Annotated in this window: 51 protein-coding genes; 32 read left to right on the forward strand and 19 right to left on the reverse strand. The window is 69.4% G+C overall.

Going from position 1 to position 46,955, the window contains the following annotated elements; genetic code table 11:
* The first annotated feature begins 22 nt into the window (after positions 1-22).
* Together RWN05_RS03495 and RWN05_RS03500 are read left to right on the forward strand one after the other, a co-directional pair.
* Entirely contained in the window at positions 23-895 is an 873-nt protein-coding gene (locus tag RWN05_RS03495) for an alpha/beta hydrolase (protein WP_314138547.1), read from the forward strand.
* Positions 896-1,174: 279 nt separating this feature from the next.
* The gene (locus tag RWN05_RS03500; RefSeq protein ID WP_314138549.1) at positions 1,175-1,321 is read left to right on the forward strand and encodes a hypothetical protein; all 147 of its coding nucleotides are present in this window, start codon (positions 1,175-1,177) and stop codon (positions 1,319-1,321) included.
* A gap of 694 nt (positions 1,322-2,015) precedes the next feature.
* Here RWN05_RS03500 and RWN05_RS03505 read toward each other — a convergent pair.
* The gene (locus RWN05_RS03505) at positions 2,016-2,885 is read right to left on the reverse strand and encodes a hypothetical protein (protein WP_314138551.1); all 870 of its coding nucleotides are present in this window, start codon (positions 2,883-2,885) and stop codon (positions 2,016-2,018) included.
* Positions 2,886-3,202: 317 nt separating this feature from the next.
* Between RWN05_RS03505 and RWN05_RS03510 the strand changes: the two genes are divergently transcribed.
* Together RWN05_RS03510 and RWN05_RS03515 are read left to right on the forward strand one after the other, a co-directional pair.
* Positions 3,203-4,090 (forward strand): MerR family transcriptional regulator, encoded by an 888-nt coding sequence (locus tag RWN05_RS03510; RefSeq protein WP_314138552.1) that lies wholly within the window; start codon positions 3,203-3,205, stop codon positions 4,088-4,090.
* 247 nt (positions 4,091-4,337) lie between these two features.
* On the forward strand, positions 4,338-4,736 hold the full coding sequence (locus RWN05_RS03515; RefSeq protein ID WP_079003678.1) for a hypothetical protein: 399 nt from the start codon (positions 4,338-4,340) through the stop codon (positions 4,734-4,736).
* 178 nt (positions 4,737-4,914) lie between these two features.
* Here RWN05_RS03515 and RWN05_RS03520 read toward each other — a convergent pair whose 3' ends face one another.
* The 5 genes from RWN05_RS03520 to RWN05_RS03540 all read right to left on the reverse strand — a co-directional run bounded on the left by RWN05_RS03520 (position 4,915) and on the right by RWN05_RS03540 (position 12,155).
* A complete protein-coding gene (locus RWN05_RS03520; RefSeq protein ID WP_399542860.1) occupies positions 4,915-7,887 on the reverse strand; it encodes an FAD-binding and (Fe-S)-binding domain-containing protein in 2,973 nt (990 codons plus the stop codon).
* A complete protein-coding gene (nagB, locus tag RWN05_RS03525) occupies positions 7,884-8,669 on the reverse strand; it encodes a glucosamine-6-phosphate deaminase (protein ID WP_079003676.1) in 786 nt (261 codons plus the stop codon). The genes RWN05_RS03520 and nagB overlap by 4 nt, the downstream gene beginning before the upstream one ends.
* 19 nt (positions 8,670-8,688) lie before the next feature.
* A complete protein-coding gene (murQ, locus tag RWN05_RS03530; protein ID WP_064295643.1) occupies positions 8,689-9,585 on the reverse strand; it encodes an N-acetylmuramic acid 6-phosphate etherase in 897 nt (298 codons plus the stop codon).
* A gap of 87 nt (positions 9,586-9,672) precedes the next feature.
* A complete protein-coding gene (locus tag RWN05_RS03535) occupies positions 9,673-10,824 on the reverse strand; it encodes an anhydro-N-acetylmuramic acid kinase (protein ID WP_079003674.1) in 1,152 nt (383 codons plus the stop codon).
* A gap of 8 nt (positions 10,825-10,832) precedes the next feature.
* Complete coding sequence (locus RWN05_RS03540; RefSeq protein ID WP_205847551.1) at positions 10,833-12,155, reverse strand: MFS transporter; 1,323 nt, start codon at positions 12,153-12,155, stop codon at positions 10,833-10,835.
* A gap of 202 nt (positions 12,156-12,357) precedes the next feature.
* Here RWN05_RS03540 and RWN05_RS03545 point away from each other — a divergent pair, with 202 nt between their 5' ends.
* The gene (locus RWN05_RS03545; RefSeq protein WP_079003672.1) at positions 12,358-13,248 is read left to right on the forward strand and encodes a MurR/RpiR family transcriptional regulator; all 891 of its coding nucleotides are present in this window, start codon (positions 12,358-12,360) and stop codon (positions 13,246-13,248) included.
* A 68-nt stretch (positions 13,249-13,316) separates the two neighbouring features.
* Here the strand turns inward: RWN05_RS03545 and RWN05_RS03550 are convergent, their stop codons facing one another.
* Positions 13,317-14,108, reverse strand: a complete 792-nt coding sequence (locus RWN05_RS03550) for an SDR family NAD(P)-dependent oxidoreductase (RefSeq protein WP_079003671.1) — start codon at positions 14,106-14,108, stop codon at positions 13,317-13,319.
* Between the two features lie 96 nt (positions 14,109-14,204).
* On the opposite strand from RWN05_RS03550, the gene RWN05_RS03555 reads away from it, so the two are divergent.
* Together RWN05_RS03555 and RWN05_RS03560 are read left to right on the forward strand one after the other, a co-directional pair.
* Complete coding sequence (locus tag RWN05_RS03555) at positions 14,205-14,693, forward strand: MarR family transcriptional regulator (RefSeq protein ID WP_314138554.1); 489 nt, start codon at positions 14,205-14,207, stop codon at positions 14,691-14,693.
* 53 nt (positions 14,694-14,746) lie between these two features.
* Complete coding sequence (locus RWN05_RS03560) at positions 14,747-15,151, forward strand: VOC family protein (protein WP_071262095.1); 405 nt, start codon at positions 14,747-14,749, stop codon at positions 15,149-15,151.
* On the opposite strand, the gene RWN05_RS03565 is transcribed toward RWN05_RS03560, so the two are convergent.
* Together RWN05_RS03565 and RWN05_RS03570 are read right to left on the reverse strand one after the other, a co-directional pair.
* Positions 15,106-15,615 (reverse strand): hypothetical protein, encoded by a 510-nt coding sequence (locus RWN05_RS03565; protein WP_079003669.1) that lies wholly within the window; start codon positions 15,613-15,615, stop codon positions 15,106-15,108. The genes RWN05_RS03560 and RWN05_RS03565 overlap by 46 nt on opposite strands.
* A 143-nt stretch (positions 15,616-15,758) precedes the next feature.
* Complete coding sequence (locus RWN05_RS03570) at positions 15,759-16,232, reverse strand: GNAT family N-acetyltransferase (RefSeq protein ID WP_079003668.1); 474 nt, start codon at positions 16,230-16,232, stop codon at positions 15,759-15,761.
* Between the two features lie 121 nt (positions 16,233-16,353).
* Here RWN05_RS03570 and RWN05_RS03575 point away from each other — a divergent pair, with 121 nt between their 5' ends.
* From RWN05_RS03575 to RWN05_RS03585, 3 genes are all read left to right on the forward strand, one after another.
* Complete coding sequence (locus RWN05_RS03575; RefSeq protein WP_314138557.1) at positions 16,354-16,911, forward strand: dihydrofolate reductase family protein; 558 nt, start codon at positions 16,354-16,356, stop codon at positions 16,909-16,911.
* An 84-nt stretch (positions 16,912-16,995) separates the two neighbouring features.
* Positions 16,996-17,379 (forward strand): cupin domain-containing protein, encoded by a 384-nt coding sequence (locus RWN05_RS03580; RefSeq protein WP_064295627.1) that lies wholly within the window; start codon positions 16,996-16,998, stop codon positions 17,377-17,379.
* A gap of 92 nt (positions 17,380-17,471) precedes the next feature.
* Positions 17,472-17,930 carry an NUDIX hydrolase gene (locus RWN05_RS03585; protein WP_153303554.1) on the forward strand — a complete coding sequence of 153 codons (459 nt, stop codon included), beginning with the start codon at positions 17,472-17,474 and terminating at the stop codon, positions 17,928-17,930.
* A 9-nt stretch (positions 17,931-17,939) separates the two neighbouring features.
* Here RWN05_RS03585 and RWN05_RS03590 read toward each other — a convergent pair whose 3' ends face one another.
* Complete coding sequence (locus RWN05_RS03590) at positions 17,940-18,383, reverse strand: GyrI-like domain-containing protein (RefSeq protein ID WP_079003665.1); 444 nt, start codon at positions 18,381-18,383, stop codon at positions 17,940-17,942.
* A gap of 54 nt (positions 18,384-18,437) precedes the next feature.
* Entirely contained in the window at positions 18,438-19,508 is a 1,071-nt protein-coding gene (locus tag RWN05_RS03595) for a S41 family peptidase (RefSeq protein ID WP_079003664.1), read from the reverse strand.
* A 123-nt stretch (positions 19,509-19,631) separates the two neighbouring features.
* On the opposite strand from RWN05_RS03595, the gene RWN05_RS03600 reads away from it, so the two are divergent.
* Together RWN05_RS03600 and RWN05_RS03605 are read left to right on the forward strand one after the other, a co-directional pair.
* Entirely contained in the window at positions 19,632-20,027 is a 396-nt protein-coding gene (locus RWN05_RS03600; RefSeq protein WP_205847550.1) for an SRPBCC family protein, read from the forward strand.
* Between the two features lie 76 nt (positions 20,028-20,103).
* Positions 20,104-20,355 (forward strand): hypothetical protein, encoded by a 252-nt coding sequence (locus RWN05_RS03605; RefSeq protein WP_079003663.1) that lies wholly within the window; start codon positions 20,104-20,106, stop codon positions 20,353-20,355.
* A gap of 58 nt (positions 20,356-20,413) precedes the next feature.
* Here RWN05_RS03605 and RWN05_RS03610 read toward each other — a convergent pair whose 3' ends face one another.
* Positions 20,414-21,463: an SDR family oxidoreductase gene (locus tag RWN05_RS03610; protein ID WP_079003662.1), complete on the reverse strand. Its 1,050-nt coding sequence runs from the start codon at positions 21,461-21,463 to the stop codon at positions 20,414-20,416.
* An 85-nt stretch (positions 21,464-21,548) separates the two neighbouring features.
* Here RWN05_RS03610 and RWN05_RS03615 point away from each other — a divergent pair, with 85 nt between their 5' ends.
* The 3 genes from RWN05_RS03615 to RWN05_RS03625 all read left to right on the forward strand — a co-directional run bounded on the left by RWN05_RS03615 (position 21,549) and on the right by RWN05_RS03625 (position 22,736).
* Entirely contained in the window at positions 21,549-21,863 is a 315-nt protein-coding gene (locus RWN05_RS03615) for a helix-turn-helix transcriptional regulator (protein ID WP_079003661.1), read from the forward strand.
* Positions 21,864-21,973: 110 nt separating this feature from the next.
* On the forward strand, positions 21,974-22,417 hold the full coding sequence (locus tag RWN05_RS03620; RefSeq protein ID WP_079003660.1) for a hypothetical protein: 444 nt from the start codon (positions 21,974-21,976) through the stop codon (positions 22,415-22,417).
* Positions 22,410-22,736, forward strand: a complete 327-nt coding sequence (locus RWN05_RS03625) for a transcriptional regulator (RefSeq protein ID WP_079003659.1) — start codon at positions 22,410-22,412, stop codon at positions 22,734-22,736. Before RWN05_RS03620 ends, RWN05_RS03625 begins: the two co-directional genes overlap by 8 nt.
* Before the next feature lie 37 nt (positions 22,737-22,773).
* Here the strand turns inward: RWN05_RS03625 and RWN05_RS03630 are convergent, their stop codons facing one another.
* Positions 22,774-24,408: a hypothetical protein gene (locus RWN05_RS03630; protein WP_079003658.1), complete on the reverse strand. Its 1,635-nt coding sequence runs from the start codon at positions 24,406-24,408 to the stop codon at positions 22,774-22,776.
* A 196-nt stretch (positions 24,409-24,604) separates the two neighbouring features.
* Between RWN05_RS03630 and RWN05_RS03635 the strand changes: the two genes are divergently transcribed.
* Positions 24,605-24,988: a hypothetical protein gene (locus RWN05_RS03635; protein WP_314138561.1), complete on the forward strand. Its 384-nt coding sequence runs from the start codon at positions 24,605-24,607 to the stop codon at positions 24,986-24,988.
* A 565-nt stretch (positions 24,989-25,553) separates the two neighbouring features.
* Here RWN05_RS03635 and RWN05_RS03640 read toward each other — a convergent pair.
* The 3 genes from RWN05_RS03640 to RWN05_RS03650 form a co-directional block, all read right to left on the reverse strand.
* Entirely contained in the window at positions 25,554-26,294 is a 741-nt protein-coding gene (locus RWN05_RS03640; RefSeq protein WP_079003656.1) for a FadR/GntR family transcriptional regulator, read from the reverse strand.
* 40 nt (positions 26,295-26,334) lie between these two features.
* Positions 26,335-27,801 carry an APC family permease gene (locus RWN05_RS03645; RefSeq protein WP_314138562.1) on the reverse strand — a complete coding sequence of 489 codons (1,467 nt, stop codon included), beginning with the start codon at positions 27,799-27,801 and terminating at the stop codon, positions 26,335-26,337.
* A 61-nt stretch (positions 27,802-27,862) separates the two neighbouring features.
* Positions 27,863-28,642, reverse strand: a complete 780-nt coding sequence (locus tag RWN05_RS03650; RefSeq protein ID WP_314138563.1) for a carbon-nitrogen hydrolase family protein — start codon at positions 28,640-28,642, stop codon at positions 27,863-27,865.
* A gap of 124 nt (positions 28,643-28,766) precedes the next feature.
* Here RWN05_RS03650 and RWN05_RS03655 point away from each other — a divergent pair, with 124 nt between their 5' ends.
* The 3 genes from RWN05_RS03655 (at position 28,767) to RWN05_RS03665 (ending at position 30,815) form a co-directional block, all read left to right on the forward strand.
* Complete coding sequence (locus RWN05_RS03655) at positions 28,767-29,822, forward strand: nitronate monooxygenase (RefSeq protein WP_314138564.1); 1,056 nt, start codon at positions 28,767-28,769, stop codon at positions 29,820-29,822.
* 70 nt (positions 29,823-29,892) lie between these two features.
* Positions 29,893-30,552 carry a hypothetical protein gene (locus RWN05_RS03660; protein WP_314138565.1) on the forward strand — a complete coding sequence of 220 codons (660 nt, stop codon included), beginning with the start codon at positions 29,893-29,895 and terminating at the stop codon, positions 30,550-30,552.
* Positions 30,549-30,815, forward strand: coding sequence for a hypothetical protein (locus tag RWN05_RS03665; protein WP_064296028.1), 267 nt, complete (start codon positions 30,549-30,551; stop codon positions 30,813-30,815). The genes RWN05_RS03660 and RWN05_RS03665 overlap by 4 nt, the downstream gene beginning before the upstream one ends.
* Before the next feature lie 76 nt (positions 30,816-30,891).
* Here the strand turns inward: RWN05_RS03665 and purB are convergent, their stop codons facing one another.
* Together purB and RWN05_RS03675 are read right to left on the reverse strand one after the other, a co-directional pair.
* Positions 30,892-32,274, reverse strand: a complete 1,383-nt coding sequence (gene purB, locus RWN05_RS03670) for an adenylosuccinate lyase (RefSeq protein ID WP_064296029.1) — start codon at positions 32,272-32,274, stop codon at positions 30,892-30,894.
* Positions 32,271-32,798, reverse strand: a complete 528-nt coding sequence (locus RWN05_RS03675) for a low molecular weight protein-tyrosine-phosphatase (protein WP_314138566.1) — start codon at positions 32,796-32,798, stop codon at positions 32,271-32,273. The genes purB and RWN05_RS03675 overlap by 4 nt, the downstream gene beginning before the upstream one ends.
* Positions 32,799-32,974: 176 nt before the next feature.
* Here RWN05_RS03675 and RWN05_RS03680 point away from each other — a divergent pair, with 176 nt between their 5' ends.
* Positions 32,975-33,283 (forward strand): hypothetical protein, encoded by a 309-nt coding sequence (locus RWN05_RS03680; protein ID WP_314138568.1) that lies wholly within the window; start codon positions 32,975-32,977, stop codon positions 33,281-33,283.
* Positions 33,276-34,718: a hypothetical protein gene (locus tag RWN05_RS03685; RefSeq protein WP_314138569.1), complete on the forward strand. Its 1,443-nt coding sequence runs from the start codon at positions 33,276-33,278 to the stop codon at positions 34,716-34,718. The genes RWN05_RS03680 and RWN05_RS03685 overlap by 8 nt, the downstream gene beginning before the upstream one ends.
* A gap of 21 nt (positions 34,719-34,739) precedes the next feature.
* Here the strand turns inward: RWN05_RS03685 and RWN05_RS03690 are convergent, their stop codons facing one another.
* Positions 34,740-35,132, reverse strand: a complete 393-nt coding sequence (locus tag RWN05_RS03690; RefSeq protein ID WP_079003649.1) for a phage holin family protein — start codon at positions 35,130-35,132, stop codon at positions 34,740-34,742.
* Between the two features lie 100 nt (positions 35,133-35,232).
* Here RWN05_RS03690 and RWN05_RS03695 point away from each other — a divergent pair, with 100 nt between their 5' ends.
* The 11 genes from RWN05_RS03695 to RWN05_RS03745 all read left to right on the forward strand — a co-directional run bounded on the left by RWN05_RS03695 (position 35,233) and on the right by RWN05_RS03745 (position 46,585).
* Positions 35,233-36,384, forward strand: coding sequence for a histidinol-phosphate transaminase (locus RWN05_RS03695; protein WP_240555595.1), 1,152 nt, complete (start codon positions 35,233-35,235; stop codon positions 36,382-36,384).
* Positions 36,381-37,520, forward strand: coding sequence for a thiamine pyrophosphate-dependent enzyme (locus RWN05_RS03700; RefSeq protein WP_071262139.1), 1,140 nt, complete (start codon positions 36,381-36,383; stop codon positions 37,518-37,520). The genes RWN05_RS03695 and RWN05_RS03700 overlap by 4 nt, the downstream gene beginning before the upstream one ends.
* On the forward strand, positions 37,517-38,497 hold the full coding sequence (locus tag RWN05_RS03705) for an alpha-ketoacid dehydrogenase subunit beta (protein WP_079003648.1): 981 nt from the start codon (positions 37,517-37,519) through the stop codon (positions 38,495-38,497). Before RWN05_RS03700 ends, RWN05_RS03705 begins: the two co-directional genes overlap by 4 nt.
* Before the next feature lie 26 nt (positions 38,498-38,523).
* Positions 38,524-39,897 carry a dihydrolipoamide acetyltransferase family protein gene (locus RWN05_RS03710; RefSeq protein WP_071262142.1) on the forward strand — a complete coding sequence of 458 codons (1,374 nt, stop codon included), beginning with the start codon at positions 38,524-38,526 and terminating at the stop codon, positions 39,895-39,897.
* Between the two features lie 115 nt (positions 39,898-40,012).
* Positions 40,013-40,987, forward strand: a complete 975-nt coding sequence (locus RWN05_RS03715) for a metal ABC transporter solute-binding protein, Zn/Mn family (protein ID WP_314138574.1) — start codon at positions 40,013-40,015, stop codon at positions 40,985-40,987.
* Positions 40,984-41,838: a metal ABC transporter ATP-binding protein gene (locus RWN05_RS03720; RefSeq protein WP_064296038.1), complete on the forward strand. Its 855-nt coding sequence runs from the start codon at positions 40,984-40,986 to the stop codon at positions 41,836-41,838. The genes RWN05_RS03715 and RWN05_RS03720 overlap by 4 nt, the downstream gene beginning before the upstream one ends.
* Entirely contained in the window at positions 41,835-42,734 is a 900-nt protein-coding gene (locus RWN05_RS03725) for a metal ABC transporter permease (protein WP_314138576.1), read from the forward strand. The genes RWN05_RS03720 and RWN05_RS03725 overlap by 4 nt, the downstream gene beginning before the upstream one ends.
* 92 nt (positions 42,735-42,826) lie before the next feature.
* On the forward strand, positions 42,827-43,228 hold the full coding sequence (locus RWN05_RS03730) for a Fur family transcriptional regulator (protein ID WP_064296039.1): 402 nt from the start codon (positions 42,827-42,829) through the stop codon (positions 43,226-43,228).
* A gap of 7 nt (positions 43,229-43,235) precedes the next feature.
* Positions 43,236-44,324, forward strand: coding sequence for a permease (locus tag RWN05_RS03735; RefSeq protein ID WP_399542863.1), 1,089 nt, complete (start codon positions 43,236-43,238; stop codon positions 44,322-44,324).
* Positions 44,317-45,129, forward strand: coding sequence for a TIGR03943 family putative permease subunit (locus RWN05_RS03740; protein ID WP_231884380.1), 813 nt, complete (start codon positions 44,317-44,319; stop codon positions 45,127-45,129). Before RWN05_RS03735 ends, RWN05_RS03740 begins: the two co-directional genes overlap by 8 nt.
* Positions 45,119-46,585 carry a hypothetical protein gene (locus RWN05_RS03745; protein WP_314138577.1) on the forward strand — a complete coding sequence of 489 codons (1,467 nt, stop codon included), beginning with the start codon at positions 45,119-45,121 and terminating at the stop codon, positions 46,583-46,585. The genes RWN05_RS03740 and RWN05_RS03745 overlap by 11 nt, the downstream gene beginning before the upstream one ends.
* Positions 46,586-46,955: the final 370 nt, after the last annotated feature.

Raw genomic sequence — 46,955 nt, forward strand, 5'->3', positions numbered from 1 at the left:
AAACAATCTTAAGGGGTTAGCAATGGTCATCGTCCACCACCGCACCGTCTCGATCGACGGGCTCGACGTCTTCTACCGTGAGGCCGGCCCTGCCGACGCTCCCGTGCTCCTGCTCCTCCACGGGTACCCGAGCAGCTCCCACATGTTCCGGCACCTCATCCCGGCGCTTGCCGGCCAGTACCGCGTCATCGCTCCAGACCACATCGGCTTCGGTCGCTCCTCCGCCCCCTCGGTCGACGAGTTCGAATACACCTTCGCGGCCCTCGCAGAGGTGACCGGCCGGTTCCTCTCGACCATCGGCGTGACGCAGTACACGATCTACGTCCAGGACTACGGCGCCCCGGTCGGCTGGCGACTGGCCCTCAACGACCCCACTGCCGTCGTCGGAGTCATCTCCCAGAACGGCAACGCCTACGAAGAAGGCTTCGTACCGAGCTTCTGGGACCCGATCTGGGCCGACGGCGCCGAACGGACCACCGAGACGCGCGACGCGCTCCGTCCGGCCCTCGGGCGGGAGGCCGTCGAGTGGCAGTACAACCACGGCGTGCCGGACCCGACGACCGTCGACCCCGACGCCTGGGAGCACGACCTCGCGCTCCTCGCCCGACCGGGTCAGGACGACGTGCAGCTGGCGCTCTTCCGCGACTACGCCACCAACCGGGACCTCTACCCCGCGGTGCACGACTGGCTCCGCACCTCACAGGTGCCGGTGCTCGCGATCTGGGGGCGTCACGACGAGATCTTCGCAGCCGCCGGCGCCACGGCGTTCACCCGCGACGTCCCCGATGCTCGCGTCGAACTCGTCGACGGCGGACACTTCCTCCTCGAATCCGACCTCGACCACGTCGCTACCACCATCACGGACTGGCTCCGGACGACCGAGCGAAGCGCCTAGCTCGGCGGATCGGTCCCTCCACCCGGACTGCGCTCAGCGGCGGCGCCTTCCGGGCTGGCCAGCTCGGAAACCTCCCCGCCGACGACTGGCCCGTGCGCCGGACTCGTCCAGCGCCTGCAGGACCTCGCCGGCCTGCCAGTAGCGGTTCCGTCCGCCTGCGCTGGACTGGACGAGGATCCCGGCGTCGACGAGCTTCTGCACCGAGGTGTCCGCCGTCGAGAAGTGCAGCCCCGGGATCGATGCTGCGCGATTGTCATCGTCGCGGGTAGGTTCGATTGCATGGCTCAGACGGTGAACGTCCACGGGTTCAGGAAGCTGGTCGATGAACCGCTCGCCACCTGGCCGGGTGCGTTGGTCGTCCTCCTGACGGTACTGGGCGTCGGCTTTATAGCTTCGGCAGCGTTCATCGGCCCGCTGGACGACTAATCGGAGAAGGAGCTGGCGCAGGTACTGCCGATCTTCACGACCTCCATAGGGGCGTTCGTCCTGTCTGCCGGGGTCATCGTCCAGCAGTACACGGGAGCCGTGCAGGTGCGGATCGACTCGGTCTCCCGCGCGGTGGAACGTCTGTCCGAGCCAACGACTCCTGCGCCGGCCACACCTGCAGACGAGGTGTTGCTTCGGCGCTTCACAGCAGAGATGGCGGGACACGTCGAGACCGTCACGCGGCTGCGGAAACGCCTCGGGCTGACCAGGAGAATCAGCGCGGGCCTCGTCTGGGGCGCCGCCGTGATACTCGGTACGGGCGCAGCCCTGAGCCGTTGGGCCCTCCTGGCTCTCAGCTGAGGTCAGATCTCGAAGTCATGCTCCTCGCTCCCGGACCTGGGCGAGCGTGGCTTCAGCGGTCGTGTTCGCGATGTCGCTGCCGTGCCGGAGCGTCGAAGACGCCCGGTACCGACCGAGCTGTACCCCGCGATCGTGCAGAGCCTCCTCCTGCTCGCCACGGCTATCGGCATCATCAGTGTCATTCGCGAGGACCGGCGGAACGCGCGGGTGAACGCTGCATGAACGGCGACGAGGCATCCGTGCATCGCCGAACGGAGCGCTGCTGACCGGATGAGAGGATCCTCGCCCGGAGGACTGTCGTGCGTCGCCGTCGGGCGGGGGCTCACGCTTCATCTCAGCCTGTGTCGCCCCGCCAGACCGCGGCAGGATTCTTGCGTCGGAGGCGCCGTGCGTCGCGAGCCCGGAGCATCTTCTCCCCCTCCAAGACCTCGAGCGTCACACCGTAGGAGCGATCCGCTGCACGCCGCTCGGCTGGCGTGAGCGTGCTGGGGAGCGCAGCCCACCACTGCCGAAGTGGATCGACGTCTCCCGGGCTCCTGCCCCACTCGTCCTTCGCCGCCGTGATCGGATCAGCGAGCGCGACGCGATCCCGGCGGCGAGCGACCACCGCCAGCGCAGCGATTCCGGCCACAGCTGTGCCGAGGAGCACGAGGCCCGTCATCGCCCGGGCGGGCTCGTACCGATCGACCTCATCCCAGTTGCCCACCACGTAGGCGAAGACCACCGTCCACACGACGCCGACCACCACGTACAGCCGCGCCGCGCCGCGCGTGTGTGCGCCGAGCAGGAACGACGTGAGTCTTCCCCGTTCGAGGAGGCCGAAGATCACCGCTGAGACGATCGCGCACAGCCCCACCCACATCGCCGCTTCGTCGACACCGAGAGCCGGCCGGCCGTTGCGGGGAGACGGTAGGACGAGACCGGCCGCAAGCAACCCGAGCAGGAGCGCGACCACCGTCGCCGTGTCGCGAGCGCCCCAGCGGGTGCGGGACGCTCTTCGTCCGTCGCCACCGCTGTCCCGAGCAAGACGCGCCTGTGCGCTACGCAGCCTCGGCACTGCCGCCAGCACCGCCGCGCGGGAGGCCTCGACCACGGCGTCGGGACGCTGCCGACCTCGCAGCTCGGAGAGGCGGGTCGTCAGCTCGGCACGCACGTCGGCGTCAGGGTCAATCGGGTCACTGTTCCGCAGGACGCGATCGGTCATATCGCCAGCGTAACCATGGCGCCCCAGGGTGCAGCCCTGTGCCGAGCGTGCGCCTTCAGTTCGTTCGTCACGCCTTGGCGAGCGGAATGCGCGCTCTCGACGGACCTTCGACGCGAGTGGCGGGCGATGTGGTCCTGGGAGCGGTTCAGGCTCGTTGCTCTGGTCATGGTCGGCTTCATCCTGTTCGTGCACTCGAACGTAGGAGAACCACAACTGAGGCACATCCGTCTCCCGGGGACGGCCGTGGGTCGACTTGCACCTGCCGTAGCGTCATGTGGTGCAGTGGACGTATTCCGCCCACCGAGGAAGGCCCCCACATGTTCTCGACTTTCACCCCGCCGCGCCAGGTCACCATCGGAGGCGCCGCCGCGTTCGTCGGCATCACCCCACGGGCGATCCGTCACTACCACCAGATCGGTCTGCTCCCTGAGCCCGAGCGGGGGAGCGACGGTCGCCGCCGCTACGGCTACGACGAGATGATCCGGCTGCTCTGGATCCGTCGGATGGCGGACGCCGGCATCGCCCTCGACGACATCCGCGACGCCTTTGCGGAAGGCATCACCGATACCGAGGACGATGTCGCGCGGATCCTGGACCGCCTGGAGGGCTCCCTCGTCGCTCGGCAGGCGGAACTCGAGCAGCAGCGGACCGCCGTGCAGCGCATGCGTGCGCAGGGCAGCAGGTTGGGGCTGCTCTCCGACGTCGTGAGCGACCGCCTCACAGACCTGCCCGTGGGCGCCCTGCGGCAGGACGACCTGGACACCCTGCTCGTGACCGAGCGGATCTTCGGTGGGCTCGGCGCCTCCGTCCAGGCGTCGCGGTTCATCGCCTTGGCCACCCACCCGGAGCTGCGGGAGGAGTCCGACCGGGTCGACGCCGCCGAAGCAGCACTCGACGACACGGTCGCGGTCGACGACCCCCGCGTCGCGGAGGTCGCCGCCGAACGGCATGCCTTCGAGGCGGCCCTCCGCACGGTCATCGAGGACTCCGGCCTGGCGCAGGCCGACGACGACCGCTTCGAAGTGTGGGACGAGTCGCACCCCCTTCCCGACGACGAGGACGGCGCGGGCTCGACCTGCGGCTCGACGAGCCTCACCGAGGCCGTCCGGATGATGCCTTACGACTTCTCCCGCGCACGCCTGCGGTGCATGGAACTGGTCCTCGAACTCGATGCACTTGACCTCGCACCACCGGCCGAACGCTGAGTCGTCGACCGCGATCGTCTGTGTCGGGACTGGTCGTCACCAGCCCGGAGGTTCTTCACGTGGGTGTCGATGGTGCGGCCTCCGATCCAGCGGTCGGTCCCGTGGAGACGATCGGACCGGGCTGGCGCGCGGATCGTCGAAGTGGGACGCGCGCCCGCGAGTAACACGCCTTCGTCCTTGACTTCAAGCGACGACGGGTGGGTACGGTGTCGGCTTCGGAAACAAACGAGACAAAGGAGTATCTCTGATGCGTACGAAGTTCTCTCGGATCCTGATCACCGCGGTCGCAGCGATGGGGCTGACCGTCGGCGCGGCGGGCGCCGCGAACGCCGAACCCGCCGGGCAGTACGAATACGTCTGCGTCGGCACCGACGGGTCGTCCTACAGCATGACCAAGGGCGCGGCGCTGAGCACCTGCAAGGGCTCGTACCTGCAGAAGTACATCAACGGCAAGCAGATCGAGACCATCGCGCTGACCGGGCACGGCACCGTCGCCGATCCGAACGCCATCAACATGGACTGCCTGGTCGCCGTCGTCGGCACCGGCGCGTCCGCGTACGGCATCGTCCAGACGGCCGGCACCGGCGTCGTCGCCTACGTGGGCCTGGCTGCCTCCGTCTACGGACTGAAGTCCTGCGTCGCATAGTCACTCGACGCGTGACGGAGGGGCCCGGGACACGTCCCGGGCCCCTCCGTCCGTCCACCGGCCGAGCGCGAGCGGCGTGACTCGATCCCTGTCGCCATGCGGCTATCGAGGACGAGCAGCGGCCTGCGGGCAAGGTGGCCGCGCCCACCGCCGAGGGCTCGGTCAGCGACTCAGCCCGTCATCGCAGGCTTGCCCCACCCACCGCGCTGGACGACGCGGCGTCGAGCAGCTCGAGCACGTGGCGGTAGTCCTCGCCCGTGGCACGGGTCATACCAAGCTCGCAGGTGCGGTTGCAGGACGCGTGCGCGTCGGCACCGAGGGCGGCGACCTCGGCGGCCTCGGCTTTCGTCGCGGCCGCCGTCAGCTCGGGGTGCAGCATGCCGCGGTCGCCGGCGAAGGCGCAGCAGCCCCAGTCGTCCGGGACGTGCACGCGCTCGGCCACGGCTTCGCCGATCCGCACGAGATCCGGGTCGAGGCCCATCTGCCGTGAGGAGCAGGTCGGGTGCAGGACGAGTTGCTCGATCTGCGCTGAGACGTCGACCCGAGGCAGGATCTCCCGGGCGGCGAAGGCCACCGCGTCCTCGACGACCACGCCGCTCTCGCTGAGGAGCTTCGCGAAGCCCTCGGTGCAGCTCGACGCGTCGCTGACGACCACCAGGCCGCTGTCGGCCACGGCCGCTCGAATGCGTTCGACCGTGCGCTGCTCGTTCACCGCAGCGCCGGACGCGAAGCCCTTCGACGACCACGGGGTGCCGCAACAGATCGACTCGACGCCGTCGGGCACGATCATGCTCAGGCCCGCCCGTTCGAGCAGTCGGGTGAAAGCGCCCATGACGCCGTCCCCGCCGTCCGCCGCGCCGAACATGCTGTTCACGCACGCCGGAACGTAGATGCCGACGGTCGGGCCGTCAGCGGCACCCACCGTCCGACCGAGTGCCTTCCGCGAGCGTCCGCCGCCCGGCAGATCTCCTGAGTACTTCGGCACGGTGTCGGTACCGAGCACGGCCCTGGCCACGTCGGTCACCGCACCGACCACCGGAGCCGGCAGGAGCTTCGCGCCGGAGAGTGCGACCGAACCGATCCGCGTGACCGGCCCCCAACCGGTGGCGGCCGCCTTCCACCCCGCGGCGGCGACCGGAGCCGCCTCCGTTCGCCGGATGCGCTTGACCAGCGCGCCCGTGTTGATCTGGACCGGGCACGCGGTCTGGCACATCCCGTCGACGGCACAGGTCTGCACGCCGGCGTAGTCGTAGTCGTCTGCCAACTCCTCTGCGAGGGCGATGTCCCCGCGAGCGCGAGCGGACTCCTCGGCACGGCGGACGACGATGCGCTGCCGCGGCGTCAGCGTCAGGTCGCGACTCGGGCAGACGGGTTCGCAGTACCCGCACTCCACGCAGCGATCGACCTCCTCCTCGACCGTCGGCTGGAGCTTGATCCCCTGGAGGTGCGCTTCGGGATCCTCGTCGATCAGCACGCCGGGGTTCATCACCCCGGCCGGGTCGACCAACCGCTTCAGCTCGAGCATCACCCCGTACAGCTCGTCGCCGTACTGCCGGCGGACGTACGGTGCCATGGCGCGACCCGTGCCGTGCTCGGCCTTCAGGTTGCCGCCCGCCGCGAGGACGAGGTCGACCATCTGTTCCGTGAAGCCGTTGAACCGGCCGAGCGCGGCGTCGCCCTCGAACCGGTCGGTCAGCATGAAGTGGATGTTGCCGTCCTTCGCGTGGCCGAAGATGACCGAGTCGCGATAGGCGTGCTGCACGAAGAGCTCCTGCAGGCTCGCGCAGGTGTCTGCGAGAGCGGCGGTCGGGACGACGATGTCCTCGAGGAGGGCCGTGGTGCCGGAGGGGCGCGCTCCCGCGACCGAGGCGTAGAGACCCTTGCGGAGCGCCCAGGCGCGTGACCGCTGGGACGCGTCGCTCGAGAACACCACCGGCGCGTGCACGTCCAGACCGTTCAGGAGCACGCCGCCCGCCGTCGCGCGGTCCCGGAGCTCGACGGCGTCCTCCGAGCGGTACTCGACGAGGAGTGCCGCGTGATCCTGCGGCGTGAACCCCTGGATCTCCGCCGGGCTGCCGGGGAGCCGCTGCCCGACCGTCAGGGACGTGGCGTCCATGAGCTCGAGCGTCGCGGCTCCGGACGCGACCAGTTCGGGGAGCGCGCGCGTCGCCGCGTCGAGGGAGGGGAACACGGCCAGTGCGGTCGACACCAGCGGGAGGACGGGGACGGTGCGGAAGGTCGCCTCGGCGACGAAGGCCAGCGTGCCCTCCGAGCCGATGATGAGGTGCTGCAGGACGTCCACGGGCGACTCGAAGTCGAGGAACGCGTTGATCCCGTACCCCATGGTGTTCTTCAGGGAGAAGTGGCGCTCGATGGACGCGACCGACGCCGGATCCGATCGCACGCGGCGCTGCAGGCGCTCGATGCCCTCGGCGAGCTCCGGTTCCGCTTCGTGGAGCTGTCGGTCGGCCGTCGGATCGGCCGTGTCGATCGTCGTGCCGGACGGGAGGACGAACACCATCGACTCCAGCGTCCGGTAGGTGTTCTCGTCGATCCCGCAGGCCATACCGCTGGAGTTGTTCGCGATCACACCGCCGATCGTGCACGCCACCTCGCTCGCCGGGTCCGGGCCGAGCCGGTAGCCGAGTCGGGTGAGTCGCGCGTTGACCTGCGCCACCGTCGCCCCTGGCTGCACCCGCACGCGCTTACCGTCGTCGAGCACCTCGATGATCTTGAACCGCTGCCTGGTGTCGAGGATGATGCCGGAACCGGACGCCTGGCCGGACAGGCTCGTGCCACCCGACCGGAACGTGACGGGTGCGGCGGACCGCGTCGCCGCCCGGAGGATCGCTGCGACCTCGGCAGCGCTCTCCGCGATGACGACCGCCTCGGGCGTCAGCAGGTAGTGCGATGCATCCCCGGCGTAGGCAGCCAGGTCGATCGCTCGGGTGCGGATCCGGGAGGGATCGCCCACGGCTCCGCCGATGGCTTCGGTGATGCGGGATGGGGCGGTGGTCGGGTGTGCCACGAGGCTTCCTTCTCGAATGCGGGCGTCAGCGGGGTGCAGGGGAGCGGGGTGCTGGGTTGCGGCTACGGTGGCCGGACGCCTCAGAGGACGGGGGCGTCGTCGGCCATCGCCCGGCCGATTCATTCGAAGCGTTGCCAGTCCGGCCGGTTGTCGTAGGTGTAGCGATAGTAGTCCGACAACCGCAGCCCTGATGCCGCCGCTTCGTCGATGACGACGGTCGCGTGCTCGTGCAACTGGAGCGCCGACCCGGGGACGAACGCGCTGAGCGGTCCTTCGACGGCGGCCGCGACGGCATCGGCCTTCCCGGCGCCCTGGGCGACCAGCACGAGCTCGCGCGCCTCGAGGATGGTCCCGAGTCCCTGCGTCATGCAATGGGTCGGCACCTGGTCGGGCGAGTCGAAGAAGCGGGCGTTGTCCTGGCGGGTCTTCGGCGCGAGGGTCTTGATGCGCGTGCGTGACGCGAACGACGACGTGGGCTCGTTGAACCCGATGTGTCCGTTCGACCCGATGCCGAGGATCTGCACGTCGATGCCGCCGGCCTCGGCGATGGCCCGGTCGTACTCCTTCGCGGCGGCCGCGAGGTCTGCGGCGCGACCGTCCGGGACGCGGACGCGCGAGGGTTCGAAGCCGAGCGGGACGACGACCTCGCGCGCGATCACGCTGGCGTACGACTCGGGGTGGTCGGCCGGGATGCCCACGTACTCGTCCAGCGCGAAGCCGCGGGCCTCGGCGAACGACAGCGAGCCCGCCTGCACGCGACGGGCCAGCTCCTTGTAGATGCCCTGTGGGCTGGACCCGGTCGCCAGGCCGATGACGGCCTGGGGCCGCCCGGCGACGATCGACGCGATCTTCGCACCGGCGACGCGACCGACCTCGGCGGCGTCGGGAAGGATGATGATCTCCACGGTGTCCTTTCGTTCCTACTCAGGCGCTCGCCGCAGCAACGGCCGAGCGGACATCGCCGTCGTGCGACTCGAGCAGCCGGGCGGCCGTCGCCGCGTCCACATCGGCGAGCAGCATGACGACGGCGGTCTTGGCGTGTGCGCCGGCCTGCTCCAGGGCGGCGTCGGCGAGCGACCGCTCGACACCGGTGGCGTCCGCGACGATGCGCTGTGCGCGGTCGACGAGCTTCTCGTTGGTCGGCTTCACGTCGACCATGAGATTGGAGAAGACCTTGCCCGAGCGCACCATGGACGCGGTGGACAGCATGTTGCAGACGAGCTTCTGCGCGGTGCCGGCCTTCAGCCGGGTCGAACCGGTGAGCGCCTCGGGGCCGGTCATCACCTCGATGGCGATGTCCGCCTCGGCGCTGATCCGGGCGTTCCGGTTGCAGGACACCGCGATCGTCCCCGCGCCCAGATGGCGTGCGTAGCGCAGGCCGCCGATGACGTACGGGGTGCGACCGCTGGCCGCGAGACCGACGACGACGTCCGTGGGGCGGAGGTCGGCCGCGATGAGTTCCGAGGCGCCGAGCTCGAGGTCGTCCTCGGCGCCCTCGACGGCGACGACGAAGGCGTGCTCGCCCCCGGCGATGAGCCCCAGCACCTCGGAGGGATCGGTGCCGAAGGTCGGCGGGCACTCGACCGCGTCGAGCAGTCCGATCCGGCCGCTCGTCCCTGCACCGAGGTAGACGAGTCGCCCACCCTGCCGGCGAGCCTCCGTGATGCGTTCCACGGCGCGCGCGATGCTCGGCAGTTCCGCTCGGACCGCGTCGGCGACGAGTCGGTCCTCGTCGTTGATCACCTCGAGCAGCCGGAGCGTGTCCAGCGTGTCGAGGTCGACCGTGCGCGGGTTGCGTCCCTCGGTGGAGAGCGCTGCCAAGGTACTCGATGCTTCAGGCACGAACGGCCCTCCGTTCTGGGTCGGACGGGCTGACGCCGTCGTGGTGATCCGTGGGGCTGTCGTCGGTCATGCTTCGAACCGCAGCGCGCGAGGAGGACCGTCGAGCGTCCGCGCGGGGAGCGAGTGTCCCGGGACGATCGCGCCCAGAACGCTGCCGTGTGAGGCGCCGGTGGCCGAGGGGAGGGATCCGGCCTGGCCGTTCACCGTCAGGAAGCCGAGGACGGCGAAGGCGAGCGCCTCCTTCGCGTCGGATGGGAGGCCCGCGTCGTCGCTGCTGACGACGTCGGCCTCGGGGAGTGCGGCCCGGATGCGCGCGACGAGCTGAGGATTGCGCACCCCTCCGCCGGCGAGGATGACGCGTTCCACCCCACGGACGGCGTCCGCCACGGTCCGTGCGGTCAGCTCGGTGAGGGTCGCGACGAGGTCCTCGATCGGAAGCGTCGGACGGCCGGCGAGCTGCTCGCGGAGGTAGTCGAGGTGGAACAGTTCCTTGCCCGTCGACTTCGGAGCGGGGCGCTGGTAGTACGGCTCGCGCAGGAGGAGGTCGAGCGTCTCCTCGTGGACGGTGCCACGCGCGGCGAGCTCGCCGTCGGCGTCGAACTGCCGGGCGCCGCCGGTGTGCTCGGCGACGACGGCGTCGATGAGGGCGTTCGCCGGTCCGCTGTCGAACGCGATCGGGTCGTGGCCCGGCCGCACGATGGTGGCGTTGGCGATGCCGCCGAGGTTGACGGCCGCAGCGGTCTCGCCACCCAGCCAGAGCGCGTCGATCATGCTCACGAGCGGAGCACCCTGCCCGCCGGCCGCGACATCACGCGAACGCAGGTCGGCGACGACGGTGCAGCCCGTGCGTTCGGCGATCCAGGCCGGCTGGCCGAGCTGGAGCGTGCCCTCGACCCGGTCGTCCTCGACCCAGTGGTACATCGTCTGGCCGTGGGAGACGATCAGGTCGGCCTCCCCGTCGCAGAGTTCCGCGACCGCTCGGACCGCGAGATCGGCGAAGGCCTGCCCGATCCGCGTGTCCAAACGGCAGACGTCGTCGACAGTGGTGGTCGCCGGCGGCAGGGCTGCGGTGATCGCGGCTCGCAGTTCCGGGTCGTACCCGGCGGTGATCATCCCGAGCGGGCGGACGACGAGCGTGTCGCCGTCCACGCCGATCTCGGCGGCGGCGGCGTCGATCGCGTCGTGCGAGGTGCCGGACATGAGGCCGATGACGCGCATCGGGCGGCTCACTTGCGCAGCTCCGCCCGGTGGGCGTTCCCGCGGAGCGTGCCGATGGCGATCGCGCTCACCAGGCAGGTCGCCATCACGTAGTAGGCCGGGACGTCGACGTTCCCGGTCGAGGCGATCAGCGAGGTGATGATGAGGCCGGCGCTGCCCGAGAAGACGGCGTTCGAGATCGAGTAGGACAGTCCGAGACCGGTGTACCGCACGGAGGTGGGGAACATCTCGGCGAGCATGGCGGGGCCCGGGCCTGCGATCAGGCCGACGACCGCTCCGGCGACGAACACGGCGAGGCCGTGGACACCGACGCCGAGGTCCGGGTTCTGCAGCACGTTGAGCAGGGGCAGCGCCAGGATCACGATGAGACCAGTGCCGGTGAGCATCACCCAACGCCGACCGATCTTGTCCGACAGCCAGCCGGCCGGGAGGATCGTCGCCGCGAAGCCGGCGTTCGCGAGCACCGTGGAGATCAGCGCCTCCTGGAAGGACGCGTTGAGGCTGCTCTGGAGGTAGGAGGGCATGACGACGAGGAAGGTGTATCCGGCTGCGGACCAGCCCATCAGGCGGCCGATCCCCAGGAGGATCGCCTTGGCGGTCTCTGCGGCACCCGCGCGGACGACCGGCTCGGCGACCTTGGTGGTGTCGGCGGTGGCGACCTTCTGGAACTCCGGCGTCTCCTCGAGCTTCAAGCGGAGGAACAGGGCGACCGCGCCGAGGGGGATGGCGAGCAGGAAGGCGATCCGCCAGCCCCACGCCGCCAGATCGGCTTCGGACAGCAGGGATGCCAGCAGCGCGACGGTGCCGGCGCCGCCGAGGAGTCCGAGTGCGACCGTGAACGACTGCCACGATCCGTAGAAGCCACGCTTCCCGGCCGGGGCGAACTCGGTCATGACCGAGACGGCGCCGCCGAACTCACCGCCGGCGGAGAGGCCCTGCAGGATGCGCACGATCGTGAGCAGGATGGGCGCCGCGACGCCGATGGAGGCGTACGTCGGGAGGATGCCGATGAGGGCGGTCGCCCCGGACATCATGACCAGGACGAGGATGAGCGTCGGTTTGCGGCCGATCCGGTCGCCGATGCGGCCGAAGAGCGCAGCCCCGACCGGGCGGAAGAAGAAGGCGATCGCGAAGGACGCGTAGGTCGCGATGAGCGACTCGATACCGGTCTGTTGGCCGTCGCTGAAGAACTGTGCGGCGAGGATCGTGGCGAGGAACCCGTAGATCCCGAACTCGTACCACTCGATGAAGTTGCCGACGCTGCCGGCGACGATGGCCCGGCGTCGGGCGGTGCTGCTGATCACGTCGCTGCGTGGTGTGGAGCTGGTCACGGGACCTCCCTTGGTTCCTGGATCGTGCATGCCGGCAGTACCCGCGGTACTCCGCTATACGTGTCGGCCAGTCCGCACCTGAGGAGGGCACCGGTCGCGAGTCGTTGCAACAAACATACACAGTTCGACGATGGATGGTAATTTCCATACATCCCGCCGGTGGGTGCCGACGGTACAGTGTTCACGGTCGAGAGGAGCACCGATGGGAGCCGACGTCCACCGGACATCACGGGCGGTGTCCACCGAGGTGCGTGCCCGCCTCGACGAACTCCGTCCCTCCGAGCGGCGGATCGCCGAATCGCTGCTCGCCGACCCGGGCGCTTTCGCGACGCGGTCGGTCGCCGAGATCGCGGAGGAGGCCTCGACCTCGACGACGACGGTCGTCCGTTTCACGCGCAAGGTCGGCTACGACCGCTTCAAGGACTTCCGCCACGACCTGACCGAGGAGAACCTCCGCGAGCGGCTCGCACTCGCCGGGACGAACGTGCAGTCGCCCGACATCGTCGCCGGAGACAGCCTCGACGACATCGTCGCGAAGGTCGCCGCGAACGAATCCCTCTCGATCGCCGACACCGCACAGGCGCTCGACACGGCAGCCCTCACCCGTGCAGTCGCAGCGGTCGCCGGCGCTCGCCGGGTCGACATCTTCGGTGTCGGAGCGAGCTCCATCGTCGCCGTCGACCTGCAGCGGAAGCTCTCACGGATCGGGCGCGTGGCGCTCGAGTGGCCCGACCCGCATGCCGCCTGGACCGCCGCTGCGATCCTCGACGAGCAGGCGGTCGCCGTCGCTATCTCGCACTCCGGCGCGACCGCGGACACCATCGACTACCTTCGGCTCGCGGCCCGCTCCGGCGCGACGACCATCGCGATCACGAACCACGCGGAGTCGACCCTGGCGACCAGCGCGGACATCGTCCTCCAGACGTCCGCGCGGGAGACGGCGTTCCGCTCGGGAGCGCTCGGCAGTCGGATCGCTCAGCTGATGGTCGTCGACTGTCTCTTCATCGGTGTCGCCCAGGTCGACTCCGAAGTGTCCATCGGTGCGCTGCAGCGGACCTTCGACGCGGTACGGGAGCGTCGCTCCTCCGAGTGACGTCGGTGCCGGGCCCTCGGCACAGCAGGTCGTCGACCGCGAGGGTTGCCATCGCGACCAGCCTGCGCCTAGAGCATCCCGGTCAGCACTCCGCCGTCCGCACGCAGGGCCGCACCGTTCGTCGCCGACGCCAGCGGGCTCGCGAGGTAGGCCGCAAGCGCGGCGATCTCCTCGGGCTCGAGGAAGCGTTCGAGCAGCGTGGTGCGGTTCTGGCCGATGATCGACGCCTTCACGGCGTCGGCCGGTGCGGACTGGTCGGCGGCGATGGCCTCGATCGTGGCGGCGACGCCGTCCGAGTAGGTCGGGCCGCCGAGGATCGTGTTGACCGTCACGTCGGTACCACGGGTCCGTTTCGCGAGTCCGTTGCCGAGGGCGATCATCGCCGCCTTCGTGACGCCGTAGTGGATCATGTCGGCGGGGATGTTCACGCCGGACTCGCTGCTGACGAACAGGATGCGCCCCCAGCCGCGATCCAACATGCCTGGCAGGACGTGCCGGGACAGTCGGACGCCGCTCATCAGGTTGACCTCGAGGATGTGGGCCCAGTCGTCGTCCGAGACGGACTCGAACTGCGCGAGACCGAACTGGCCCACGTTGTTCACCAGGATGTCGACGGCGCCGAGGTCGCCGAGCAGTCGCTCGACGGAGGCCGGATCGGCGAAGTCCGCGACGATCCCGTCGTGGCCGACGTCGGGGTGCGTGCGCCGAAGTGCGGTGACCGCATCATGCACCGCCTGCTCGGAGCGCCCGTTCACGATGACCCGTGTGCCCTCCGCGGCGAGCGTCCGGGCGATGGCTGCGCCGATGCCACCGGTCGATCCGCTGATGAAGGCGGTCTTGCCTCGGAGTTGTAGGTCCATGTCATCTTCCTCTTTCGGCGATGCGCCGATTCACTTGCTCAGGAAAGTCACCCTAAGTCGGTTCACTTGCTCAAGCAAGTCGAATAAGCTTGCCCCATGACCGATCCCGCCGAACGTCCCGGCCTCAGCGGTGATCGGCTTGCGGCCTGGGCGTCCGTCGCCACCCTGCTCGAGCGACTCCCCGCCGCCCTCGACGCCCAGCTGCAGCGCGACAGCGGGCTGAGCCACTACGAGCACGGGCTGCTCTTCGCGCTCGACACCGCCCCGGACCGCACGCTCCGGATGAGCACCCTCGCCGGGTACGCGAGCAGCACACTCTCCCGGCTCTCCCGCGCGATCTCGCGACTGGAGAAGCAAGGCTGGGTGCGACGCGAGGTCGATCCGACCGACGGTCGGTTCACCCTCGCCGTTCTCACGGACGACGGCCACGCCCACGTCGCGCGGTCCACGCCCGCGCACCACGCCCTGGTCGAGGAGCTCGTCTTCGGCTCGCTCACCCAGGCGCAGGTGCGGCAACTGGCCGAGATCAGCGCGAAGATCGCGAAGGCGATCGACCCGACCGTGCCATGGGCGCCGTCCGAGTGAACCTCGGAAGAACGTCCTTGTGGACCCGCTCACGCCGGGCGTAGCTTGACCGCATGAGCCTCTTCATCACGTGTCCGGTCGAGAGCGTCGACCGCGCGACCGCCTTCTACGACGCCCTCGGCTGGACCCGCAACGCCGCGATGTCCACCGACCAGGTGTCCTGCTTCGAGATCGCGCCCGAGCAGTACGTCATGCTCGGCAGCCGCGAGATGTACGCGAGCGTCGGCGGCACTGAGGAGCTGATCGGTGGACCCGACACGCCCTCCAAGGTCACGGTCTCCTTCGACCTCGGGAGCCGCGAGGCGGTCGACGAGCTCGTGGAGCGGGCCGGCGCCGCAGGTGGACGGATCGGCGACACCGACGACTACCCGTTCATGTACCAGCGCCAATTCGACGACCCCGACGGGTACCACTACTCGCCGTTCTGGATGAAGCCCGACGCCGAGCCGACCGACTGAGCGACCTCGCCGCGACACGGCACGGCGAGCAGGTCGCCGGGCGCGAGGTCGCGGGGGAGTGGCACGCGCTGCTCGATTCCGGCCTCGCTGCCGATGCGGAACGGCACCGTGTGCGTCGTCGACGCTCGCCCGATGAGCCGGAGTTCCGACCAGCACGGTTCGACGTCTGAGAGGCAGGCGTCGAGGGTGAGGTGATGGCCGTCCTCGTCGAAGATCGCCGTGTTCACGCGGACGACGACCACGGAGGTGCGTGCGGCGGGGGACGGGCACCCGCCCGTGCCGGGGATCACCGCTGCCGCCGAATGGACGCACGGGGTTCCGCACTGTTCGGCCAGGCGCAGCATCGGAACGTCGTCGACGATCACGTCCGTCGTGCTGAGGTGGGTGTGTGCCGGCCAGCGGTCGGGGGCGAACGGGTCCGGGATGCTGCGGCGGAGTGAAGGCAGGATCGTCGTGAGGGTCATGACCTCCGGTCTACGCCTCACCACCCGCGCGAGCCCCGGTCCTCACGGGATCCATACGTCGATCCCCGGAACCCCGACGGTCTCCTCACGTTCCGCTCGGGCGAGCGGAGCCATCAGGCCTCGACCATGGCTTGCATCTCCTGTCAGAGCTCGCGCGCGAACGACACCGTCGTGGTCGTGCGTCCGGTCTCCGCGAGTCCCGCCTTCAGGAGGACCCGCTGTGATGCGACGTTCGTGACGTCGGTCTCAGCGGCCGCCCGTCCTGCGCCGTGCGCTGCGGCGAACGACAGCGCGCCGACGACCGCTTGCGTCGCGAGTCCGACCCCGCGAGCGGCGGGAACGAGACCGTAGCCGAACTCGACGCGACCGTCGCTGTCGGGCGGCCCGAAGAAGCCGAGTCCACCGACGGCCGAACCGTCGGCATCACGGATGAGGTACATCGTGAAGATCGGGTCGCTGACGGTCGATTCCGCGAGACCGCGGAGCGGGCCGAGCTCATCGGCGAAGGGGTACTCCGGGTGCCAGTCGTCACCGTCACGTTCGTCGCGTTCGACGATGCGTCGCGCGAGCGCCGGTGAGATCGGTTCGAGGGTGGTTCGTTCGGTGCGGATGATCATCGACGCCAGTCTGGCAGGGCGACGAGACACCTGTGATCGACATCCGATCAGCGACGTGGTTCGCTGGCCAGACGGGTTCCCAGCGTCGGGAGGCCGTCGATCCGTGAGGGAGCGCAGTGCGATGAGACCACTCCGATACTCGATCAACGTGACGCTCGACGGGTGCTGTCATCACGAGGCGGGGCTCCCACCCGACGAGGAGTCGATGCGGTACTGGACCGCGCAGCTGGCGCGGGCGGACGCCCTCCTGTTCGGCAGGGTGACCTACGAGATGATGGAGTCGGCCTGGCGGAGGCCTGCCTCCGGCACCTGGCCGGACTGGGTCGAGCCGTGGCAGGTGCCCTTCGCGGAGACCATCGACCGGGCGAACAAGCACGTGGTCTCGAGCACGTTGGGTGACGTCGGTTGGAACGCGGAGCTGGTCCGTGGCGACCTCGAGGAGGCGGTCCGGCGGCTGAAGCAGGAACCGGGCGAGGACCTGTGGGTGGGTGGGGTGACGCTGCCGCTCGCGCTGGCCGGCCTGGGACTCATCGACGAGTACGAGTTCCTCGTGCAGCCGGTGCTCGCCGGACGCGGCCCGACCCTGCTCGCCGGGCTGCGCGAGCGCATCGAGCTCGAGCTCGTGGACCGCCGGGAGTTCCGCTCGGGCGCGGTCGCCATGCGGTACCGACCCGTCTGACGTCGTCGCCAGAACCCTCATGCTCGATGCCCCTGCTGATGAGGGACGTCCGCATGCGCACTCCAGCCGGGAGAGGATGGACACATGAACGCTCTCCACGGAATCGACATCGCCGCCGAACTCCGACAGGTCGAGGCCCATTGGACGCCTCGAGTGGTCGGGCGGGTCAACGATCAATACGTGAAGGTCGCGAAGCTCCTCGGCCAGTTGGTCTGGCACGACCACGCGAACGAGGACGAGATGTTCCTCGTCGTCTCCGGCACGCTCCGCATCCAGCTCCCCGACGATGAGGAGGTCGTGCTCACGCCGGGCCAGTTCTTCGTCGTGCCGCGAGGCGTGCAGCACAATCCCATCGCCGACGAGGAGGTCGAGATCGTCTTGATCGAGACCGTCACGACTGCGCACACCGGCGACGTGATCGTCGAGGGCACGGTGCCCGTCGAGCGCCAGCTGGGCGACTTCCGCTGAGGACACGATCGCCGGACGGCTCGTGAACACCGCCGCTCAGGATGCGTGGGCAGGGACCGGTCACGCTCCCTCGGTTCAGGTACGCTCGCGGCGTGAACGAAGACGAGACGCTCGTCCACGTGACGCATGACGCGCCGTGGCTGCCTCCTGGAGGCCGGGCCGAGGTCGTCCGCCGGACGACGCCACCCCGGCCGATGTCGGTCGTGCGCCTGCTCCTGCGCGACTCCGACCGGGTGTTCTGCGTGCCGAGGCAGGGCACAGCTCGCCTCGATCTGCCGATGCTCGAGGCTGCATCCACTGATGCCGACGGCACGGCTGCCGTTCGCGAACTGGCGCAGCGCATCACCGGCGAGCAGCTGGGCCTGCAGTTCATCGGCGCCGTACGCAACGTCGTGGAGGTACTGGCCGACGGATACGACTGGCCGGCGCCGGTCGCCCACTTCGGTGTGTGGGCGTCGGACGCGAGTCCGATGACCGACGGCACGTGGGTGCACCTCGACGATGACGAGCATCATCTGCGCGACCGACACTGGTACCCCTTGGTGGGCTGAGTCGACCGCTCAGCGCGGCGACCTGATCGGAACGAGGCAGTCGACCTCGCCCTCGCGCCGGTAATGCTCGATGTGGGGACGGCTCTCCTCGTGATCGGCGAGGTCGAAGAGCACGTCGAAGGCGTCGCCGATCCGGGCGTAGACGCCGGGCGGCTCGCCGCGAAGACGCAGCCGGAGATAGTCGCCGCCGGGGATCACGGTCTCATCCAGGCCGAGCGGGTTGTCGGCATCCCGGTCCAGCCGCACGGACGCCATGCGGTACCGGTCACTTCCTCCGTAGACCAGGCCCATCATCCTGCGGCCCTGCAGCGAGTCGAACGAGTTCTCGAACGCCGGCCAAGCCGCCTGCACCTGCTCGATGTCGAGTGCGACGTCCTGACTGAGAGCGGCGGTGTCGTCGAGCGTCACGACGTCGATCCGGCCGAGGTCATGCGTCATCGGGAAGTGCGTCATGCCTCGTGTCTAACACGTCCCCGGTCGGTCGTCACACGAACGGCGCCCCCGAGATCACCCGCGATCGGCGAGCCACGTGCTGATTGCCGCGGGGAGCTGCGCGACGTCCTCGACGGGGGTGTCGGGCACGATCGGGACGCCGTAGCGCTTGCCGGTACGGTCGGCGTCGACGGCCACGGTCAGATTGACGACCGCGCCGTCGTAGAGGCGGACCGGCTGATTCGCCGTACTGAAGCCGTAGCTCGGCTGTCCGAACACGTGCACGTTCGACTGCCCGATGAAGGCGATCGCGACCGCCTCCGCAGAGCTACCGGTCATCCCGTTGATGACCACGGCGATCGGCCCGTGCACCTTCGGCTGCGGTGTCGTCGCCGCACCCTGTCGTGTGCCGTCGGAGGAGACGGTCCCGCCGTCCACGGATACCACCGTGGACCCGTCGACGGACTCGAAGGTCTCGACGGTCCCGTCATCGAGTAGCGGTGCCATGGCGGCCAGCATGGGCCACACGTTGCCGCCGTGGTTGTCCCGCAGGTCGACCACCCACGCCGACGTGTCGGGTGCGGCGGCGGTGATCGCCTCGACGGCCGTATCGATGTACCGCTGGCCGAAGGAGTCCGTTCCGGAGCCGCCACCGATGAGCGTCGGGAGGCGGATGGTCGTCACGCCGTCAGCGCTCGTGACGGTGGGCAGTTCGTTCTCCGCCTTCGATCCCGACGACGGGCCGAACAGTTCGGCCGCGGACGCAGGATCGTTGAAAGTGGTGTGCGGACCGCCCAACTCGGTCGCCGCCTCCTCGAGCGGCCCGTAGGTGTCGGCGTAGTCGGAGGCGTCCGCGACGGAGGCCAGAGCCCGCTCCCGCACCTGCGTGTAGTGGTGCGGTGTCGCGTCGATCCCCTGCCGCATCGCATCCAGTGCGACCTCGGCGTACGTCTGCGGCGACGGCGGGACGAGGTAGATCCCGTATGACCGCAGGAGCGGCGCGGCGACGACGGCGCCGCCGACCACCAGCGCGAGGAATGATGCCGCGACGGCGGCCGCGATGAGGCCACGCCGGCGCCGCCGACGTCGCCGGTCCATGGGGGACGGTGATGGAGATGACGAGCGACTGCGGGTGTTGCCGGGCATGACTCCAGGCTACGGATCGTCAACGGTCGAGTCGTCAGCCCGCAGGACGATCCCGCCCGCGGAGCATCATCCGCGGGCGGGACGTGGCCGATGGATTCCGCACCGAGGTGGCAGGATGCGGTCATGAGCAGTCACCACGTGAGCCGGGTCATCGGCGCTTCGCCGGAAGCCGTCTACGACTACGCGTCCGACATCGACAACCTTCCGCGGTGGGCGGCCGGTCTCGCACAGGCCGAGGTGGTCCGCGAGGGTGACTCGCTGTTCGTCGAGTCGCCGATGGGTCGGGTGGAGGTCCGGTTCGTCGAGCGCAACCGCTTCGGCGTGCTCGACCACGATGTGACCCTGCCGTCGGGGACCGTCGTGACGAACCCGGTCCGCGTGCTGGCCCATCCGGAGGGTGCCGAGGTGGTCTTCACCGTGCGTCAGATCGAGCTGGACGACGACGCCTTCGCGCGGGACGTCGCCATGGTCGAGGCGGACCTCGAGCGCCTCGATCGTCGGCTCACCGGGCATGAGTGATCGGCGCCCGTTTGACCTGGCCGCGGTCTCGTCGGTTCGTGCGCCGTCGTTCCGGATCCCGCGATAGCGTCCTCCCATGGACTCGCTCGTGCAGCAACGGCTCGCCTTCGAACGTGAGCGCACCGTCGGCTGGGCGATGATCACGGTCGGTCTGCTCTTCGTGGTCGGCTCCGTCTGGTTCGCAGCCGCAGGCGCCCCGCTCAGCTGGGCGATGGCGGTGTTCTGGACCGTCTGGGCGTGCTTCGGCATCCGGCGGGTAGCGGCTTCGCGTCGGACGCAGCAGACGTTCGAGCGGGAACACGGCGCTACCGCCGGCATTCGTCGATGAAGCAGGGCGTCGCCGTCCCGCTCACCGGTGGGCTGGTGTTCGGGCCGGGCTCCGACGCTTACGGGATCAGTCGCTGCTCCCGCAGGTCCTGGAAGATGCGGAGGAACATCGCCTCGGTCTCGACGTACTCGTGGAACCCGGCCCGGCGGGACTTCGAGGTGTCGGCGATGACGTCGTAGTCCCACGCGAAGACGAAGTCGCCGAACGCCCACGACGACACTGCTGCGTAGCTGGTGGGCGCGAGGCCGTGCCGCTCGACCATCGCGTTCCACAGGGCCTCCTTGTCGGCCATCACCTCGGAGAGGCTCATCTCGAGTGGCGGCGCGACGTCGAGGTCGAAGAAGGCGGCGATCTTCGGCCACATCGACGACCACCGGAACAGGTCGCCGTTCGTGATGTTGAACGCCTCGTTGCGGGCGTGCTCCGTGGTCGCCGCCCACACCGTGGCCTTCGCGAGGAGGTCGGCGTCCGTCATCTCGATCAGGGTCGTGTAGGCGCCGGGCTTGCCGGGGAAGCGCAGCGGGATGCCGAGCTCCTTGCTCATGGAGGCGTAGACGGCGATGACCATCGCCAGGTTCATCGGGTTGCCGAGGCCGATCCCGGCCACGACCGACGGCCGCAACGCCGACCATGACCAGCTGGCCCCGACCCGGCGGCGCTCGAGGAACTGCTGCTGGTCGACGTTGAACTCCGGTGGCATGTGCGGCGGGTCGGACTCCTTCGCCGGTGTGGCGAAAGGCCCCAGGTGTGCGCCGTAGACCTTGTAGCCCTGCACCAGGCTGATGTGTTCGAGGCCCGGCGCGACAGGTTCGACGGCGTCGACGACGTTGGTGAGCATCGCGAGGTTCGGCGCGACGAGCTCTGCCCAGCTGGGGCGGTCCTGGTACGCGGCGTAGAAGATGTGTGTGATCTCGGACAGGCCCCGCAACCGGCGGATGGTCGCGTCGCGGTCGAGCAGGTCCACCGCGAGGTGCCTGACGGATCCCCGGTCGGTGCCGCCGCGGCGGGACAACCCGACCACGTCCCAGCCGAGCCCCTCGAGGTGGGTGATCAGGTTCCCGCCGATCACCCCGCGGGCGCCGACCACCAGTGCTGTGTGCTGCGTCATGACATCTCCATCGTTAGATCGCGATTTACCGATCCATAGTGTTGCACAACATCGTGGAATCGCGATATTGCGATATGGTTGAGATATGACGAGCGCTGGCGAGTTGGACCTGGTGGCGATCTTCAAGGCGCTCGGACATCCGACTCGCCTCGCGATCCTGGGGTGGTTGAAGGATCCGGAGTCGTTCCCGCCGCAGGATCAGCCGGCGGCCGAGGTCGGCGTGTGCCTCAAGCACATCCAGGCGAGGGCTGAGGTGTCGCAGTCGACCGCCTCGCAGTTCATGGCCACGCTCCAGCGCGCCGGCCTCGTGACGTGCACCCGGATCGGCCAGTGGTCGCATTACCAGCGCGACGAGGCTGCGATCGAAGCGCTCGGTCGGCAGGTGTCGCTCGCCGTCTAGACCTGCGCGGCGAGCTGGACACCGGAGGAACTGAGGCACCGTCGACCAAATAGTTTCGCTTCAGGCAACGATCTGATAGTTTCTTCAGACGCAACGACTGGAGGTCCATCATGAACCACGGCGACGCGCAGGATCGTTTGAACGCCGCACGAGACGCCTCCCGCAGCGCTGCCCGGCAGGGAGCCCTCGGCACGGCGGTCATCACCGCGGCGCTCGTCATCGCTCTCGGGGTGGTCGTCGACCTCGACATGCTGTGGCTCCTCGGCCTGGTCTCCCTGGGATTCGTGGCGTTGTCCGTCAGTCGACCGCTCAAGCTGCGCCTCGACTGGTCGGATCGCGTCGGCACACTGCTCCTCACGATGAGTGGTGTCGCCGTCGCGGCCGTGTACGTCCTCGTCCAGTGGGCCGCGCGGTCCGCAGACCTCGTGGCCCCGAACACCGTCTCGGCGCTCGCCGCAGCCATGTTGGTCTTCGCAGCCTGCTTGCCGGCGCTCATCCGCCTCGCGTCCGGCGGTCCATCCGTCGGCGGGCGGCCGCGGACCGGCGATGCGTGATGACGATGCGGCGACCGAGGCCGCCGTCACCCGTCCCGCGCTGAACCCGCTCTTCCACGAGCCCGCACGCCTCGCGCTACTGTCCGCGCTCGCTCCCGCCGAGTACGCCGACTTCGCCTCGCTCCTGCGCATCACCGGTGTCAGCAAGTCGGCCCTCTCGAAGCACCTCTCGGCGCTCGCAGACGCCGGGGTGATCGAGATCGGGAAGAGTGACACGGACCGCCGTGGCCGTCGCATCGCACTCACGGCGGAGGGGCGAGTCGCCTTCGAGTCCTACCTCGACGCCCTGACCGCGATCGTGCAGCACGCCCGAGGATGATCGACGTGGACCGGTCGACGACCAGCGCCCGTGCCGGTCAGAGTCCGCGGGACACCGCGGCAGCCGCTGCGAGCCACGCCCGCTGCGTGCTCGATCGCAGGGCGTCGTGACGGATGACGCCGTTCTTCAACGCGGGATCGAAGGGCACGACGACGACGTCGCGCACGTAGGGACGGAAGTCCTCGGCGTAGGCGTTGGCGATCGACGTGTCCTTCGCCTCGGCCTCGGAGACGATGACGACGGCGTTGCGCGCGAGCTCGGCACCGCGCTCGCTCACCCGGCTGACGGCGGTGAGGGTGAGTCGCGCGCCCTCCTTCTTGTCCTCGACGGTCGTGGTCGGGATGACGAGCTGATCGGTCAGCTCCACCATGCGCCGCCAGTTGGGTGCTCCGGCCGAGTTACCGGAGTCCATGACGATCAGGCGGTAGTACTTCGCGAGGACGCGATGGACGAGGTCGACCTCGTCGGCGGTCACCACGTGCTCGCCGTCGGCCGCGGATCGCAGGACCTCGTACTTGTCGCCGGGCTGGTGGTGGACGAACCGCGACAGGTCGGCTCGCTCGGCGCCGGGGGAGAGGAGGTCGCCCGCCGCGGCGAGCAGGTCGAGGACGGTCGAATCGTGGCCGCCCTGCTCGGTCCGCCAGCCGAGCGTGCCCATGGTCTCGTTGTTGTCCCAGGCCGCGACACCGCCACCGCCGTACCGGGCGAAGACGGAAGACAGGTTGACGACGGTCGGCGTCTTGTTGGCGCCGCCTTTCTGATTCGCGACGGAGATGGTGCGACGCCTCGGGAAGTGGCGTGACACGGCGTGGACGTCGTCACGCTCGGCCCGCTCGGTCGCCGACGGCGGCACCGAGAAGCCGAGCTTGTTGAGCAGGCCGGCGAGCCCGTGCTGCGCCGGGCCGATCGTGGGCGGCGCGAGGAACGAGGGTGCATCGCGCAGATCGCGGCGAGCCGGGGCGGCCGGCTGGCCGGGAGCCTGCTGCTGCTGCGGAACCGGGGGCTGCTGCTGCGCGGGCGCGGACGGCGGCGCCTGCACCGACTGCTGTGCCGGGACCGCGCGCTGCGCGGGTACGGGCGCCTGCTGCGCGTTCGGCTGGTTCGAGATCGGCTGGAACGGCGGTGTGTCGAACGCGGGTTGCTGCACGGTCGGGCGCTGTGGCGGGACGGGCTGCGGCGTCGTGGTCGACTGCGGATTGGCGGAGACCGGCGGCGCGGGCTGCGCCGAAACCGGCGCAGGTGTCGACGGCTGGGCGGGTGCGGCGCGGGGCGGTGTCTGCGGTTGAACAGGGGTCGGGCGTGCGGGTGTCGGCTGGGAGGGCGTGGGCGGTGGCGCCTGGATGAGCGGCACTCGTTGCGCGGCTGCGGGCGGTGGCGTGGCCCGCTGCGCGGTGCGCGCGGGCGCTGCTGACTGCGGTTCCTCCTGCAGTTCGCCGTCGACACCGATGAGGAGCACGGTGACGCTCGTCGGGTCGGTCACCGTCACACGGATCGGTCGACCCGCCTTCCGGGCCTCCGCCTGCATCAGTTCGACGAGCTGGCGGCGGGCCGTTCCCGCGTCGGTGGCGGTCAGGTACTGCTCGGCGGTGCCGACGCGGAACACGCCGGAATTGTCCGCCAGCAGCGATGCCGTCATCGGCGGGAAGTCCTGTATCGAGGCCTTGTCGATCATGCTCTCACTCCTTCGCGGCGGGGGTGAACCCGTCCCCACTATGCCTTAGTACGGCGCATGTCGGATTTCTGAGGTCTCGTCGAGAGTGCTTCTTCTGCGCTCTCATGCGGCATCAGCGAGCGGAATGAGCACTCTCAACGAGCCTCCGAAGCCGTCGAACCCGTGCGATGAACGACGCGCGGTCGACGAAGAGGTCGTGCGCAGTGACGCGGACGACCCGCCACCCGGCCGCCTCGAATCGCTCGCGGCGAACGATGTCGTTCCTGAATCGTCGTTGGTCGGTGCGGTGCAGATCGCCTTCGTATTCGTACGCGATGCGGAGGCGAACTTCGGCGAGGTCCGGATGGAGAACCGCGGTGCCGCCGTCGACGGGCACGGCCGGATTGACGCTCGGCTCCGGGAGGCCCGCATCGATGAGCGCGAGCCGCAGGTGTGTCTCAGGTCGGGAGTCGACGCCGACGCGGACCAGCGGAAGGGCGTCGCGGAGAACCCGAGCCGAGCGTCGAGAGCCGTAAGCGGCCACGGCGGCCGTGAGTTCGTCGATCGTTGTGCGCACGTCGACACGCGAGCCACCTCGTGATCGCGACCCCGACACGAGGAAATCACCGACCGCGACGAGGTCCGGAAGCTCGAGCATCGTCGCGAGAAGCGCGAAGGTGTCGGCCGGCGCGGTGAGGGTGAAGCCTCGGATCTGGGTCGTGCGGGTCGTCTCGGCGAGCCGGTGACCGACGACCCCTCGGCAACGCGCAGGCTGTACGCCGTGAAGCGCGCCGATGTGGAGGTCCGCGTCGTGCGTGCAAGAGTTCGGCAGCGGGGCACCCAGGAGTTCCGCCGCAGTGAGATGGCTGAACACCCACCCTGGTCGGCGCCGAGGGGAGAACGCTGCGCAGCGTCCGAAGACGTCCCCCAGATCGACATCGACCGAGCGCACGCCCCAGAACGGAGCGTCGAGATCGACGCCACGCAGTCTCCCGCTGGTCTGGCCGTGCAGCGCTCGGTCACCGACCGCGAACGCCGTGCCGTGGAGCCGTGGCGGGAGCGGGCGATGGCGGGGCACCGACCCATCCTCCCGATCCCGTGGGGATATCTGCTCCCATTGTCCACACCCTCCACCGAGAGTGCGCATTCGGTCGGCTCATTGCGATTCAGGGAGCGTTTTGCGCACTCTCGGCAGAGCCGACGCCCGCGAGGCCGACGTACATCGAGCGGTGGAGCTCCGCGACGTGGTCGAAGGCCAGGCGGCTCGCGGCTGCCGCATCGCCGACGCGGAGCGCCTCGACGAGCTGAGCGTGCTCCTCATTCGACGCGCGCAGGTACTCGATCCGATAGGGGATGAAGTAGGAGTACAGCTCACGGGACACGCGGTCATGGAGGTCGGCCGCGCCCGGCACGCCCGCCGACATCGCCAGCTCGGCGTGGAACGCCGCATCCGCCTCGCGGAACCGGCTCCAGTCCGGCTCGGTCCGCATGGTCGCCACGAGGTCGTCGAGTCGACGCAGGGAGGATGCCCCCGGTGCAGCGGCAGCCCGCGCCGCCAGCCCGGCTTCGAGCGTCGCGCGCTGGTCGATGAGCGCGTGCACGTGGACGGCGTCCTCGCGGTAGGCGGCGATCTCGGGAACGGTGCCCACCGCGGGTGCATCCGAGATGAACGTGCCACCCGTGTTGCCCTGCCGCCGCACGACGACACCCTCGTCGCTCAGCGCCCGATAGGCACGACGCACCGACATCTCGCTGACCCCGAACGCTCGAGCCGCTTCCTCTGGTGCCGGGAGCCGTTGGCCGGGCACCAGCATCCCGAGCTCCAGCGCCAGCGAGATGCGCGCGCGGACGGTGTCGACGGCGGTCGTGCGTCGGATGGCTCCGAGCGAGGGCGAACCCAGATCCATGGCACCCCGTCTCGTCGCTGATCGACTCCGCGACCCTGGCTCAGCCGGCCGTCGGCTGGTCGGCGGTCGCCTCGCTCACCGCACCGTCCGGCTCGGCGTCCAGCGGGAACCGCTTCCCCGCCACGATACCGATCAGCATGGCGACCACGGGGATGAGGGCGAGCACGACACTCACGGTGACGCTTCCGCCGGTGACGAGCGTGAAGTTCGACAGCACCAGCCACAGCGCGAAGGCGAGTCCCACCACCGCGAGGATCGGGAACACCCGCGCACCCCAGGTGCGGCCGGCGACGAGCTCGGGTCGGCGCGCGAAGAACACGAGGACGGCGATCGAGGTCGTCAGCATGAGGAGGACCATCCCGACGGTCGCCACCCCGGCCATGGATCCGAAGACCCCGACGAGCGGGTCGAGGCCGGCGAGGGCGAGCGCGGCGAGGACGATGGCCGCCGTCACCGTCTGCACGATGGAGGAGGTCGACGGGGAGTGGTGTGCGGGGTGACGCCTGCCGAGGCGGGCGGGCAGCACCGACTTCTGCGCCAGCGTGAACTGGTAACGCGCGATGACGTTGTGGAAGGACAGCACGCACGCGAACAGGCTCGTGATGAGCAGCACCTGGACGACATCACGCATGATCGGGCCGAGGTAGGTCGTCGTCGTGTCGAGCAGGAGGTTGCCGTCGCCGGCGAGCGTCTGCTGGGCGATCGCGACGGCGTTCCCTGCGCCGACGCCCGTCACGAGCGCCCAGCAGGAGATGGCGTAGAACACACCGATGATGACGACGGCCAGGTACGTGGCTCGCGGGATGGTGCGTTCCGGGTTGCGCGCCTCGTCCCGGAAGACCGCGGTCGCCTCGAAGCCGATGAAGCCGGTGAGGGCGAAGAGCACGGCGACGCCGATCCCACCGGTGAAGATGTTGGCGGGGTCGAAGGTCTCGACCGCGATGCCGTCCGCGCCGCCCGTCGCGAAGATGACGACGTCGAGCACGACGACCACGAGGATCTCGAGCGTCAGTGCGATGCCCAGTACCTTCGCGCTCAGGTCGATGTGTCGGTAGCCGAGCACCGCGACGATCGCCATCGTCGCGAAGGAGTACAGCCACCAGGGCAGGGTCGGGCCGCCGAAGTACGTGACGAGGTCGTCGAGCGCCCAACCCATGTAGCCGTACACGCCGACTTGGATCGCCGTGTAGGCGACGAGTGCGGTGAACGCGGAACCGAGGCCGAGACGAGAGCCGAGTCCGGCCGTCACATAGGAGAAGAACGCGCCGGCTTCGCGGACGAACGGCGTCATGGTGACGAAGCCGACGGAGAAGACGAGGAGGATCACGGCGGCGAGGGCGAAGCCGATCGGCGCTCCGGCGCCGTTGCCGGTCCCGATCGCGATGGGGACGTTGCCGCCGATCACGGTGAGTGGTGCTGCTGCGGCGATCACCATGAAGACGATGGAGCCGGTACCGAGTTGGCCGTCGAGGCGCTGGCGCGGCTCGGCGATGGGGTTCACGGTCATGAGGTCACTTTCCGGGGGAGTCGGGGGACTCGGAGGGGGAGGGGAGGAGGGACGGCGTCCCTCAATACAGCTCGGCGCGGCGGTCGGCGAGGTAGGGGTTCTCCTGCCTGGCGCGCTTGGTGGCCTCGGGATCGATCGTGGCGATCATGAGACCGACGGCGTCCGCGTCGAGCGCGTCGAGGACCACGCCGTCCGGACCGACGATGCTGCTGCGGCCGACGTAGGTGAGGTCCCCTTCGGAGCCGACGCGGTTGACGTAGACGAGGTGGACCTGGTTCTCCCAGGCGCGCACCGGGATGAGCCGTTCGGCGATGTGCGCGTAGGGCTCCATCTGCGCGGTGGGGACGATCACGACGTCGGCGCCGTCGAGGGCCGCCGCGCGGACGGTCTCGGGGAACTCGACGTCGTAACAGATGAGGACGGCGACGCGGACGCCGCCAAGGTCGACGGTCGGTGCGAGGGTGTCACCGGCCACGAACAGCTCGCGGTCGAGCTCGCCGAACAGGTGTGTCTTGCGGTAGCGGAGCAGCTCGGACCCGTCGGGACCGATGAGGACGATGGCGTTCGCGACGGCTCCGCCCGGGAGCGGCTCGGGCAAGCCGGCGAGGATCGCGATCCCCGTCCCGGCGGCGATGGCGGCGACCCGGTCGACCAGCTCCGGGGTGGCGAGCGGGGCGAGACGGTCCCCGAGGTTGTAGCCGGTGATGAACATCTCGGGGGTGACGAGCAGGTCCGCGCCGCGATCCGATGCCTGCCTGGCGGCGTCGGCGACGAGCGCGAGGTTCGCCTCGACGTCTCCGGGGACGCCGTGGTGTTGCAGTCCGGCGATGGTCAGGGTCATGGCGGTGGAGCTCCTCTGCAGGCGTGCGTCGATGCACTCAGTAAACAACTCAAAGTGAGCTGTTTGATGTCCATCATGTTTCGATCCGGTTTCACCCGCAAGAGGCGAGGGACATACTGGTGGCGTGCGCGCCCTTCCTGTCGACGTCCCGATCGTGCTCGGCCCCTTCGGAGGCTTGTCCTCCGTCGAACTCACCGCGACGGTGAGTGAGCTGGGCGGCCTCGGTTCCTTCGGCCTGTACGGCTACGACGCCGAGCGCATCGAGCGGACGGTCACGGCGCTCCGCGAACGGACCGCGGCGCCGTTCGCACTGAACCTGTGGCTGCCGCGTGGAGACGAGCTGTCGCCCGACGACTCCGAGGCGTCCTTCGCAGCCGCGGTCGAGGCGCTCCGACCCGTGTTCGACGAGTTGTCACTCGAGCTGCCCGATCGCCCGGCCCGGTACATGCCGCCGTTCGACGAGCAGATCGAGGCGGTCCTGGAGGCGCGGCCCGCCGTGGTCAGCTTCGTCTTCGGGGTTCCACCGCGGTCGGTGGTCGACGCGGCGCGCGAGCGGGGCATCGTGGTGGTCGGGACGGCGACCACGGTGGCCGAAGGGCTCGCCCTGCAGGAGGGCGGCGTCGACGTCGTCGTCGGCACGGGCATGGAGGCCGGCGGCCACCGCGTCTCGTTCCTGCGAGCAGCCGAGGACTCCCTCGTCGGCCTGGTCGCCCTGATCCCGCAGCTCGTCGACGCCTTGGACGTCCCGGTGATCGCCGCCGGCGGTATCGCCGACCGACGTGGTGTCGCCGCCGCGCGGGCACTCGGCGCCGCCGGCGTGCAGGTCGGGACCGCCTTCCTCCGCACGAGCGTCTCCGCGGCGACGGCCGAGCATCGAGCGGCCATCGTCTCGACGCCCGCCGACGGTACCGTCCTCACGCGCGCGATGAGCGGCAGGCTCGGCCGTGGTGTCCCGAACCGGGTGCTGCGCGAGATCGAGGCGTCGGGGGTCGTCGCCCCGTTCCCGGTCCAGAACTGGCTGACCGGGCGGTTCCGCACCGTCGCCTCGGAGCAGGGCGTCGCAGAGCTCCAGGGCTACTGGGCAGGGCAGGCGTCCTTGCTGACCCGCGATCGGGCGGATGCCGAGGCCGTCTTCGCGGAACTCGCCGCGGGCCTGTCGGTCCCACCCAGGGCACCCTGACCCCGGTCCGCGTCGCCCGCAGGACCGCGTAAGCTGGAGTGGACTTCCTGCAAGAGATGAGACGTTCACCGTGCCCAGCATCCCGTTCGACGGCGCCAAGCACGATCGGTACTGGATGGTCCCGATCCTGCGTGCGGTGATCGCGCTCGCCACGGCGGGGGTCGTCACCTTCACGCAGGGCCACTCCTCGCAGTTCGGCCTCGTGGTCTTCGGGGTCTTCACGCTGCTGTCCGGCGCGATCGTCGGCGCCTTCGCCTTCCCGAACTTCTCCGACACCGTGACGCGCGCCTTCTTCCTCGGGCAGGGCGTCATCGGTGTCGTGACCGGCGTCTTCTCGCTGCTCGTGAGCGGCGGCGGGCTGAGCATCTTCCTCTACGTCGTCACGCTGTGGGCGGCCCTCACCGGATTCCTCGAGCTGTACAGCGGGATCCGCTGGCGCGGACGCCTCGCCGCGGCGAAGGACTGGACCGCGGTCGGTGCCTTCACGGTGCTGCTCGCCATCGCGACGCTCCTCGTCCCGCCGGGACTCGAGCAGCGATTCGCCGCCCCGGGAGGTGTCGAGGGTGTCCTCCGTGCGGACATCGTCGTCGTCGGCCTCGTCGCGGCATACGCCGCGATCATCGGCGTCTACCTCGTCATCGGCGGACTGTCGCTGCGGTGGGCGGGCAAGCGCCCGGTCGCCGGCGCAGTCACCGACGACACCACCGGCACGGCGGGAGCCGCATCATGAGCAAGCCCAACCGCGACGACGTCCTGCGGCCGATCGAGCTCCTCGTGCTCTCGGGCGTCATGGGGGTCTTCACCGGCGTCGTCGTCCTGATGTCGACCCGTGAGATCGTCCTCGCACTCATCGGACTGGGCATCGCGTTCATCGCCTCGCTCGTCGTCCTCGCGATGCTGGCGCTCGCCGTGAAGCCCGACTTCCAGGAGAAGCTCGACCTCGACGAGCAGGACGGCGACGACAAGCGTCCGCCGCGCCCCTCCGGCCACTGATCTCCGGCTTCATTCGCCCATTCTTGGGCGACCCAGTGCTCGTTCGCCCATTCCTGGGCGAACGAGCACGGACCGCCTACGGCAGGTAGTCCACCAGGTCGTCGGAGAGCCCGAGGTACGTCGCCGGGGTGAGCTCGAGCAGGCGCTGCTTCGCGGCGTCGCCGATGTCGAGCTTGGAGACGAACTCGACGAGCTCCGCCTGGCCGAGACGCTTGCCGCGCGTCAGCTCCTTGAGAAGTGCGTAGGGGTCCTCGATGCTCGAGCGACCCGCGGTCACCTCGGCGCGGATGACCGTCTGGATCGCCTCCGCGAGCACCTCCCAGTTGTGGTCGAGGTCCGCGGCCAGCACGTCCTCCGCGAGGTCGATCTGCCCGAGTCCGCCGAGGATGTTGTCGAGGGCGAGCAGCGAGTGGCCGAACCCGACACCGATGTTGCGCTGGGCGCTCGAGTCGGTGAGGTCGCGCTGGAGTCGTGAGGTGACGAGGGTGGCGGCGAGGGAGTCGAGGATCGCGCTCGACAGCTCCAGGTTGGCTTCGGCGTTCTCGAAGCGGATCGGGTTGACCTTGTGCGGCATGGTCGACGAGCCGGTGGCGCCCGCGACCGGGATCTGCCGGAAGTAGCCGATCGAGATGTACGTCCACATGTCCGTGGCGAGGTTGTGCAGCACGCGGTTGGCGTGGGAGATCTTGCCGTAGAGCTCGGCCTGCCAGTCGTGCGACTCGATCTGCGTCGTCAGCGGGTTCCAGTCGAGGCCGAGTCCCTCGACGAACTCGCGCGAGATGGCGGGCCAGTCGGCATCGGGGTCGGCGACGACGTGGGCGGCGAAGGTCCCGGTCGCGCCGGAGAACTTGCCGAGGTACTCGTTCGCCTCGATCTGCAGGGCGATGCGCTCGAGTCGGTAGACGGTGACGGCGAGCTCGCGGCCCATCGTGGTGGGCGTCGCCGGCTGGCCGTGCGTGCGTGCGAGCATCGGGACGGCCCGGAAGTCGACGGCCTTGGTGCGCAGTGAGTCGAGGACGAGGCGCAGCTTCGGCAGCCAGATGGCGCGGACGGCCTGCGACACGGTGAGCGCGTAGGAGAGGTTGTTGATGTCCTCGCTCGTGCAGGCGATGTGGGTGAGTTCGGCGATGCGGTCGAGACCGAGCTCGGACAGGCGGTGGCGCACGAGGTATTCGACGGCCTTCACATCGTGACGCGTGACAGCTTCCTTCTCGGCGAGCCAGTCGATGTCGGCCTGTCCGAAGTCGAGGTAGAGCGCGCGGAGCTGCTCGATCTCCGCCGGGGTCAGCGGGGAGGATCCGAACATGGAGTGCTCGGTGAGGTAGACGAGCCACTCGACCTCGACCTGCACGCGGGCGCGGTTCAGGCCGGCCTCCGAGAGGTACTCTCCGAGCGCCGTCACGGCGGGGCGGTAGCGACCGTCGAGCGGGCTGAGCGGCTGGGCGGGGAATTCGGTCATGGGGTGGCTCCCTGGGTCAGTGCTGGTTCGAGCTGGTGGAAGAGGGATCTGCAGGCATGGTCGATCATGCCGAGGACGGTCTCGAACATCTGGGCGTCCGAGTAGTAGGGGTCGGGGACGTCGCGGGTCCCGGAGGTGCTGTCGAAGCTCAAGAGCAGGTGCACCTTGGAGCGGTCGGTGTCGTTGCCCGCCCAGGCCCGCAGGACGCGTTCGTGACTGCGGTCGAGGGCGACGACGAGGTCGTAGCTGTCGAAGCGGTCGGGGTCGAACTGCTTGGCCCGGTGGGCGGTGGCGTCGTGGCCGTGCGCTCGCAGCGCGGTGATCGTGCGGTGGTCGGCGTGCTCGCCGACGTGCCAGTCGCCGGTGCCGGCGGAGGAGACCTCCACGACCCGCTCCAGCCCGGCGGCCGCCACGAGGTCGGTGAAGACGCTCTCGGCCATCGGGGATCGACAGATGTTGCCCGCGCAGACGAAGCACACGCGGAACGGGGTCGTGCCGGGGTCGGCCTCCCCGAGGGTGTTCATGCGTCTATTCTGGCCGACCGCGCCCGAGCCGTCGAACCGTTCTCAACTGACTCCGCTCCACAGTTCCACTCCGGTGAGCTTCCTCCACATCAGCACGGTGTGCCGTCGTGACCGCACCGCCGGTTGGGCAGAGTCGAGTGTGATGCCGGCGGTGGGCGGGCGGAGGGCGAGGCGACATGGCGTTGGAGTACGACCCGTTGGCGATGGGCTTCCCGTCGCAGTCGACGGCAGAGGAAGCTGCTTCGATCCTCGAGGGGCGCGCTCGATGTCTCGAGGACGTGCTGCTCGAACTGGAGCCGGAGATCGTGAGGTTCGCGCAGGCGCGCAGCGGTCTCGAGTGGGTCGGTCCCGCAGCCGTGCAGTTCGCCTGGTCCGCGGACGAACTGACCGCAGTGCTTCGTGAATCGGCCTCTGCACTCGATGAGGGACTCAGGAGCGCTCGTGGGGCGGCATCGTCGATCGCCGTTGGAGCGGAGCATGAGTGACGACCTCACCATCCGAGGCGGTGGTGTCGTAGCCGTCGCCACTGACGATCACCTGCTCCTCGGCGCGTTGCTCCTCGACCTCGGCGAGGCCTGCGCGAGCTGGGCCGACCGCGTGGAATCGGTGTCGACCGACGACGTGTCCCTGGCGCCCGTCGGCCCGACGATCGTCCCCCAAGCCGATGCGGGGGCGGGAAGCGGGGCGGCTGCGAGGGCCGCCACCAGCTTGCGGCGTGCGAGCGACGACGCGAGCCGGTTGGGTGGGCATCTCATCGTCGGGGCGGAGCAGTACGGAGAGCTCGAGCGGATGGTCCAATCGTTGTTCACGTTCACCGGGGACGCCGCGGGATGGGTCCTGGGAGCCTCCCCGTTGATCCCCCTCGGTGTCCTCGCCGCCGTCGGAGAGGTGACGCTCGTCAGGACGGTGTTCCGCGGAGTGTTGGGTTTGCTGTCCTCGGACCTGCAGGACGGCTTCGATGAGGCCTCGGCGAAGACTGCGCGTGAGCTGATGTCGTCACCCGCGTTCGTCGCCCTCGTGCGCGGAGTCGTATCGGGTTCCGACGAGTTCCTGATCAGCGCGTTCGGTCTGCCGGCGATGCTCGACGCGAACCGTCTGAGCGAGGAGGGCATCACCGGGGTGGCGTTCGCAGCCCTGGTCGCACTGGGCACAGTCGACCGTGCCGGCCTCCTCACTCCCGCGGCGCCGGTCCGTACGGTCGAGGTGAAGGCCCAGGGCGCTCCGGCGCCCCTGAAACCTCCGACCCGATACGAGGACCTCGTCGAGCGGATGCCGCACGGGGGAGCGGGCTCGCCGCAGATCAGGATCGAGCGGTACGAGGACGCCTCCGGCGCCGACCAGTGGATCGTCTGGTCGGGTGGAACCATCGAGACCGGCTTCCCTGAGGCGTCGACCGAGCCCTTCGACAACCGCAGCAATGTCAACGCCGTCGCAGGTATGGAGGCCGAGAGCGCCGAAGCGACCCTCCAAGCCATGCGACTCGCGGGCATTCCGGACGGTGCCTCCGTGCTCCACGTCGGGTACTCCCAGGGCGGCATCATCGCGTCACGCATCGCCGCCAGCGGTACCTACGACTCCTCGGTCGTCACCTTCGGATCGCCGGTCGAATCCATCGACTTCGCGGACGACCTCCCGCGCACCCATGTCGAACACACCGAGGACGTCATCCCCGCGCTCTCCGGTGAACGACGCGACTCACTCAACGGGGGTACCGTCGTCCAGCGTTCGTTGTACGACGGAGGACCACCGCCGGCCGGTGACGATCCCCTTCCAGCTCACAATCTCGACCGCTACCGGGAGACGGCACGCCTCATCGACCAGTCCTCGGAGGAGCGGCTCGCACCAGCGATCGACCCCCTCGCCGGGCTCACGGGCACCGGGGAGGTCTGGCAGTACCGCGCCGACAAGGTCCTTCCGTGACCAAGCGGTCGAGCCGACGGGTCAGTCGCGCGCCTTTGGACGGATGACGATGCCGAGCAGCCAGTTCACGATGGAGATGACGATCGCACCGAGGACGCCCCACCAGAAGCCGTCGACGGTCAGGCCGAAGCCGAACCAGCCGCTGATGCCTGCGGTGATGAGGAGGAGGAGCCCGTTGATGAGGAGCCCGATGAGCCCGAGCGTGAGGATGTACAGGGGGAACGCGAGCACCTTGATGACCGAGCCGATGATGGTGTTCACGACGGCGAAGATGAGCGCGACGAGCGCGAAGGTCAGGATCGTCTCCAGCGTGCCGCCGGGCGCGTACGGTGTCACGTTCACACCGGCGACGATGAGGGTCGTGACCCAGATGGCGAAGCCGTTGACGATCAGGTTCAGCAGAAAACGTCCCATGACGGCAATCCTCCCACCCTTGCCACAGCGGGCAAAGGGCCGATTCGGACCGGCGCACTGCATTCCGACGCAGGTATCCTTCGCGGCCTAGACTCGTCGAGTGAGTGACAACCTGCCAACCACCGCCCAGCCGGCCGCTCAGCCGGGCCGGAGCCCGGTCCGTCTCCGTCCGGAGATCGCAGAGCTGCCGCCCTACCGCCAGGGCAAGCCGGCCGCACCCGACGCCTTCAAACTCTCGAGCAACGAGGTCCCGTTCCCGCCACTCGACGCCGTCCTCTCGGCCATCACCGACACGGCTGCGGACTCCCACCGCTACCCCGACGGCGCCGCACTCGCACTGCGCACGGCGCTCGCCGAAGCCAACGGGGTCACCCCGGAACGGATCCACATCGGTGCGGGCTCGGTCGCGCTCCTCAGCCAGTTCATCACCGCGACCGCCGGTCCGGGGGACGAGGTCGTCTTCGCCTGGCGCTCCTTCGAGGCCTACCCGGGTCTCGTGACCGTCGCCGGCGCGACGTCCGTGCGGGTCCCCAACCGGCCCGACGGCTCCCACGACCTCGAGGCGATGGCCGCAGCCGTCACCGACCGCACCCGCGTCGTCATCGTCTGCACGCCGAACAACCCCACGGGGCCGGTCGTCGAACGCGCCGCCTTCCTCGCCTTCCTCCGCTCCGTGCCCTCCGACGTGCTCGTTCTCCTCGACGAGGCCTACCGCGAGTTCGTCACCGATGACGACGCCGTCAACGGCATCCCGCTCCTCGACGAGCACCCGAACCTCGTCGTGCTCCGCACCTTCTCGAAGGCCTACGGACTCGCCGGCCTCCGCGTCGGCTGGGCCATCGGCCACGAGCTCGTCCTCGACGGCGCCCGCAACGCGGCCATCCCGCTCTCCAGCACCGCGCCGGCGCAGCAGGCGGCCATCGCCGGACTCGCGAACGCCGAGGACATCCGAGCCCGCGTCGCGGTCATCACCGCACGACGCGACGACCTCGCCGCCGCACTCCGCGAGCAGGGCTGGTTCATCCCCGCGGCGCAGGGCAACTTCGTCTGGTTCGGCCTCGGCGAGCAGACGGCCGCGGCGAACGAGACCTTCCTCGCCCACGGCATCGTCGGCCGCGCCTTCCCCGGCGACGGCGTCCGCATCTCGATCGGTGAAGCCGAGTCGATCGAACCGCTCCTCGCCGCCGCTGCGGAGATCCTCGCCGGACTGCCGGCCGACCACCCGACACGAGAGGGAGTGCGCTCACGATGAGCCGTTCCGGAGACGACCCCACCGTGCCCAGCGTCCAGTTCATCGACGCGGCCGGCACCTTCGCGCCGAACGAACACGCGGAGCGCTATCAGCCGTTCCTCGATCGCCTGACCGAGACCGACCTGCAGCAGTTCTACCGCGACATGGCGAACGTCCGTGCCTTCGACATCGAGGCGACGAACCTGCAGCGCCAGGGCCAGATGGCGCTGTGGCCACCGAGTCACGGGCAGGAGGCGGCACAGGTCGGTTCGGCCCGCGCAGCGCGAGCCCAGGACCACATCTTCCCCTCCTACCGCGAACACGTCGTCGCGATGATCCGCGGCGTCGACCCCATCGACATCGTGCGGCTCATGCGCGGCAACACGCACGGCGGTTGGGACCCGGCAGATCCGTCCAACGGCAACGTGCACCTCTACACGCTCGTGCTCGCCGCGCAGACCCTGCACGCGACCGGCTACGCGATGGGCCTGAACTTCGACAAGGCCGTCGGCACCGGTGACCCCGAGCGCGACACGGCCGTGCTCGTCTACTTCGGTGACGGCTCGAGTTCCGAGGGCGACGCGAACGAGGCCTACATCTACGCCGCCAGCTACCAGACGCCACAGGTGTTCTTCCTCCAGAACAACCAGTGGGCCATCTCCGTCCCCGTCTCCCGCCAGGCCCGCGAGCCGCTGTACCAGCGCGCGGCCGGCTTCGGCCTCGACAGCGTCCGCATCGACGGCAACGACGTCCTCGCGAGCTACGCGACGGCGGCGAAGCACCTCGACGACGCCCGCGCCGGCCGCGGCCCGAGCCTCATCGAAGCGATGACCTACCGCGTCGGCGCGCACACCACGAGCGACGACCCGACCAAGTACCGCACCGACGACGAACTCCAGTCCTGGATCGCCCGCGACCCGATCGTCCGGTTCAAGACGTACCTCCAGGGGCTCGGCGCCTCGGACGCGTTCTTCGCCGAGGTCGACGAGGAGGCTGCAGCGCTCGCGGAGGACACCCGCGTGCGCACGCTCGCACTCGAGGCCCCGGGCCCCGAGCTCATGTTCGAGGGCGTCTACTCCGAACCGCACCCGCTCATGGTGGAGCAGCAGGCCTGGCTCGAACGCTACGAGGCCTCGCTCGAAGGAGGCAACGCATGACGACGACCACCATGCCGATGGCCAAGGCGCTGAACGCCGGCCTGCGCAAGGCGATGACCGAAGACGACAAGGTCCTGCTCATGGGCGAGGACATCGGCCCGCTCGGCGGCGTCTTCCGCGTCACCGAGGGCTTGCACGCCGAGTTCGGCGGCGACCGCGTCCTCGACACCCCGCTGGCGGAGTCCGGCATCGTCGGCACCGCGATCGGCCTCGCCATGCGCGGCTACCGACCGGTGTGCGAGATCCAGTTCGACGGCTTCGTGTTCCCGGCCTTCAACCAGATCACGACGCAGCTCGCGAAGCTCACCAACCGGCACGAGGGCAAGCTGCAGATGCCCGTCGTCATCCGGATCCCCTACGGCGGACACATCGGCGCGGTCGAGCACCACCAGGAGAGCCCCGAGGCGTACTTCGCCCACACGGCCGGCCTGCGCGTGGTCAGTCCGTCGACCCCGAACGACGCCTACTGGATGATCCAGGAGGCCATCGCCTCGAACGACCCGGTCGTCTTCCTCGAGCCGAAGAGCCGCTATTGGCCGAAGGGCGAGGTCGACCTCGACGGCTCGGCCGCACCACTGCACGGCAGCCGCGTCGTCCGCACCGGCACGGAGGTCACTCTCGCCGGACACGGCGCGATCGTGAGCGTCATGCTGCAGGCGGCTGAACTGGCCGCCACGGAGGGCACGAGCGTCGAGGTCGTCGACATGCGCTCGCTGTCGCCCATCGACTACGACCCGCTCGTGGAATCCGTCCGACGGACCGGCCGCCTCGTCTACGTGCAGGAGGCGCCCGGGTTCACGAGCGTCGGCTCGGAGATCGCGGCGACCGTCACCGAGCGCGCCTTCTACTCGCTCGAGGCACCCGTCCTGCGGGTGTCCGGGTTCGACACCCCGTTCCCGCCGGCGAAGCTCGAAGGCGTCTACCTCCCGGATGCCGACCGCATCCTCGAGGCCGTCGACCGCTCGCTGGCGTACTGAACACCGAAGGAAGACGAGGAACCACGATGAGTGATCTCCAGTTCGAACTGCCGGACGTCGGCGAAGGCCTGACCGAGGCCGAGATCGTCGCATGGAAGGTCGCGCCGGGCGACGCCGTCTCGGTCAACCAGGTGCTGGTCGAGATCGAGACCGCGAAGTCGCTCGTCGAACTCCCGTCGCCGTTCGCCGGCACCGTCGGCGCCCTGCTCGTCCAGGAGGGCCAGACCGTCGACGTCGGGACGCCCATCATCAGCGTGAGCACCGGTGGTGGAGCGCCGAGCGCCGAGCCGGCCGCGCCCGCACCGGCGGTCGTCGAGTCGGAGGAGGCCACGCTGGCCGCCGACACCGCGGCGAGCGTCTCTCCCGCCGAAGAGCCGCGCCCTGGCGCAGTGCTCGTCGGATACGGCAGCGCCGGCAGCACCTCGAGTCGTCGCCGTGGCCGTGGCGCGACGCCGGTCGTCGAGCCGGCGAGCCCGGCCGTCACCCCGCAGCCGCCCGTGCGCCGCCAGCCGCCGTCGAGCATCCCCGCCGCGTCCGCGCTGCCGGTCATCGCCAAGCCGCCGATCCGGAAGCTCGCGAAGGACCTCGAGGTCGACCTCACGGCGATCGAGGGCACCGGGCTCGCGGGTGAGATCACCCGCGACGACGTCATCCGTGAGGCCAGTCAGGCGAGCGTGTTCCGCAACATCGAGACGCCGGAGTGGGCCGACGAGCGCGAGGAGCGCATCCCGGTCAAGGGCGTCCGCAAGGCCATCGCGACGGCCATGACCCGAAGTGCCTTCACCGCGCCGCACGTCTCCCTCTTCGTCGACGTCGACGCGACGCGCACGATGGAGTTCGTCAAGCGCCTGAAGAACTCGACGGACTTCGCCGGCGTCAAGGTCTCGCCGCTGCTCATCATGGCCAAGGCGATGATCTGGGCGGTCCGCCGCAACCCCACGGTCAACAGCGAGTGGACGGACCAGGAGATCATCGTCCGCCATTACGTGAACCTCGGGGTCGCCGCCGCGACACCGCGCGGACTGATCGTCCCGAACGTCAAGGAGGCGCAGGCGATGAGCCTGCTCGAGCTGGCACGCGCCCTCGAGACCCTCACGCTCACGGCCCGCGACGGCAAGACGCCGCCGGCCGACCAGCAGAACGGCACGATCACGGTGACGAACATCGGTGTCTTCGGCATGGACACCGGCACCCCGATCCTCAACCCGGGCGAGGTCGGCATCGTCGCGCTCGGCACGATCAAGCAGAAGCCGTGGGTCGTCGACGGTGAGGTGCGCAGCCGCTTCGTGACGACGCTCGGCGCATCCTTCGACCACCGCGTGGTGGACGGCGACGTCGCGAGCCGCTTCCTGGCGGACGTCGCGTCGATCATCGAGGAGCCGGCGCTGCTGCTCGACTGAGCACCGGGTCCCTGAGCCTGCTCTTCGGTTCCTGAGCCCGTCGAAGGGCGATTTTGAGAATCAGTATCAATAGGCGTAGCGTTAGCCTTCTCACCCCGATCGAGAAGGTTCATCAATGCGCGCTCGCACCCTGCTCCCAGCCTTGGCCGTCCTCCCGGCAGCCGCCCTCGTCCTCGCGGGCTGCTCCGGCAGCAGTGCGTCGAGCGCGGCCGACGACGGCAAGATCAACATCGTCGCCTCGACGAACGTGTACGGCGACATCGCTTCGAAGATCGGCGGCAAGGACGTCGAGGTGACCTCGCTCATCTCCTCGGCCGCCCAGGACCCGCACTCCTACGAGGCGAGCACGCAGGATCAGCTCGCCATCAAGAACGCCGACCTCGTCATCGAAAACGGCGGCGGCTACGACCCGTTCATCGACACACTCCTCGACGCGGCCAAGAACGAGTCCGTCGAGGTCGTGAACGTCGTCGACCTGTCGGGCCTCGCCCCGGACGACGACCACGCCGACGAGCAGCACACGGATGAGGCGCACGCCGAGGACGACGGTCACGACCACATCGAGGGCTTCAACGAACACGTCTGGTACAGCCTCCCGACGATGGCGAAGCTCGCCGACGAGCTGGCCAAGGAGCTCGGCGAACTCGACAGCGCGAACGCGACCACGTACACCGCGAACGCGAAGGCCTTCACCGAGTCCCTCGGCACGATCGAGACGGCCCAGGCCGCGATCAAGACGGCACACGACGGCGAGGGCGTCGCCATCACCGAGCCCGTGCCGCTCTACCTGCTCGAGGGCGCCGGACTCGTGAACCGCACCCCGGAGGCGTTCAGCGAGGCGATCGAGGAGGGCACCGACGTGTCACCGACCGTCCTCAAGGAGACGCTCGACCTCTTCGGCGGCGGAACGGTCGTGCTGCTTGCCTACAATGAGCAGACGAGTGGCGGCGAGACCGAACAGGTCAAGACCGCCGCGGAGAACGCAGGCGTACCGGTGCTGTCATTCACCGAGACCCTCCCGGACGGCAAGGACTACCTCTCGTGGATGACCGAGAACGTCGACGCCGTGGCGGACGCCCTGGATCGATGACCAGCGGTCCGACCGACGACTCAGGCCCCGTCGACGTCCTCGCGCTCGCCGGGGCCGAGCTCGGTTTCGGCGGACGCACGCTCTGGGACGGTCTCGACCTCTCGGTGCGCCCGGGGGAGTTCCTCGCGGTGCTCGGCCCGAACGGCTCCGGCAAGACGAGTCTGCTGCGCACCATCCTCGGGCAGCAGCAGCTCGACCGCGGGACCATCAGGGTCGCCGGAGGCCCGGTGCACCGGGGTGACCGCCGCATCGGCTACATCCCGCAGCAGAAGCTCATTCCGGCCGGCACGCCGATGCGCGGTCGCGATCTCGTCGCCCTCGGCGTCGACGGCCACCGCTTCGGACTCCCCATCCGCACCGCGGCGACGAAGCGTCGGGTCGACGAGCTGATCGCCTCCGTCGGCGCGACCGCCTACGCCGACGGCGCCGTGGGCACCCTGTCCGGCGGTGAGCAGCAGCGGCTGCGCGTCGCCCAGGCGCTCGCGGACGACCCGATCCTCCTCCTCTGCGACGAACCGCTGCTCAGCCTCGACCTCCAGCATCAGCGCGGGGTCAGCGAGCTCATCGACCGTCGTCGGCGCGAGCACGACACCGCGGTGGTCTTCGTCACCCACGACGTGAACCCGGTGCTCCCCATGGTCGACCGCATCCTGTACCTCGCGGGCGGCCGATTCCGGGAGGGCACCCCCGACGAGGTGCTCCGCAGCGAGGTGCTGTCTGAGCTCTACGGCACGCCCGTCGACGTACTCCGCAGCCATGGCCGGGTCGTCGTGGTCGGCATCCCCGACAGCGAGACCCACCACCATCACCACGACGATCCGCACACCGGTGCGGTGGGGGTCGGCGCATGAGTACCGACGACCTCTGGGGACGCCTGTTCAACTTCCAGGACTACGGCGCGCTGCTCGAACTCGTGCAGAACTCGATCATCGCCGGCGCGGTCCTGGGCATCGTCGGCGGCCTCATCGGCGTGTTCGTCATGCAGCGCGACATGGCGTTCGCGGTGCACGGGATCAGCGAGCTGTCCTTCGCCGGCGCTGCCGGTGCGCTGCTGTTCGGGGCCAACGTCGTCGTCGGGTCCCTCGCGGGGTCCCTCGTCGCCGCGATCCTCATCGGCCTGCTCGGCTCGAAAGCGCGCGACCGCAACTCGATCATCGGGGTGCTCATGCCGTTCGGCCTCGGCCTCGGCATCCTGTTCCTCGCGCTCTATCCGGGCCGGAGTGCCAACAAGTTCGGACTCCTCACCGGGCAGATCGTCTCGGTCGACGACCCGCAGCTCGGCCTGCTCATCGTCATCAGCATCGTCGTGCTGGTAGCGCTCCTCCTCCTCTGGCGGCCCCTCAGCTTCGACAGCCTCGACCCGGACGTCGCCGCGGCGCGCGGGGTGCCGAGTCGGTTCGTCTCGCTCGCCTTCATGGTGCTGCTCGGACTCACGGTCGCGGTGTCGGTGCAGATCATCGGCGCGTTGCTCGTCCTCGCGCTGCTCGTGACGCCCGCGGCAGCGGCGCTCCGGGTGTCGTCGTCGCCCGTCCTCGTCCCGGTGCTGAGCATGCTCTTCGGCTTCGTCTCGGCGGTCGGCGGCATCCTGCTCGCCATCGGTGGCTCGCTCCCGATCAGCCCCTACATCACGACGATCTCCTTCCTCATCTACCTCGTCTGCCGCATCGTCGGGCCGCGCACTGCGTCCGGGCGACGCGGTCGTCGGGCGCCCGTCGGCGAGTCGCGGCACGCCCAGGTCGCGCGGTGACCGTGAACCGTGCGCCGCGTCCGCGTGGAGCTGCTTCGGAGCGTCCTCCGAGCGGTTCCCGGGTACCCTTGAAGCGACAGGCAGGAGCACCCGTGGCGAAGCGCAACACCTGGCAGCGAGAAGCTGTCCGCGAAGCCCTCGGCGGCAACGACGGATTCGTCAGCGCCCAGGGACTGCACGCCGAACTCCGCGACACCGGTTCGCCGATCGGGCTCGCGACCGTGTATCGAGCCCTCTCCGACCTCGCGGTCGAGGGCGAAGCGGACTCCCTGCAGTCGCCGGAGGGCGAGAACCTCTACCGTGCCTGCACGCCTGGCACCCACCATCACCACCTCATCTGCCGCAACTGTGGTCTCACGATCGAGATCGAGGCCGACGAGGTGGAAGCCTGGGCGCGGTCGGTCGCGTCGCAGCACGGATTCACCGAGGCGAAGCACGTCGTCGACGTCTTCGGGCTCTGCGAGAACTGCTCGGCGGCGGCCCAGCGCGCGTGAGGCCGGAGTGAGCAGGACGACCGGCACCCTCGGGGTCGACGACGACTGGACCGCGCCCGACGACGACGGCGCGGAGCACTGGGGTCGCACGGAAGGGCGTGATCCACGGAACCTGCGGACACCGCTCCTGATCGGCGGCGCATTGCTCGTGGTGGTCGGGCTCTTCGTGCTCCGGGCGCTCATGCCGCTCGGTGAGGTGCTCACCCCGCCCACCGCGGTGCGCGACTTCGTGACCCTGACGCTCAGCGTGGTGGTGGAGTCGCTGCCGTTCGTGGTGCTCGGCATCGTGCTGTCGATCCTCGTGCAGATCTGGCTCCCCGACGGCTGGCTCGAGCGGTGGTTGCCGACGCAGCCGATCCTCCGCCGCGCCTGCATCTCGCTGCTCGGCATGTTCCTGCCGGTCTGCGAGTGCGGCAACGTCCCGCTCGCCCGCGGCCTCATCGTGCGCGGGTTCACGGTGCCGGAGTCGATCACCTTCCTGCTCGCGGCGCCGATCCTCAACCCCATCGTCATCGTCACGACGCATCAGGCCTTCGGCTGGGACGGCGGGATCCTCGTCGCCCGGCTCGTCGGCGGGTTCCTGCTCGCGAACCTCATCGGGTGGCTCTTCAGCAAGCACCCCGACCCCAGCTCGCTGCTCACGCCGACCTTCCAAGCCAGCTGCGAGGTGACCGAGCAGCACGGGCACGAGCACTCGAAGCTGGAGCGCAGCCTGCAGCAGTTCGTCGCCGAAGCGCGCGCGATCATGCCGGCGCTGCTCATCGGTTCGGCCGTGGCCGGCGCCGTGCAGGTCCTCGTCCCACGCGAGGTGCTCGTCACCCTCGGCGCGAACCCGGTCTGGTCGGTGCTCGCGATGATGACGCTCGCCGTGATCGTCTCGATCTGCTCGAACGTCGACGCCTTCTTCGTGCTGTCCTTCGGCTCGACGTTCATGCCCGGCTCGATCGTCGCCTTCCTCGTCCTCGGCCCCGTCGTCGACGTCAAGATGCTCGCGCTCATGCGCACCACCTACACGACCAGGACCCTCGTGATCATCACCGCGGTCGCCGTGCTGTTCTCGGCGGCCCTCGGATTCGGAGTGAACGCCCTTGCCTGATCAGAACGCCACCCACGGACACGCGCACGCAGAGACGTCGACGGTCGGCGATCGTCGCGTGCCCCTGCTCGAACGCCTCCGGCAGCGGTGGTGGGGCGTGCTCCTGCTCGTCACCGCCGCCGTGTGCATCCTCTGGCTCGCGCTCACCGATCGCCTCGGGCTCTACATCCACCCGCGCTACTTCGTGTTCACCGTCATCATGGCGCTCATCGCGGTCGCGCTCGGCATCGTCAGCGTCCTCGTCCATGTGGACGTCGATGAGGTGCCGAAGCGTCGCGGGCGGACGGTGCTGCAGCTCGCCTCGGTCGTGGGCAGTCTCGCGGTCGTCGGGGCGATGGTGGTGCTCCCGCCGTCGACGCTCTCGGTCGCGACGGCCGACCAGCGCGCGGTGAACTCCGGCACGCTCGCGGGTGAGGTCCAGGGGCAGGACGCCCAGACGGTACTGACCTCGAACCCGGACTTCAGCACCTTCGGCATCAAGGATTGGGCGACACTGTTGCGCCAGACGACGCGGCCCGCCGACCTCGAGGGACGCGCCTTCTCCGGGGTCGGCTTCGTGATCGCCGATCCGGACGCGGCCGACGTCTTCTACGTCTCGCGGTTCGTGGTGAACTGCTGCGCCGTGGACGCCCAGCCGGTCGGTGTGCCCGTGCAGCTCGACGGTTGGGAGCAACAGCTCAAGCCCGGCGACTGGGTCGAGGTCTCGGGTGCGCTCACCGCGAGCGACGCCTCGCATCTGCCGTTGGTGGTCGGGACGGCGAAGGTCGACAAGGTCGAGGAGCCGGCGGACCCGTATGACTACTGATCGCCGGGATGCTGCGCGAGGCCGATCGACGCAGGCCGCCGGCGACCGGAGCGGTTTCGGCCGACTGGTCGCTATCGTGCTGATCGCGCTCGTCGTCATCGGCGGCGGCGCGGCCGTCGTGGGCTTGACCCAGGGGCCGAAGCTCGTCCGCACGGTGGTCGACCCGACCGGACTCGTGGAGTCCTGGGGCCAGCGTGTGGTCCTGGCGGTGAACCAACCGATCGCCGATCTCGGGTCGGACCGGGTGCGGATCGAGCCGGCAGCCGACTTCGACGTCAGTACCGGGGCCGGCGGCATCACGCTGGTGTTCCCCGAGCCGCTCGCCTATGCGACGGACTACCGGATCACGGTCGACGGGGTCACCGCGCCGGGTGGCGGACCGGCTGCCACGCTCACGACGTCGTTCTCGACGCCGCCCGTCGAGGGGTTCTCGCTCGTGAGGAGTCCGGTCGAGGACGGCGGCTCGGCGGCGACGAAGGCGGACGACCGGATCGTGCGGCTCTCGATCGGCGGTGGTGAACCCGAGACCGCGTACGAAGCCGCGAAGATCCAGGAGTTCGCGACGATCGGCGACTCCCTGATCGTCGTGGAGCAGGAGACGAGCGGGCTCGGTCGCATCGTGGTGGTGGACACGACCGACGGGAGTACCCAGGAGGTGGCCCTCCCGATGGGCGGGATGATCACCTCATTGCAGACCGCTCCGGCGCAGAGTCGGGTGGGGTTCCTGTTCACCGAACAGTCGTTCGGCCGCGATGGGGGCGACAACCTCACGCTGTACTCGTTCGAGCTGCGGCAGGGGAAACCCACGGAGGCCGCCCGGGTCGGCGGGATCGACGGGGCTGCGGTCCAGGCGGCGGAGTGGTCGTTCGTGCCCCGGACCTCCTCGATGCTCGTCCGCACGGTGGACAACTCGCTCGAGCTGCTCGATCCTGCTGCGACGACCGATCCGGTGCTGCTCGGCCGGGCCTCACTCATCTCGAGCTACATCCCGGGCACCACCAAGGTCGTCATCGAGCAGGTCGACGGTGTGGTCGTGCTCGATCTCGCGACGGGGAAGAGCGAACCGTTCGTCCTGCCCTCGGTGGCACCCACCGAGATCCCCGGACAACTCGTCGCACTGTCCGAGTCCCTGTCGGCCAGGATCTACGCCGACTACGACCGCGCCGCCGGAACCACGGAGCAGCGGGTACTGGCGATCAAGGACGGCGCGACCGCCGAGCTCTATCGACCTGACGCGGGTGCCGTCATCTGGTCGCTGTGCGCGAGCCCGAACGCGGAGTACGTCGCGGTCGTCGTCATCCCCGACTTCGCGAAGGCCGGATTCGACGGGTACGCCAACGCCCCGATGCCGAACGGTCCCGAGATCGAGGTGGTCGACGCCCGCACCGGCAAGGTGGTCGGGACGCAGGCCGGCTTCGACCTGTCCTGGTGTGCCGGCACTGGTGTCGCGCAGTGACCCCGCGCCGCGCCGTTCACGGCCGCCTCGGCGAAAACCGCGTGTTTCCGGGCGACACGCCCGGGATGCAAACGGAATTTGCCACGATCCCGAGACACACGTAGAGTAATCACTCGTCACCCCAAAGGTGCGGGAAGCGGAAGAGCTTCTCGGCCTCAAGCGGGGACAATCCCCAGCCAAAAGCGAGAACATTTCGATGTTACCGCTTCAAGTCTCGGTTGGATGACTTCCTCCTGGTGTCACTCGTGCTCAGCATGACTCTGTTCGCAGAGCGGCTGAAACGCCGAGTTGACAACAAGCCGGGAAGATGTAAGATAGAGAAGTTGCCCTGCAGGGCGGTCGTGATGGCCAAAGGCAGGAGCATCCGATC

It is taken from the genome of uncultured Plantibacter sp. (assembly GCF_963518075.1).
In the GTDB taxonomy this organism is placed as follows: Bacteria; Actinomycetota; Actinomycetes; order Actinomycetales; family Microbacteriaceae; genus Plantibacter; species Plantibacter flavus_A.

Coding starts and splice junctions, on each gene's coding strand:
- RWN05_RS03495 (WP_314138547.1), top strand. CDS start 23: ATGGTCATCGTCCACCACCGCACCGTCTCGATCGACGGGCTCGACGTC.
- RWN05_RS03500 (WP_314138549.1), top strand. CDS start 1,175: ATGGCTCAGACGGTGAACGTCCACGGGTTCAGGAAGCTGGTCGATGAA.
- RWN05_RS03505 (WP_314138551.1), bottom strand. CDS start 2,885: ATGACCGATCGCGTCCTGCGGAACAGTGACCCGATTGACCCTGACGCC.
- RWN05_RS03510 (WP_314138552.1), top strand. CDS start 3,203: ATGTTCTCGACTTTCACCCCGCCGCGCCAGGTCACCATCGGAGGCGCC.
- RWN05_RS03515 (WP_079003678.1), top strand. CDS start 4,338: ATGCGTACGAAGTTCTCTCGGATCCTGATCACCGCGGTCGCAGCGATG.
- RWN05_RS03520 (WP_399542860.1), bottom strand. CDS start 7,887: ATGAATCGGCCGGGCGATGGCCGACGACGCCCCCGTCCTCTGAGGCGT.
- RWN05_RS03535 (WP_079003674.1), bottom strand. CDS start 10,824: ATGCGCGTCATCGGCCTCATGTCCGGCACCTCGCACGACGCGATCGAC.
- RWN05_RS03545 (WP_079003672.1), top strand. CDS start 12,358: ATGGGAGCCGACGTCCACCGGACATCACGGGCGGTGTCCACCGAGGTG.
- RWN05_RS03550 (WP_079003671.1), bottom strand. CDS start 14,108: ATGGACCTACAACTCCGAGGCAAGACCGCCTTCATCAGCGGATCGACC.
- RWN05_RS03555 (WP_314138554.1), top strand. CDS start 14,205: ATGACCGATCCCGCCGAACGTCCCGGCCTCAGCGGTGATCGGCTTGCG.
- RWN05_RS03560 (WP_071262095.1), top strand. CDS start 14,747: ATGAGCCTCTTCATCACGTGTCCGGTCGAGAGCGTCGACCGCGCGACC.
- RWN05_RS03565 (WP_079003669.1), bottom strand. CDS start 15,615: ATGACCCTCACGACGATCCTGCCTTCACTCCGCCGCAGCATCCCGGAC.
- RWN05_RS03570 (WP_079003668.1), bottom strand. CDS start 16,232: ATGATCATCCGCACCGAACGAACCACCCTCGAACCGATCTCACCGGCG.
- RWN05_RS03575 (WP_314138557.1), top strand. CDS start 16,354: ATGAGACCACTCCGATACTCGATCAACGTGACGCTCGACGGGTGCTGT.
- RWN05_RS03580 (WP_064295627.1), top strand. CDS start 16,996: ATGAACGCTCTCCACGGAATCGACATCGCCGCCGAACTCCGACAGGTC.
- RWN05_RS03590 (WP_079003665.1), bottom strand. CDS start 18,383: ATGACGCACTTCCCGATGACGCATGACCTCGGCCGGATCGACGTCGTG.
- RWN05_RS03595 (WP_079003664.1), bottom strand. CDS start 19,508: ATGCCCGGCAACACCCGCAGTCGCTCGTCATCTCCATCACCGTCCCCC.
- RWN05_RS03600 (WP_205847550.1), top strand. CDS start 19,632: ATGAGCAGTCACCACGTGAGCCGGGTCATCGGCGCTTCGCCGGAAGCC.
- RWN05_RS03605 (WP_079003663.1), top strand. CDS start 20,104: ATGGACTCGCTCGTGCAGCAACGGCTCGCCTTCGAACGTGAGCGCACC.
- RWN05_RS03610 (WP_079003662.1), bottom strand. CDS start 21,463: ATGACGCAGCACACAGCACTGGTGGTCGGCGCCCGCGGGGTGATCGGC.
- RWN05_RS03615 (WP_079003661.1), top strand. CDS start 21,549: ATGACGAGCGCTGGCGAGTTGGACCTGGTGGCGATCTTCAAGGCGCTC.
- RWN05_RS03620 (WP_079003660.1), top strand. CDS start 21,974: ATGAACCACGGCGACGCGCAGGATCGTTTGAACGCCGCACGAGACGCC.
- RWN05_RS03625 (WP_079003659.1), top strand. CDS start 22,410: ATGCGTGATGACGATGCGGCGACCGAGGCCGCCGTCACCCGTCCCGCG.
- RWN05_RS03630 (WP_079003658.1), bottom strand. CDS start 24,408: ATGATCGACAAGGCCTCGATACAGGACTTCCCGCCGATGACGGCATCG.
- RWN05_RS03640 (WP_079003656.1), bottom strand. CDS start 26,294: ATGGATCTGGGTTCGCCCTCGCTCGGAGCCATCCGACGCACGACCGCC.
- RWN05_RS03645 (WP_314138562.1), bottom strand. CDS start 27,801: ATGACCGTGAACCCCATCGCCGAGCCGCGCCAGCGCCTCGACGGCCAA.
- RWN05_RS03650 (WP_314138563.1), bottom strand. CDS start 28,642: ATGACCCTGACCATCGCCGGACTGCAACACCACGGCGTCCCCGGAGAC.
- RWN05_RS03665 (WP_064296028.1), top strand. CDS start 30,549: ATGAGCAAGCCCAACCGCGACGACGTCCTGCGGCCGATCGAGCTCCTC.
- purB (WP_064296029.1), bottom strand. CDS start 32,274: ATGACCGAATTCCCCGCCCAGCCGCTCAGCCCGCTCGACGGTCGCTAC.
- RWN05_RS03675 (WP_314138566.1), bottom strand. CDS start 32,798: ATGAACACCCTCGGGGAGGCCGACCCCGGCACGACCCCGTTCCGCGTG.
- RWN05_RS03680 (WP_314138568.1), top strand. CDS start 32,975: ATGGCGTTGGAGTACGACCCGTTGGCGATGGGCTTCCCGTCGCAGTCG.
- RWN05_RS03685 (WP_314138569.1), top strand. CDS start 33,276: ATGAGTGACGACCTCACCATCCGAGGCGGTGGTGTCGTAGCCGTCGCC.
- RWN05_RS03690 (WP_079003649.1), bottom strand. CDS start 35,132: ATGGGACGTTTTCTGCTGAACCTGATCGTCAACGGCTTCGCCATCTGG.
- RWN05_RS03700 (WP_071262139.1), top strand. CDS start 36,381: ATGAGCCGTTCCGGAGACGACCCCACCGTGCCCAGCGTCCAGTTCATC.
- RWN05_RS03705 (WP_079003648.1), top strand. CDS start 37,517: ATGACGACGACCACCATGCCGATGGCCAAGGCGCTGAACGCCGGCCTG.
- RWN05_RS03710 (WP_071262142.1), top strand. CDS start 38,524: ATGAGTGATCTCCAGTTCGAACTGCCGGACGTCGGCGAAGGCCTGACC.
- RWN05_RS03715 (WP_314138574.1), top strand. CDS start 40,013: ATGCGCGCTCGCACCCTGCTCCCAGCCTTGGCCGTCCTCCCGGCAGCC.
- RWN05_RS03720 (WP_064296038.1), top strand. CDS start 40,984: ATGACCAGCGGTCCGACCGACGACTCAGGCCCCGTCGACGTCCTCGCG.
- RWN05_RS03725 (WP_314138576.1), top strand. CDS start 41,835: ATGAGTACCGACGACCTCTGGGGACGCCTGTTCAACTTCCAGGACTAC.
- RWN05_RS03745 (WP_314138577.1), top strand. CDS start 45,119: ATGACTACTGATCGCCGGGATGCTGCGCGAGGCCGATCGACGCAGGCC.